The organism is Shewanella hafniensis, assembly GCF_019655335.1.
GTDB lineage: Bacteria > Pseudomonadota > Gammaproteobacteria > Enterobacterales > Shewanellaceae > Shewanella > Shewanella hafniensis.
On record NZ_BPFD01000041.1, the window covers coordinates 1 to 42855 of the forward strand.

The following is a 42855-nucleotide window of genomic DNA, read 5'->3' on the forward strand; positions in this document are numbered from 1 at the left end:
GTTGGGGCATTATTCGTTTACCCTTACTGAACAAGTACTAAATGGGCAACTGAGGCCGCTGAAACAACCACCGGAGCTGGACAAATGGCCTTAGCGTACGTTTTCGTACCATTGGGCTTCACACCCCTATTTAGGCTGATAAAAAGCACGGATATCCTTCACTAACTGAGTTAATGATTCGGGCTCAACGTACATCATGTGTCCCGCTTTATAGTAATGCATACTCACACGACTATTATCTATGCCGTTATCGGCAAAGGTATTTTCGGTGGCAAAAAATGGCGTCGCAAAGTCAAAGTAACCGTTGCCGACAAAAATCCGCAGATCTTTATTCTCACGCTGCGCTTGACCAAGATAAGGCGCCACGTTGACATAGTGCATCTGCTTACCGCTAATATTCCAGTTCCAGCCTCGGTTCACATCAACAGAGAGTACATTGAAAGGACGGGATAAGGTCACGCCCAAATCGTCATACAGATATTGATGCATGGCGGCTGTATAAGCGCCATCAATCCCATAACCTGATGGATCATCGTCGGTTGAATCGCCGCCACTATCATAGTCTTTACCTGTGTAGCGGCTGTCTAACCGCCCTATTGTCAAATCTTGATCTCTGAGCAGCTCCTTAGTGTATCGACTGGCGCTCACGCGCAAATTAACACGATCTAAATAGTGCTCACTTAACCCCGTAAAGCGCGCCAAGCTTTGACGTACCGCTTGATATGCCTCGGGTGTTAAGCGGCTGCCTTGCAACAACGCAAGGGCATAATCTTTAATGGCAAACTGGCGCGCTTCCTCAATAAAAGCCTCTAGCCCTAAAGCTTTATCCGCAGCGCTGACTTTATTATGGTAAAAAGCCGTCGCCGCCATCGTCGGTAAAAAACCAATATACGGCTGATTATTACCTGGCTGGTAACGGGCATGACTAAAATCGAGAATAGATGAAATCAGCATAATCCCATTGACCGAAATGTCGGTCCAACCGCCCTGCAATTCATTAACAAGTGCTGCCGCGCGGGTAGTACCATAACTTTCACCCGCCAAATATTTAGGGGAATTCCAACGTTTATGCTCAATCAACCAGCGGCGAATAAACTCGGCAATTGACTGGGCATCTTCTTTCACGCCCCAAAAGTCTGCACCTTTTTTATCACCTAAAGCGCGACTAAAGCCAGTGCCTACGGGATCGATAAACACGAGATCGGACTCATCGAGCACAGAGTAATCATTTGATTCAATAAGATAAGGTGCTGCGCCATCGTCCTTTGCATCCGGCACCACCACACGTTTAGGACCGAATAAGCCCATGTGCAACCAAAGTGAGGCCGAACCCGGACCGCCGTTAAAGATAAAAGTGACTGGGCGTGTACTGCTATCTTTAATATCGTTACGTAAATAGCTAATAGAGAATATACTCGCCAGCGGCTCGTCTTTATCATCCTTTAAAATAGTCTCGCCACTTATCGCTTGGTAACTGACTTTTTGCCCTTGAATCGTCATCTTATGCTCAGTTTTGACGACTTCAGGGGCAAGCTTGTCGGCTTTATCCTCGGCCTTTTTGGCGGGTTCGGCATAGCTCAGGCTCGAGCAGAATACGAACAACGGCAACAGTAATAATGACCAAAGCGGCCTAGCCGACGCGCGTCGACACGATAATAAAGGTGTCATCTTATTTCCTTCTATTTTTGTTATAGCGGTAACTATCATCCTGCCCAGCTTACAAAGACTCAACAGCAGGCGCAAAACACAATTGCAACTGAATGCGTCAAAGGACTGCTTAAATGAAATCCCATAAATTCACGCTGATTTAAGCCGTTAACCGCTAAGATAGGCACGAATCTAAGTCTGTATTCCTTAGTTTCTATGGTTAATAAAGGCACGCCATTCTCCAGCAGGAAGTTTTATGAGCACTATTACTCTGATCAGTATTGTCATTCTTTGTCTATTAATCGGCGCTATCTTGCTGCTGCTTTGGCAAAGACAAAAAGGAAAAACCATACCGCTGGCGGTGATATTTGTACTGGGATTTTTCGCCTCAGGACTCGGTGCGATTATTGGATTTGTACATAAAGGCGAGGATTATCAAGCCTATCAAAAACTGCAATGGCACACCTTAGCACCCGAGCAAATTGCACCTCTGGTTGCCCAAGGCTATACAGTGTTTGTCGATATCACTTCAGATTGGTGCACCATCTGCCAAACCAATAAAGCCGAAGTCACCCACAGGGAACAAATTGTGAATGCCTTAATGGCAGACAACATTATCCTGATGCAAGGCAACTGGAGTGAGGCCAACAAAACGATTGAAAGCTATATGCGCCATGAAGGTGTACCAGGTACGCCCTATAATAAAATCTACGGTCCAAGCGCACCCAATGGCATTCTCTTGCCGTCAAAACTCAGTATGAGTGATGTACTGAATGGCCTTGCTGCCGCACAAACGAATCGCAGCTAACGGAAAAATAACCAATAAAAAAGGCTGCACTGCAGCCTTTTTGCTCACTTCAAATCTATAAAAGCCAAATTTCTTGAAAGGTGGGTTAGAAATCGCTTCTATAAATTGGCTTACTCATTAAAAACGGTAATTTACACGGCCATAGTAGAAGCCACCGTTGTAATCGAACGGCCCACTTTCATAGTAAACGCCACCAAGTTCGCCTAAGGTTCCGTCTTTCAGCTTTTGCGCTTTTTGGTCGAATAGGTTATTTGCCCCTACCGCCAGCGTTAAGCCATCAAATAACTCATAGCTCACTTCCAAATCTATGGTGACAGCAGCATCGGCCATTTCAGAACCCCAATCAGAGGTATCATCAGCATGAGTCGCATAGTACTCACCGAAGTAGTTACCACGCAGTGACATGCTTAATTGATCCCATGACTGCGCCCAGGTCAAGGTTGCACGGTGTGCAGGAATACCATCTTCTAAACGGCGAACCTTGCCTTCATCAGTGGTTTCGGGATCGAATTTATCAACACTGGTATCGGTCCAACCATAGGCAAGACTGAATTTAGCATTACCCGACAGGATTTCCGCATCATAGGAGGCGACGATGTCGATACCTTGAGTGGTAGTATCAAAGTCGTTAGTGTAATAACTCACGCCTTGGATCAACTCTGGGAACTCAACGCCCGCTGCACGCAGTGCATCATAGTCTTTAGCTTCAACATCAATCTTACTCGACTGCGCAATACGACCCTCTACGCCAATGTTGTAATAATCGACCGTTAAGAAAAAGCTTTCGTACTCATAGACAGCACCTAATGCATAGCTTATTGACTCTTCAGGCTTTAACACTTCCCCGCCATAAAATGCCGCAAGCGGATCGGTAGGTGGTGCAATAAAGGTCTGGATCAGTTCACCTTCGATAATCGATGTCTGTGTGTTGACGACGTTTTCTTGACCCACGGTTGGCGCACGGAAACCTGTGCTGTGTGACGCGCGGAACGACAACTCATCCGTTGCGGAATACTGCAATGTCAGTTTGTAATTTAACGTATCGCCAAAGGTCGAAAAGTCTTCGTAACGCAGTGCTAAACCGAGTAACCAGTCATCACTTAAGTAAGCTTCTAAATCCGTATAAATACCGATATTGTGGCGAGAGTTTTTACCCGCAGATTCTGGGCCAAAGCCTTTAAATCCGTGCGCACCAATGTTGAAACCTTGGCTAGCATAAGGGCCGGCAATCCAAGAGGCTTCATCACCTTGAGATATCTCAAAAGACTCATTACGCCATTCAAAACCAGAAGCAAAGCTAACGTCTTCGATGCCACCTATAGTAATGAAACGCGAGAAATCTAAGTTAACAGTGGTTTCAACTTGCTCATAGGCACCGGTATCGAAATCAGTCGGTGTGTCTAATCCCAATGATGGATTTAAAGAATTTTTAAGGCCAAAGCTAGCTTTGTTACTACCCGTACCGGCACTGAAATCATAATTCCACTCGCCGATATCGCCCTTTACACCGGCGAAGAAAGACATGTCTTCAATGGTACCAGTGAACTGCGGCGTATAACCCCCTGGGAATATCTGGTTCATGGCAAAGCAATTGGGATCGGCGACCATCGCCTTGTAAGCATCCGTATCGAGTACGTTGCCGTCACTGCCATCAGCATTTTTAGGAATAGGTACGAGTCCACATGTTGATGGATCACCATTTACCGCGCCTACGAGTAAGTTCTGACCACCATCATTGGAATACACGTTGCTCCGATTTTGCGGGTAACGATAATAAAATCCCCCCACAGCATCGCGGGAAGACAGGTTACCAAAGGCATAGGCATGCATATTGGCATTAATGTCTAAGCCTGAGTTGATGAACACTGAGTAGTCATCATTGATTTCAGGATTACCCCATACTTGAGCGGGGTCATTAATCGCAATATTGCCCTGCACAGCTAAGTTAGCCGCATCGGGACGCTGCACACTACGACTGGTTGCATCGGCATTTTTATACTGGAAGCTTAAGTTAACAAAGCCATTATCCGTCAACGGTAAACCAACATCACCTTCGACTGTGGTCGTGGCACCGTCACCCTCGTAATATTCACCTTGGGTCACTGTGATGGAGCCACCATCAGAATTATCTTTTAAGACAAAGTTCATGACGCCTGCTATCGCATCAGAGCCATATTGCGCCGCAGCGCCGTCGCGCAGCACTTCGACTTGCTTCAATGCAGAACCAGGAATAACCGAAATATCAGGACCTTGAGCACCATCGTTAATGCCGCCGCCTTGGAATGCAATCACAGCTGCGCGGTGACGACGCTTACCATTGACTAACACTAAGGTACTGTCGGAAGGCAAACCACGTAAGTTAACGGGACGTACTAAGGTTGCCGCATCACTGATGGGTTGAGCGCGCGAGTTAAACGAAGGTACTGAGGTCACCAACATATCAATCATGTCAGTCGAACCATTCTTTTTTAAGTCGTCACTACTAATAATATCAATTGGAACGGGGGAATCACCGATTGAGCGTGGTGCCGCACGTGAACCAACAACTGCAATCTTTTCCACGCCTTCATTTTTAACAGCAGCGTCTTCTTCCTCAGCCATGGCTTGCGGGCTAGTGAAGCTACCAGACAAAGCTAATGTAATCGCCAAACTGACTGCACTTAATCCAAACTTCTGCTTCTTTGAGGTCATCATATTCATCCCAACTGCTTATTATTTTTAGAATACCTGACCTGCTTTATGTGATTATCGTCCCTAAAACCTTGCTACCACGGTCAATACAAAGTTATTTTTACATAACAAGAACATTTTTATAACACAAATAAGACAATATCCAATATTAAATCAGACTTTTGAATGAATATTAGTCATTTCTCTTTTAGATCAGTTTGTTATAAGTGAATATTTTTTAGGGTGTGTCGTTAGGTAAAATGCACTTTAGGGCGCCAAAATGTAAAATCATAAGTCACCATAAAGTGGGAAATACTCACTAACTCAATCAAAGACACGATATATCGCGACATGCAACTTAAGGTATACTCGGGCAATACCAGCCAAGCTTGAGTACCGCAGATGACAAATAAGATTTCAGTCAATAATCAAAAATCAGTCGATAAGCATTTCTTGCCTGAAAATCAGTTACTGCTTAACGCTGTCGGTGAAGGGATTTATGGATTTGATTTAAGCGGGAATGCGGTGTTCATCAATCCCGCAGCTGAACGCATGACAGGTTGGAAAAATGAAGAGTTATTGGGCAAAAATATCCATAACTGTCATCATCACAGCCATGCCGATGGTAGCCATTATCCCCAAGAAGATTGCCCAATTTACAACACATTAAAGGATGGCATTACCCGCGAAATCACCCACGATGTGTTCTGGCGTAAAGATGGGAGTAGCTTTCCCGTGCATTACAGTTCTACGCCCGTTTACCGTGATAATGAACTCATTGGCGTAGTCGCGATATTTCGTGACATTAGTATCCAAAAGCAAACGGAGCAGTCATTACGCCAAGCGTTGGCTCAAGTGCAAGCGCTCTCGGAGCGACTTGCCTCCGAGAATCATTACCTACAGGCAGAGCTAGCTGACAAAACGGGTGATGTGGATATTTCGGGTGGCAGTAGCGTGATCCGCCACATGATCCAGCAATTGCATATGGTAGCCAATACCGACAGTACTGTGCTCATTTGTGGTGAAAATGGCACAGGCAAAGAACTTGTAGCCCGTAACTTACACCAACTCAGTCGCCGCAAAGATAAACCTATGATCAGTGTCAACTGCGCCGCGTTTTCGGCATCCTTGTTAGAAAGTGAACTCTTTGGTCACGAGAAAGGCGCATTTACCGGTGCCACCAGCCGCCGTAAAGGTCGCTTCGAACTTGCACACCAAGGCACACTGTTCCTCGACGAAGTGGCAGAACTCAGTTTAGAAGCCCAATCAAAACTACTGCGGGTCATCCAAGAGCAATCCTTCGAACGCCTCGGAGGCAGCGAAACCATTCAAGTAGATATTCGCTTGGTCGCCGCCAGTCACCACGACTTACTCAAGCGAGTCGAGCAAGGATTATTTCGGATGGATCTCTATTACCGCTTGAATGTATTCCCAATTCAAGTACCGCCACTGCGTGCGAGGATTGAAGATATCCCCGAACTCGTCAGCCATATACTGCATAATTTGAATCGTAAGTTAGGTAAAAAAATCCGCGGCGTGAGCCAAAAAGGACTGCAAAAGCTGATGGCTTACACATGGCCGGGCAATGTGCGCGAGTTGCAAAATATTCTCGAACGCGAAGCCATTCTATCCCAAGGCGATATTTTGCAGATCCATGCGATGCCGAGCCATAACCCCTTAGCTCAGGCCCAAGGACAAACCTTAGCAGAAGCGGAAGCCTTGCATATAGAACAAACCCTTAAGCGTTTAAACTGGCGAATATCCGGCCCACTCGGCGCGGCAAATGTTCTAGGCGTTCCCGCAAGTACATTGAGATCGCGGATGAAAAAACTGGGGATCCAACGTCAATCGAGTGAAATATAACTCAAACCACACAAGCTAAAAACGCGATATATCGCCAATACGTTATATATCGTGACTACCAATTAGCTCACATTGCAAAATAACCATATATATCATATAGTTGAATCAGTTAAAACTTGGCCTAGCGCTTGCTATAGGGAGGCGAATCTTATTTAAGCCGTTAGGACCCTTTTATGCCCAAGAGCGAAGTTACCCCCAATTCTCCAAGTGTGAATAAGAGTGTGAGCGCGAAACCTTCCTCAGTCGAGCTGCACATTCCGATTAAAATCCTCTCCAACGAAACTGCAACAGGGAGCAATACGCCCTCAGGCAACATCCATTTTCGTGAGCAGAAAGGTGATTTTCAGCGCCTGCGAACCATGATGAATAGCCTGCTGATCGTGCTATTTTTCGCCCTACCGTTTATCTCCATCGATGGCCGCCAAGCGATATTGTTAGATATCAGCCAGCAACAGTTTTTCTTCTTTGGCATCACGCTCTGGCCACAGGACTTTACCCTACTTGCATGGATTTTTATCGCCGCGGCCTTTAGTCTGTTTTTTATTACCGTATTCTGGGGCCGCGTTTGGTGCGGTTATCTTTGCCCACAAACGGCGTGGACCTTTATCTATGTGTGGATAGAAACGCGCATCGAAGGCAGCAGCAATAAACGCAAACAACTCGACAAAGCGCCCTGGTCTAGCAGTAAATTAGGTAAAAGAAGCACCAAGCACTTACTTTGGGGTCTTGCCGCCCTGCTCACTGGCTGTGGTTTTATCAGCTATTTCATACCTGCCCGCGAACTCTATATCGACATTTTTACGGGCAACGCCAGCTTTTGGGTGACTAGCTGGGTCTGGTTTTTCGCCATTTGTACTTATCTGAATGCGGGCTGGATGCGTGAGCAAATGTGTTTACATTGCTGCCCCTATTCACGTTTCCAAGCGGTAATGTTCGATGCCAACACTAAAACCGTGACCTATGATGCCAAGCGCGGTGAATCCCGCGGCCCACGTAAACGTAAGCAAGAAACCAATCTCAGAGAGAGTAATCTTGGTGATTGTGTTGACTGTAATTTATGTGTCGAAGTGTGCCCAACAGGGATAGATATTCGTAACGGCTTGCAATATGAGTGCATCAACTGCGGTGCCTGTGTCGATGCCTGTAATGAGACTATGTTGAAGTTCGATTACAAGCAGAATCTTATCGGCTATATGAGCGAAAATGATCTTAAGGGAGTGAATTACTCCTATTGGCGCTCGCCGCGATTCTTAGGCTACGGCGCAGCGGTCGTGATCATGCTGGTAGTGATAGGTTTAGATTTAAATAGCCGCAGCGAGATCCAGCTTAACGTGATCCGAGACCGTCAGAGCCTGTACCGCGAAACGACTGACAATAAGATTGAAAATACCTATCAGTTGAAGATCCGCAACAAAACGCAGGACACTAAGCAGTATCAACTCGCCGTCGACAGTGAAATGCCCTTTAGTCTAATTGCCGATCCTATTATTACCTTGGCCGCGGGTGAACAGGTGGACTATCCCGTCACTGTATTAGCCGATAAGGATGCCATCCAGTCGGGGCGCAAAATGATCCAATTCTCGGTGACGGATGTGAAACAGCCAAGCCAGCAAGTGAGTCAAGAAACTGGATTCTTCAGTCCCTAGGCTTTTAGCGGTTAATATCGGTAACCGTCTACATTAACCGCTAAATCGGCGCTTGGGGAGTCAACCCAAGCGCCGTTCTAAATCAACACTCATCCCCAAAAGACAGATCTCGAATGCGCTCCACTCACGCACTATTAGGCTTTATCGATGACACGATAATTACGCTATCGTTAATGCCTGAGCTTTAGAGTAAAAATACTATTTGTTACATAAAGATACCGATATTGGCGGAGTAATGTTTTTCGCGATAAGCATTGACCTCTAGTGCTAACACCCTCTAATCTAAACACCTGTTTAACTCCAGAATAATAACAACTAATAAACATCATCTTTGAGGTAGTTCAGCATGGCATACGATCAAGACTCTCAACTCAAACTAGACTACTCATCACTGGTCGATCTGATCGAGAAAACCAGCCTGCGTTATGGCGATAAACCCGCCTATGCCTGCCTTGGTAAAACCAGCAGTTTTAATGAGATAGAACGTGATTCTCGTTACTTTGCCGCCTATTTACAAAATAAGACCACACTCAAACCTGGCGATCGCATCGCCATTCAATTGCCCAATATCACCCAATTTGTCATCGCAGCCTACGGCGCAATCAGGGCAGGGCTTATCCTTGTTAACACGAATCCCTTATATACCGAGCGCGAGCTTATTCATCAATTCAATGATTCTGGTGCTAAAGCGCTCGTGGTGTTATCCGACCTATTGCCAACCTTGGCTAAAGTCATCGACAGCACTCAAATAGAACTTGTCATCTCCACCCATCCTTTAGATTTGATCGATCCACACGTACAGCCAAAAACAGGGCTTAAGAATGTCGAGTTTTGTCAGATTTTAAAACAAGGGGCTGACCTTCCTTTTAGCCGATTTATCTCAAACCTCGACGATCTCTCGGCGTTGCAATATACGGGCGGTACCACAGGATTATCCAAAGGTGCCATGTTGACCCATGGCAATATGCTCGCCAATGCGGCGCAGGTAAAATCCCGTATCGCCAGCGTGATCACCGAAGGGGAAGATATCTTTGTTGCGCCGCTGCCGATTTACCACATTTATGCGTTTATGGTGAACTTAGTGCTGTATTTTGAGTGCGGCGGTTGCTCGGTTTTAATTCCAAATCCGAGGGATATTAGTGGCTTAATTAAGACACTCGCCAAATATCCCTTCACGGGATTTGCAGGACTCAATACCCTGTTTGTCGCCCTATGCCATCAACCCGAGTTTAAGGCGCTGGACTTTAGCCACTTAAAAATCACTATCTCTGGCGGCACTGCACTCACGGCCGCAGCGGCGAATATTTGGCAACAGACGACAGGTAATATGATCAGCGAAGGTTATGGATTATCTGAAACCTCACCGGTGATTTCACTCAATGCGCCCGGTTATCAAAAACTTGGCACTATTGGTAAACCTGTGATTGGCACTGAAGTGAAACTCTTAGATGAAAACAACCTTGAAGTGCCCTTAGGTACAGCGGGAGAATTAGCCGCGCGTGGCCCACAAGTGATGCGAGGTTATTGGAATAATCCTCAGGAAACCGCCAACGTTATGACTCCAGAGGGTTTCTTTAAAACCGGTGATATTGCCATAGCAACAGCGGAAGGTTTCCATCAAATTGTGGATCGCAAAAAGGATATGATCATAGTCTCAGGCTTTAACGTTTATCCCAACGAAGTGGAAAACGTGCTGGCGAGCCATCCAAGTGTGATCGAATGCGCCGTGGTGGGAGTAAAAGACGATCACTCGGGCGAAGCGGTTAAAGCCTTCATTGTGCTCAAGGATGATAGCCAAGATCATCAACAGGCTAAAGAGGCCATTCTAACCTTTTGCCGCGAGCAATTAACCGCCTATAAATTGCCAAGAGTCATTGAGTTTATGACACAATTACCTAAAAGTACCGTTGGCAAAATTCTGCGCCGCGAGCTAAAAGAGAAGGCTTGAAGACCGCACTTAAAGTGCAGTAATTAAAGCGCCGTACTTAAAGACAAACTGATCAACAAAGCTTAGCAACAAAAGCACAATAAAAGACCCAGTGAGCTAGCTTGAGCGTTTCAGCTAGTAACTGGGTTTTATTTTACCTAAATGGTCTCATTCAAGACGCTGGCATTGGCCTCTTCGGTTAACAATTGCAGACTGGCAAATTCACGATATAAGGCATTGGATTGCATCAACTCTTGGTGACGCCCGTAGGCAACAATCTCGCCCTTATCGAACACAAAAATCCTATCGGCATTGATTACCGTCGATAAGCGATGGGCAATAATCAAGGTAGTTTTACCCGCCATCAATACGTCCAGCGCTTGCTTCACTTTCTGCTCACTCACCGCATCTAAAGCGCTGGTCGCCTCATCGAGTAACAATATCGGTCTGTCGGCTAAAATCGCCCGCGCAATGGCGATCCGCTGTTTTTGCCCACCAGAAAGTCGCACGCCACGCTCGCCTAAATAGGTTTGATAACCGTCAGTAAACTCGCTAATAAACTCGTGGGCTCGGGCTGCAATACAGGCATCAATCACTTCTTGCTCGGTCGCATCGACTCGGCCATAACGCACATTTTCAAGTACGCTGGTCGCAAAAATCACTGAGTCTTGTGGCACCAGAGCAAACTGCGCCCTTAGGTCTTGCGGAAGAAGCTCTGCAATATCAATTCCTTCCAGTCGAATACTGCCAGCGCTAGGCACATAAAAGCGCTGCAATAACTGGAACAAGGTACTCTTACCCGCACCACTTGGGCCGACTAAGGCAACCCGCTCACCCGCCGCAATAGCCATATTGAGCTGTTTTAGCACTAAGGCATCATGCTCTGGATAGGCAAAGTTGAGTCCTTCTATGACTAACTCGCCACTGACTTTAACAGGTAAAGCAATAGGATGAACAACAACGGGAATATCCACTGGCGTTTCAGCCAGTTCAATTAAACGCTCGGCGGCGCCAGAAGCCCGCTGAATTTCACCTATCACTTCGCTAATCGTCGCCACTGCGCCTGCTACCATCACAGCGTAAAACATAAAGGCGGATAGCTCGCCGCCCGTCATCTTACCCGCCATCACATCGTGGGCACCGACCCAAGTCACCATAGTAATTGCCGCGATACTTAAAAACATCACGGTTGAGATCAGCAAGGCACGGTAACGAATGCGACCGCTTGCCGCAGACATCACATCTTCAACGCGGGTGTTGAATAAGCTACGGTCTTTATCTTCATGGCCATAGGCTTGTACCGTATGGATTTCATGAAGTGTTTCATCCACATAAGCACCGAGATCGGCAACCCTGTCTTGGCTTTCTCGCGCAAGCGTACGCACTTTACGGCCGAAAAAGATCACCGGCCCTAGCACTAAAGGCACAGCGAGTAACACTAATAAGGTCATCTTAACGCTGGTGATGCCCATCATGACTAAACCACCAAGTACCGTCACGCTAGAGCGCAGCGCCATGGACAGACTCGAACCCACCACAGTTTGCAACAAGGTAGAGTCGGCGGTAAAACGGGAGATCACTTCACCGGTGCGCACCTTAGCGTAAAAGGCGGGAGAGAGTTTGAGCAGTTGATTGTAAACCGTTAGACGAATATCGGCGCTGACCCGCTCGCCAAGCCAAGTCATCAAATAGAAGCGGCAAAACACCGCTGTGCCACTGACGGCGGTAATTCCGAGCACTAACAGTATGATTTCATTTAGCCGCTGCGCATTGTCACGCACAAAACCTTCATCAACCATTAAGCGCACACCTTGGCCCAATGATAGCCAAGCGAGTGACCCTATCATCAAGCAAATAATCGCCGCGACGACTTTCAGTTTGTAGGGTTTAAGAAAGCCCATAATCCAAGGCAATACCGGTCTTTGCTGCGCCGAGGTCAGTTTTGCCTTCGATGCATCAGCGCTTGTTGTGGGCGCGACTGGAATTAACTTTTCGGGCAAGGGTTCTGCGCCCGCTTTAATGGGTTCGGAAGATGTAGCGAGTTCGGCTGTCGGCTCTGTCACGGGTGATATCCTTCGATAGGGAAAGGCAATTCAAGCATAACACTGGCCTGAACTCACCTGAACTGGGTATATGCAAGCCGTTAACCGCGCAGCTTTGCTAAAAGCATATTAATGAGATGCTACCTGTTGTGGGGAAATTCAAGGGCTGAGCGTGGTTTTGCTCAAAAGAAAAGCATAAAACTAACCCGCAGCGAATGCGGGTTAGTTTGATTGCCATCGTTTAGCGCGACTTAAGCGACTTGCTGGTTTTCCGGCATTTTTGGCGTGCCATGGTGGCCATCGCGCTTCCAATCTACATCTAACAATTCTGCGCCGCTCAGGCTAAATGCTTGGCCAAAACCTTTCACATAAAGACCTTGATGGGGCGCGAGCTTGTATAAGTTAAAATCGGTTAACGCCGCAAGGTTATCGGACATTTCGCCAAAACGGGCCGATAACACACCAACGCCCTTAATAAAGGCGGGCGTATCGCGGGGCACTGCCTCGGCAATCGCATCGAAGGTCAAACGCTTGCGGGCAAAAACCGATTTGGCTGCCGTTTCATCCTCAACTAGCATCACAGAGACCTTAGATGAGTGCTTTAAGTTATGACCATGACGGGCTAAGTCACTCACCAAAATATAAAAACCATCATCAGCCAGAGCGAAGGGCGCATAGCTCGCATTCGGCTGGCCATCTGTACCAATGGTGGCCAGTTGCAAGGTCTCGCGCTGCTGTTTAAAGGCTTCAATTTCGGGTAAGAGTTTGTCTCTTAAACGTTGTTCTTGTTCGGTAATTTCAGGCTTCATTTACTGTTTTCCTTAATACTTTTGTTAATGCTGCAATTCAGAGGTGTGATTGCACCGAGGCAAAGGCAGTCGCGAGCGCTTTAAATTGGCGAACTTGCTCAGGAAACAGTGCTCTTTGTTTATCACGGCCTAAATACACTTTGAACACCACCTCACCTTCACTGCCGAAAAAGTTAATCGAATGACTCTCGCTGCCTCTAAAAGGTCTGCTGATCAAGGCAATACCGCGCATGGCATCCAATTTGAGATGGCCATGCAAACCGTCGCCCTTGCTGTAGAGGTTGTAATAACCGTGGGCGTATTTTCCCTCGGGAAAATTCCCTTTAAATTCAAATACACTGCCCGATAACATCACAATAGTGGTTAACTTTCCCCATTGGGGTAAGGCTTGTAGTAAGGCATCGAGCTGAGTTAACGGTACAAACACCACTTGTTCGGGCGGCAATGCAGCAACCACATCCAACTCGGCAATACCTAATTCACTGGCAAGCTGAGCTGGCATTACATCAGCTTGTTGCTCAAACCGTTGTCGCAGTTGCGCCTGCTGCTCACTTAGCTGACGTTGCTCAGAGCCTAAATCTGCCGCAACATCGAGCTCAGTATCGAGTGTCATCTTCATTTTACTGTCTCCAGCCGGTAGCTATAGAGTGACTTAGAACATATATCGCGCCGATAACTTCATATTACGGCCCGGTTGATACAAGGTTTGCCACGCTTGTAGGTATTTCTCGTCGCCGATGTTTTCGATGGCGAAATCCACTCTCACACCCGCCATGGCGCCCATAGTCGGCTCCCATGCAACATACACATCCCATAGGGTGTAATCGTCGTATTTCGCCACTCTATAACCGTCAGGTATATTCGACTGCGTCGCTACATAGGTAACGCGAGTGCCGAGTTTCATGTCGCCTTCCATAATGCCTTGGGATAAATCGACGTTGAATTTATTGGCGGGTATACCTTCAATATCGCCGCCCGTTTGACGATCTTCACCATGGGTTTGGCCGTAATTCATCGCTAAACGAGTTTGGCCAATACGATAACGACCGCTTATTTCAAAACCTGTTAAACGTGCATCTTCAACGTTATTCCATGAGGTCGTTTGCTCAAATCCAGGAATGCCATGCCAAGGATTAGACACTTGCTGCACGATAAAATCGTCCACATCGTTACGGAAAACGTTAAACGTTAGCGCCAGTTCATCATCACCCGCTAACTCACTGAAACGTAAGTCCGCTTTGATTTCTTTGTTACGGGCTTTTTCAGACTTGAGATCCGGATTGGTCGCAAAGGTGTTGCATAGACCTTGGGGCAAGAATCCCGGTATAGGTGGAATGCAGTAATGGGTGCCGCTAGAATACATTTCCTCTACCGAAGGTGCGCGGAAGGCTTGATCGTAACGTGCGCTTAAGGTCAACCAAGATTGAGTCTGCCAAACTAGCCCTAGCGATGGCGATAACTCATTGTCATCTGAAGATAAATTGAGGTTGTTACTGTCATTTTTAAAGCTGTCATAACGCAGACCTGCATCCAGATTTAACGTCTTAGTCAGCTCAATATCCGCCCGCGTAAAAGCCCCCCATACTGTGGTTTCACCATCAATATTTCCCGGACGCTGGCCCACTTGACCCGAATCATCACGGGTTGTTTCTATGGTATCGCGAAAACCATCAACGCCGTAGGTCAATAAAGTATTGCCCAAGCGCGAACTGTTATTGAGATTAATCCCCACAGTGCGGTACTCAGTGCTGTCTAGCTGGCCCTTAGTGATGCGGTCTTCATCGTAGTCGGTACTGTTCCAATACACTTGCATCTTAGTATCCAGATACGGGTTATTGGCAGGATTAAAACTGTAATCTAAGGTGATATTTTGGTCGTCTGTCTTGCGACGCACCAAAGGCACTGAATTACTGGCTGCCGCAGAAGGATTACTTGGCACTAATTCATTGATCTTATTAACTCTAGCAGATAACTCTAAGCGTGATGCTTCATCAGCTTGCCAACCAAATTTAGCTAAACCACTGCTGCCATGAGATGCACTGTTGCTGAGGGTTTCGTCATTACCGGTTTTGATATTGTTAGAGTCGGTGTAAGAGCCGTTCAATAACCAATCGATACTGTCTTGTTGACCATAAATCGCGCCACTGGTTTTAGTGCGCGAGCCATTGGTTTCATAACCTTGTTTGAAATAGCCACCAAAGGTCTCATCTGGTGCTAAAAAGTCTTGTGCCGACTTAGTATTTTGCGCGATGACACCACCCAGTGCGCCACTGCCCCACAAACTACTGGCTGGACCGCGCAGCACTTCAATGGATTTCAGTAACTCAGGGTCCATAAAGAAAGTTGCTCTGTGGCCAGAGTCGGTATTTTGTCTTGCTCCGTCAATAGTTTGCAGTACTCGACTGCCACTTAAACCACGGATTTCAACCCCCTGAGATGAAGCTCTTGGGCCATTCGTCAGCGTAATATTGGCCTCGTTTTTAAGGGCATTAGCCACGGATGATGCTTGAGCAACCGCAAGTTGCTCTTCACCCACCACGGCTACGCTGCGGCTGGTTTCGGAGGATTTCTCGCTGATGCGGGTTGCGCTTACTAGCACTTCATCAAACTCAGTTGTAACGAGTTTTTTATCCGCATCGCCTTGAACAACTGGCTTCACATTTTCTTCTGCCGCTAACGTAAAACTTAGGGCCGTACTGCTCAGTGCTATCGCCATTGCGATCACTAACGGCTTTTTCTTCATCTCTTCATCCTCAAGTGATAATCAGCTATATCCGTGCAATTCAATACTGACCCCAGACTCTCTTTCCAGACGCCAATCCTTTTAAGATTTAGTCTGTTATAGATGTTCCATTCCAAATTTGGCTCTTGCAAACTTGAGCCCCTTCCTAATCGAGTCCAAGGTAATCAGTCCCCATAAAGTAGGATGAATTACCGGTTTAGCTGTTTTTTTAAGCGCTCATTCGAGCTATTGCAGGCACTCTACCTGAGATAATAAAATAGATCAAATGCAAATCATTATCATTTGCGATCTTGTTTATATTGAGATATCTTAATTAGCGAAGATAAATGAGCAGAAGTGCTTTATTGGGGAAAAGAGGTTGCTGTGACACCAAAACGATATCTTGCCTTTGGCGCGTTAACTGTTGCCATACAAACGGGGGTTATCGCCTCGCAACCCGCTATCACTATGCAGCAAAGCGCCCAAGCATCGAGTGTAAATCAAGTGGCGAACGCTCCGAGCGCAAATCGTGTCACCCTTAAATTGACTGCTGCAACAAGCTCTGCAAGCAGCAACGTCAGTATTGAGCCCACTCAAACAGACGCCAAAATAGCCACTGTAAACAGCACAGTGCGAAAAGTATCATCAGCAGAATCTGTCGATAAGACAGTTATCGAGGCCGTTGAAAAACCCAAAGCTGAACAAAGAATTGACAGCCTGTTAGCTAAGAAACCTTCAATCGAAAAAACCACAACTCAAAGTCATCCAGATACAACGCCATCAGGGACGAACGCTTTAGCACATAAGCGGCCCGAACATGTTGAGCAAGAATTAGAACTAAAAACAGAGCCTAAAACAGCACAAGAACTAACGGATTTAATTGCTAACACTGCCGAACTAGATGCAAAAGCGCCCCAAAATGTAGCCAGTGCAGCATCTGACAATGCCCCAGTTAACGACAGCCTCCAAACCAACATAGTGGAATTAGCCAAACCGCTGTTTGCTACAGCGCCACCACAACCGACTTATCCGCGAATAGCGCGTAAGAAAGGACTCGAAGGCACTGCAACCATAGAAGTGATGTTTAACGAACTTGGCGAGCAACTGGCGCTGACGTTAGTAAAAAGCTCAGGATTTAGCCTGCTTGATCAGGCAGCAATTGCTGCAGTTGAGAACTGGCAATTTGCGGCGCCGACGCCAAGGCTAGCGAGTCATTACAAGGTCAGAGTGCCGATTCGTTTCGCGCTTAACTAGCGAGCCTTAATCTTATTGCTGAAAAGCTAGCCATAGTAAAGCTCACTTTTTGATTCACTCAATGACGTATAAAACTGATTTTTCAATCGATTGGAGAGGCTTAATGCCCGTAACTGATTTCTCAACCCTACAGACACAACTTGGCGTGCTGACTTGGCCCTTGTTGTTATGTGCTTTTTTAGCTTTGATGATCTGCCTTGAACGTAGCGCCTTGTTTTTGCATCAAACTCTGCTGTCAATCTGGCCCAAAAAACAGGCTTGGATAAAGGCATTGCGTCAATCAAGCTCGGCGGCGACCACTGAAAACGTCAGCGTGCTGCTCGCACAAACCAGCGCACAACAAGATTTACTCGCCCGTGGCGCTACTTTGTTACTCAAACAAGTCCACCAGCCCAAAGTGCTAAGGGAAGAATTGCTCAGTCTGTGGCTCAACAAACAGCAACGCGACTTGCAAGCCGGGCTTAAGGTTCTGCAAGTGATTGGCATTATCAGCCCATTACTCGGCCTACTTGGCACAGTATTAGGACTCATCGACATGTTTGCTCAGCTTGGGCAATCACAAGGCCCAGTTACCCCAGCGCAACTCAGCGCTGGACTCGGCCTTGCGATGAACACCACAGCAGCCGGGCTTATTATCGCCGTGCCCGCCATTACCGCCGCCCATCTATTTGGCATTTGGGCTCAAGGACAATGTCTGCGCGCAGGGCACGTGCTCAATCAACTCAATCTCTGGTTAGCGGGTATCGAAGATATTTCAATCGATAGCAATCAATACCAAGCATTCAGCAAAGTCAGCAGCAACAGTCGCTCTAGCAGCACTGAGCAAAAGTCGGCATTCAACGCCCATACTCAGATTGAGTCACAGACATGATAAGTGCAGATGCATCACAGCGTTCGCAGACTGGCATTGCTTCGCCTGAGCAACTTCCAAGCCTAGATTTAACCGCGTTAATCGACATTATTTTTATCGTGTTGGTATTTCTACTGCTGACGGCAAATAGCCAATTATTGAGTTTGCCGGTAGATGTGCCACAAAGCCCAAGTTCGGCCATCACGGCAGTCGACAACAGGCCAACGATTGCCATCAATATCATGGCGACAGCGCCTTATTGGGCAATAGATAGTGAGACATTTGATGATTTAGCGACTTTTACCGCCGCGTTTACCGCACATTTTAACACTATGCCAGAGGCGACCGTTGTTATTGCCGCCGATAAGGCCGCGCCAGTGGAGCCCTTGATGCAACTGCTCGCGCTGCTGCAGACGCTGTCCATCAGCCAGACCCAAATTTTAATGGAGCATTAGCGCCTTGCCTAACTCGCTATCTGCACCCAAAGCCAAATAGGCAAGCTAAATAATGAATCAGAGACACAACTAATGTTGCCTTTCTGGCGAAAACCTTAACCAAAACAAAAGATGTCGGCAGTAAAGCATTGCTTTACTTTTCTGGATTTAATGTACTGATTTTTAAAGCCAAAACTTTGAAAGCCAGAGACTAAAAACAGTATCTAAGCCTGTGGCGAACCAATTTTTATTAGGAGTTTAACCATGTTGTTTCAAGCAACTAAAATATCATTAAGCAAAGTGGTAGTTATCGTCTCTGCATTGTCGGCTTTGCTATCGCCCAGCGCCTTTAGTGCTGAGCCCGATGTGGAAAGTACTGAAAGTGAGATAAGACTCGTGAGTGCGGGCACGGGCGTCACTGAGCTAGTGCTCGCCCTCGATGCGGGCAATGAGTTGGTCGCTATCGACTCCACCAGCTATGTACCTGAAGGTTTAGCCCATGTGGCTAAGCTTGGCTATCACAGAATGCTCTCCGCCGAAGGCATTATCGCCCTCTCGCCAACACTGGTTGTCGGCTCGGATGTTATGGGGCCTGAGACCACGCTCAATGTATTGAAACAAGCCAATATCCAAGTTGTGCAGTTACCCGCAACGAACGATGAGCCGCAGCTAATGAGCAATGTGGATACCTTAGGTCAATTACTCAACCGTCCAGATAATGCCATTAAGTTAAAGCAGGACTTACATCAACAACTGCAAAGCTTAGCGGATAAAAAACAGCAAATAAGCGATGCTGGCGCGCAGCCAAAAATCCTCTTTATGCTATTACAAGAAGGCCGTGGCGCACGGGTCGGCGGTAAAGGCACTGCCGCAGATACCATTATCGCGCTGTCGGGCGCACACAATATTGCCGAGTTTGATGGCTACAAAAGTATGTCTCAGGAAGGGATTTTATCCTTGCAGCCCGACATTATTTTACTGTCAAAGCGCAGCGATAACCCCACAGAGCAAACCAACGCGCACATTGCCCAAGAACTGATGAAAGAGATGCCGCTACTCGCCCATACTCCTGCGGGTAAAAATGGCCATATACAAACACTCGCGCCGCAAGCCCTTCTCGGCGGCTTAGGCATCAGTGCCATTAGCGCCGCCGATATGCTTGCTAGCACGTTGCTCAAGCAAAATCAGTAACCTGCATAGTAACGAATACCGTCACTACTCAGGGGGCTCATGTTGATTATATGAGTCACTTATTTGAATGGCTTGTATGAGCCACTCATCGGACTCACTGATTTGCACCACTGACTCACACAACTTATGAGTCACCTGATAAAAATAGAAAGGATAGTTGAGATGTTCCTCAATCGCTGGCTCTGGCCCGGTTTAGTCACACTGTTAGCCCTAAGCTGCTTACTCTCGGTCAGCACAGGCCCTGTCAGTATCAGCCTAGTGGATGCCCTAAGCGCAGTGCTTAATTGGGCGACTCAGCAAAACATCGGCAATATTGCGCCCCACGAGCAACTGGTGGTCAACACTGTGCGCCTGCCACGGACATTATTGGCACTGGCGGTAGGCGCTACGCTCGCCCAGTGCGGCGCTGTAATGCAGGGTCTGTTTCGTAATCCCTTGGCCGATCCCGGTATTATCGGGGTGTCATCTGGCGCAGCTCTTGGCGCGGCCATCTGTATCGTGCTGTTACCCAATGTAAATCCATTCATGATCCCCATCAGTGCCTTTGTATCGGGTTTAATCACCACCCTTGTTGTCTATCGCCTCGCCAGTAGCTCAACCGGAACATCGGTCGTGTTGTTACTGCTATCAGGGGTTGCTATTGCGGCACTGGCAGGCGCAGGAATTGGCATGCTCACGTACCTTGCCAACGATATGGCGCTACGTGATTTAACCTTGTGGCAAATGGGCTCGATAGCAGGAGCGCAGTGGATGTATGTCAGCCTGTGCCTCGTGACGTTAGCATTACTAAGCTGGCGATTTCGCCAAGATGCGGCGGCGCTCAATGCCTTGCTACTTGGTGAATCCGAAGCGCGTCACTTAGGGATAGATGTCGATAAGCTTAAGCTTAGACTGATTTTACTTTGCGCTTTAGGCGTTGGCGTAAGTGTCGCGGCGACAGGCATTATTGGCTTCATCGGCCTAGTGGTGCCGCATTTAGTGCGGATGATGTTAGGGCCAGATCATCGCCAACTGCTGCCCATCAGTGCACTTTTAGGTGCAGCCCTATTAGCCTTGGCCGATATCGGCGCCCGCGCCTTCTTACCACCAGCAGAGTTACCCGTTGGATTAGTAACCGCCATCATAGGTGCGCCATTCTTCATCTTCTTACTACTGCAACAACGCAGTAAGCTCATCTAAGCGAGGCGTTATGACTGCCACTTCCTATGCAAAATCAGAATCAAGATCAGATTCAATATTAGCCCCAAGAGCGCATCTAACTCATTCAACCCATGCGCAGTTTGAACGCACCAAGCTCAGCATTAGCAAGCTCGATGTCAGCATTGGGCAGAAAATGGTGCTCAGCGATATAAATGTGCAATTTAAACCCGGTGCAGTAACCGCCCTACTCGGCCCCAATGGCGCGGGTAAATCGACGCTACTCAAAGCCCTTTGCCAAGAAATCAGCACACCAAGGCAAAGTATCCGTCTAGGCCATAGCCAACTGGCGGATTGGCCTAGGGGCGAGCTGGCAAAATCCTTAGCCGTGCTGCCACAACACGCCAGTCTGACGTTCCCGTTTACTGTGTCCGAAGTGGTGGCTATGGGTTTATATCCCTTAACCATCAGTAACAAAGAGGGTGAAGCGTTAGTTGCCGAGCAGCTAGCGCTAGTGGGCTTATCTCATCTGGCTAAGCGCAGTTATCCAACCCTCTCTGGCGGCGAAAAACAACGAGTCCAGCTCGCCCGCGTTTTGACTCAGCTCAGTCAATCGCCGTTCCCACCCATACTATTATTGGATGAACCCACATCGGCATTAGATCTCGCCCAGCAACACAGAGTGCTTGAGTTAGCCCAACACTTAGCTCATCAGCAGGCGTACACTGTGATAGTGGTATTGCATGATCTCAATCAAGCCGCTCGCTATAGCGATCAATTAATCGTATTAAAACAAGGGCGAATCGTAAGCGAAGGCGCGCCAGCTGAGGCCTTGTCGGTCAATACCATTCGGGAAGTATGGGACTATGAACCTGTGTACCTTGCTGCTCCACAGGGCGGGCATCCGCTGATTTTTTAATGAAATGAAGATATTGGCTGTAAGTTTTAATGTCTAATGTGGGTATAATCTGGCAATAACACTTTAGGCTCGCTTTTGACTAACGAATGAGCGAGCAGCTTCGCGGGCATATTGGCTTTTATATTCACGAGCCTATTTTAGCCGCAAGTGCGTTAACTCAAGCCGCATTAACTCAAACGGCAACAATTTAGGCAACTTCCAGATGAAACCCACTATCTCGACAGAAACTCAGCAAGAAGCACTGGCCGCAGCCAAAGCCACTCAAAAGCCAGGACAAACTAAAGAGCAAACTAAGCTCATTGCCCAAGGGATTGAAAAAGGCATCGCCGAGTATAAAAAACTGCTTAAAGCTAAAGCCCGTGAGCGGGATAAAGCCCGTAAACAACAGTTGAAAGCAAAAGCTCGCACAGTGAACGACATAGATAATCTAGACGATGCTGACGAGATCATCGACTCCCAGAGTCAGTTCACCCGAGCCACTTGGGTTGCTATCGCTCTACTCGTGCTAAGTTGGGCAGGATTTGCCGCCTATTATGTTATGACGTGATTGCCGAACTCAGAACTTACCGCTTCATGCTGCCGTTTCGTCACTCTCAACAACACCAATCAGATCGGCGATTTCAGTGAGATGAGTATCAACCCATGCACTACTGATTGGGCCCCATGTCACTATGCGGTAATAACCTGCATTGTTACGACTGCCTTCCTGGACAAACTCGACTCGAATACCTATATCCTCAAATGCGGCGATGGCATCCTGTAAGGTACGGCGCGGCATTCCAGTTAACTTATTGAGTGATAATAGATTATGGCGGTCATCATCCATCAAATGCGCTAAATAAAGCTTACGCAAAAACGCCTTATGCTGCTTCGTAACTTGTTGCGATACCGGCATTGAAGATGACATAGAAAGACCTGCCTAGAGACTGAAGTAATTATCATCAAAACTACTTTATATTCAGGCAATAAGGCAATAGCCAGCACTAAATACTTACGAAAGATGATCAGTTTTTCTGCTAACCTATCTCTCCTAAATCAAGCAAAACAACTTGTCATTATCCCCCAACAACTGTTATTTCTAACAGCACTCATCACCTATGAAGGGACGCTAAAATGAGCCAGACAATCACAGCCGAACAAGTACTGACATTTTGGTTTGAAGAAATTGAGCCAAAGCTTTGGTGGATTAAAGATGTTGAATTTGATGCACAAATCAAACAACGTTTCGGGGATGTATTAGTCCAAGCTAAGCGTGGAGAGCTTTCCCATTGGCGAGTCACGCCCCAAGGCCGATTAGCGGAGATCATAGTGCTCGACCAATTCTCCCGTAATATTTACCGAGATACACCTGCCGCTTTCGAAGCCGATGCCATCGCTTTAGTGCTCGCTCAAGAAGCTGTTGCCCAACAGGTTGATTTAGCACTCAAACCTAAACAAGTCCCCTTTCTCTTTATGCCCTATATGCACAGCGAGTCGGCAATGATCCATCAAGTTGCAGTTAAACTGTTTAATCGTGAAGCGGCGGTAGCCAACTTAACATTTGAACTGCAACATAAGGCAATTATCGACAGATTTGGCCGCTATCCACATAGGAACGCCATCTTAGGCAGAGAATCGACAGCAGAGGAAATCGCCTTTCTGCGCGAACCTGGCTCATCTTTTTAATTCGCCCATTGTTTAGCGTATTTGAATAAATAAAACCGTGCTGAGTTCACAGACACACTACACTTACTCAATCGAGTCATGGAAAGACTGGCGAGTAACAAACACAGCTGTAAGTGTGTACCGCGGAGGTATTGGTAACTTATGACGCAAAATCTAAATAAGCCAAATAGCTCAGTGGCTCGTTGTAACCGCTTTAAATTGATGGGGTTTCTCACCTTATGCGGCGCTCAGCTTTGCCAAGCAGCAGAAATTAAGATAGGTGTCAGCCTGTCTATTCCACCTTATATTATCCAAGAAACCAATAGCGGAATCGAACTCGAATTACTAAACCAAGCCCTCGCTGTTAAAGGCCATACCGCTTCTATCCAATACTTACCACTGGCGCGTACATTCCATGAACTCAGGGAAGGTAAACTCGATGGTATCATCAACATTAAAGATGGCATGCTCGACAACGTCTTTTACTCCAATGTTGCGATAACCTACCAAAACTGCGCTATTAGCCTAGAAGATAATAATTTTACTATCAACAACATAGACGACTTAAATAACAAGCAAGTCGTTTCCTTTCAGCGTGCATCATCGTTATTGGGGGAAGAATTTGCCAAAATGGCTAAGGCTAATAGCGGCTACCAAGAACAAGCAAAGCAAGTGCAGCAGGTTTATATGCTGATGAAGCACAGGGCCGATGTCGTAGTGATGGATAAAAACATCTTCAAATATTACTTAAAGCAGGCTTACCTTGAGGGAAAACTCACTGAGAAAGATTTAAAACAACAGGCCATTTGCCACAAAATATTTCCACCAACAGAATACAAGTTTGCCTTTCTCAGTGAACAAATTCGGGATGATTTTAATGTGGGACTCAAACAAATTACCCAAGATGGTAGCTTAGTGGCCTTGCAGGAAAAGTATCGACGCCTGATGTCCTTCGAGAGTGAAGCTGAGGCGTCGACCAAATTAACAGAACCTAAAATCATTAAAAACGATTCTTACTAGGTCTTATCTAAGCGCTTTATTTCACCACCAGCACAGGGCACTTAGCATACTTAACAATATCTTGTGTGACATGTGGCTTTAAAAAATCCGCTAAACCGCTGCTACCATGACTAGCAATCACCACCATACCCACATCGACGGCTTCCGCTAAAATCTCATCGATAGCATCACCATGGCGCACCACTAGCTTAATATTGAGCCCCTCGGTGAGGCCTTGTTGCATTTCCTGCTGTATGCTTTGCATTTTTGCATCGACAAAAGCTTGCAGCTCATTTTCCAATGTGGGGGGAATATCAACCGCAATACCGTAGCAATGGGCGCCACGGGCAGGGCTTGTCACATGCAATAATCGAATATCGACATGATAAAGATTAGCCATTTCAACCGCATATTTGAGCGCATGGGCTGCGGTGGATGAAAAATCCGTAGGGCATAACACTTCTTGAGTACGCATAAGCTTATCCATCATTTGAGTTTTAATCAGGCTATTTATTAAAGTCAAAATACCACTAATTTATAGTAGTTAGCTATGCTTCTTGCGTACCCATTTCAATTAAATATTCTTTATCAATCAAAAAGAAAGGACGCAATAAGCGTCCTTCAGGTTTATTGAGTCAAGCCACTACTCACTTACTTCACCACCAGCACAGGACAAGCCGCACCGTTAGCTACCGCTTCTGCAACATTGGTGTGTAAAAAATGCGAAATCCCAGTTCGGCCATGGCTCGCTATCACAACCATGCCAATATCTTTACTGTTAGCCTCTTCTAAAATTTGATACACAGGATCGCCGCGGCGGATTAAGGTCGTGACAGGAAGCTCAGTGTTTAACCCGGCTAACAGCGCCTGCATTTTAATTGCGGCCGCGTCCTCCATGCTCTTAGCCAGCTCTTCAGGAGTGATCGATAGAATCATAAAGTTTTCATCACCGATCGGCTGTTCAACTACATGTAAAATTTTGAGTCCTACATGGTATAGATTAGCCATTTCAATGGCATAACTCAGTGCATGGGCCGCAGTTTCCGAAAAATCTGTGGGCCAGAGTATTTGACCGGAACGCATAATTTGTACTCCTTCTATGGCGCGAATGGATTGCTGGGTGAATCTTTACTGTGCTGCTATAACGCCCGATTTAGCGCATTGGCAGACCACAAACTTCATCTCACAACCTTAGTCTCTCAGCCAAGCAACAGCATCGCCATTATCAACAAAAAATCTGACCTCAGCAGGCGTAAACCAGTTTGCCAATTTAGCCAACACTTCCTGCAGAGTCGTCTTGCCGACTATGGCTATTTTCTCGAAATGACGAATATGCTTCACCCCAAGTTTCAGATCATCCCAAGCAGCCTGTAGTTCCAAGCCATCTAACTCGGTCACATCCACTAAGGCGAAGATATCAGGATCTTTTACGCCCGCCAGTGCCGACTCCAACACTGGCACCATCATTTCGTAGTCTTGATGAGTTAAAGTACCGATGGCCTTAAAGGCAACAAAAAAATCATCATCACCATAGCGTTCAATACCAATCGTAATTCCGTGCTTTAACAATGCCATACATTCTCCTTATGTAACAACCCTTGAATTAGTGTAAAAGCTAACGCCAGAATAAGCCGTGATCTTGCTCAAAAATACATCAGATAACTTGCACCATCTCACTAAGCAAGCTAGGATAAACCGACTAATCAGTCGGTACTGATTTAATAAAAGACTCAATCGAGACGATTAGTTAAATAAAGTACCGAATAAGACTCAGCCTACCATTTCCCTTGGAGCGACCACTATGAATATGGCCACCGAACACCTTAATGCCTCGCCACTGACTCAGTTGCTCCAACGCCAACGCAGCAGTTATTTAGCGGCGCCGAATCCGAATTACGCTACGCGAGTAGAGCAATTAACTCGACTTAAAGCAGCCATACTGCAATTTAAAACGCCTTTAGTCGAAGCCTTAAGCCAAGACTATGGCCATAGATCGATTGATGACAGCCTGATATCAGACATTATGCCAGTCATCAACAACATCAATTACAGTTTGAAAAATCTAAAAAAATGGCTCAAACCCAGCGCTCGCCATGCGGGGTTGTTGCTCGCACCCGCCAAAGTCACTGTGCATTATCAGCCTGTAGGGGTTATCGGCATCATAGTGCCGTGGAACTTCCCCGTCATGCTATCAATTGGCCCGCTAGTGACCGCCATCGCGGCGGGTAATCACGCCATGCTAAAAATGTCCGAATTCACCCCTGCGACTAACCAAGTGATCAAACAACTACTGGCACACGTCTTCGATGAGTCCCACGTGGCAGTTGTAGAAGGTGAAGCCGATGTCGCCGCAGCGTTTTCAGCCCTACCCTTTGATCATTTACTCTTTACCGGCTCGACCACAGTTGGCCGTCATGTGATGCGTGCCGCAGCCAATAATCTCACCCCAGTGACACTCGAATTGGGCGGTAAATCGCCAGTCATTATCGCCCCCGATATGCCGCTTGAGATAGCAGTAGAACGAATGATTTATGGTAAGTGTTTGAATGCCGGACAAATCTGCGTCGCACCGGATTATGTTCTATGTCCAAAATCAAAAGTGGATGAATTTATTGCCGCCTACCGAACTAAATTTAATGCCATGTACGGCGCGATAAACCACAACAAAGACTACGGCAGCATCATTAATACCCGTCAGTTTGACCGCTTGATGACAGTGCTCGACGACGCGAAAGCTAAGGGTGCCCATGTTATTTCGGCGACAGACGAAGCTATCGATAGTCAACATCGTAAACTCGCCACTCAGCTAATCACTCACACCAGTGAAGATATGCTATTGATGCAAGAGGAAATTTTTGGCCCATTGTTACCGATTATTAGCTACGACACCTTAGATGAAGCGATTCAGTACATCAACCACAGAGCAAGACCGCTAGCGCTGTATGTGATGAGTTTCGATGAGCCAACTCAGCAAAAAATCCTCCAGCAGACCCATTCTGGCGGTGTGTGCATTAACGAAACCGTGTTTCATGTCGCCGCCGACGATGCGCCCTTTGGCGGAATCGGCCCGTCGGGAATGGGGCATTACCATGGCAAGGAAGGATTTTTAACCTTCAGCCATGCTAAAACGGTACTCAGCCGAGGCCGATTCAACACAGGCAAATTTGTGCACCCGCCCTACGGCACTGTTATCCAGCGCATCTTAATGAAGCTATTTTTGCGCTAGTCATTGGGGGATAAATCTTGAATCAGCCATCAACAACACAAGCCATTAAAACCATGACAGATAAACGCCAAGCCATTCTCGACACTGCCTTAGCGCTCTTTGTCAGCCAAGGATTTCATGGCACGTCCACCGCCTCGATAGCTAAGCAAGCAGGTGTAGCAACGGGCACCTTGTTCCATCATTTCTCTTCCAAGGAAGCCTTGATGGAATCTTTATTTCTAACAATAAAACAAGAGTTTGCCGATGCCTTGCTGCTAAACACTCATAATGGCAGCGATCTTAAACTCAATGCCCTACAGCTATGGCAAAGTGCAATTGATTGGTCGCTGGACAACCCTGTCAAACAGCTGTTTTTTCAGCAATATTCCATGTCGCCCATGATTGCCGCTAAGGTGCGCGATCAGGCGATGAACAGCATCTTAGGCTTTATTAGCGAGCTGATTAAGCAAGGGCAAATAGAGGGATTAATCGCCCACTATCCGCTGGAGCTGATGCTAGAAAACTGCCATGGCCAATATCTAGCGGCAACCCGATTTTTTATTGATAACCCGCACTTAGGCGTGAATAAAACGTACCGCGATGCCAGTTTTGAACTGTTTTGGAAGGCCATGCAAGCGGACTAACATCACATGACCCACAACAAAGCCAACGCCCACCCACTGCAGAAATTAATCCAATAAAAAACCGAGTCAGTTTAACTGGCTCGGTTTTCTTTTACGTCTTCACACAGATAGTGACTAAGAGATAAAGCAGAGGCTGCTTTCTGCGATATCTAACTCCAACGTCTAGCGTCTAGCGTCTAGCGTCTAACTTTGACTCAATTCCTGCGCTTTCTCTACTGGCTGGGTGACTTGAGTTGGACTCCAGTAGCCTTGCTTAATGCCCTTATCAATCAGCTCAGCGACCGCTAATTCAATGGCTTGCAACACGCAAAACTGTACTGGCTCGTTAGTGGTAAAACCGATTTCGGCCTCAGCGAGGCGATTTAAACTGGTGTAACGGAACAAGCCAGCGCGCATTTCTTGGGATAAAACACGTTTGCTGGTCGAAACCGACATCATCACTTTACCTGTGTGCACATCGACGGCGCGCAAATAAATGGTCACCTGATCTTCACGATACATTTCCGAAGCGCCAATGCCGTAGTATTCGACACCGCTACCGCCTGTGCTGGTGTTAGTCTCATAGCTAATAACGCCACCTTCGAGTAACAATCTGGCGGTGGATAATACGGGCACTTCATCGCCCTTAGTACCGCTCTGTTTATTACTAATTTTGCGCTCGGTCAGCAGGTTTTGTAGCCCTTCACGTTCCACTGGGGTAAACCATTTAGAATCGAGCAAGGTCTGCATCAACATAGAGGTTGCGCCCTGAGTCACGGCGGTAGAAAACGAACTCACGTTCGCCTGTGGTTTATATTGGCCAGTTTGATCGCGAAAGGAATACACAGCTACTGGGATGGGAAACTTAGGGCCAGGTTGAGTTTGCAGCCCACGCATCACTTCACTCAAGGGGTTAACCTCGGCAGGCGTGATATTCAAATCGGGTTTGGGGATCAAGCTACAGGCCGACATGCTTAACAGTAATAAACTCACTAACACTAGACGGGCCATTAGTTGACTCCTCCGAATGTTGGCATTTCAATCACAGTGACTTCACCGGTTTCAGTATTAGTAATAGTTAGCATCACGCCATTTCCCGTAGAAGCCACTTCAATCCGAAAATCACCGGTATCGTAAACACCGTCGGTAATTTCACCATCGGCGACGCCACGGGTGATCGAGTTAATGATATTACGCTCTAGGGATTCTTTAAAACGGGTGACAAAGTCCTTCTCGGTCGAGGTAGATTTATTGTCATTCTGGGCCTGGGCTTTATTTAATAAGAAAGCCCCATTTTGTGGATTGCCGCCAAAGCTGGGGTTCACTGGCGTATAGATCAATTCAGTGGCTTGGCCACTGCTTGCCACACATAGCGTGACAAGGGCAAGTAACGTCCTGTATGTCATTATTATTATCCTAAAAATCGTCCGATGTTACTGAAAAATCACCTGTTATTGCATTGGCTCTGACTTGCGCTAAATAATCAATCGTGATCAAAATCGCCTGCTCTGCACTCTCTTTAACCGGATTTGCACGACGACCAAAATGGGTGGTGTAAATCCGTGTCCCGTTTACTTCTAAGGTTAAAACGGTTCCAGCCTGCGGAAACACAGTCTCGTACAGCGTCACGTTAAAGCCTTGGGTAAAGGGCAGCTCGCGCCAATAGCTTGAGTAGTAGAAGCCAAAATCCTTACCAAACCGAGTCAAGGTTCTATCTATCACTAAACCACTAATTTCAATGTCGTTGTCGGCAAGAGTGATAGGGGAAGCCAGCAGCAGGAATGGACATAAAACGTAAGTAAGCAGACGCTGTTTTAACTGTTTCACTTATCCCTCCTTAACCTTTTAATCGAACCTTAAAAACCGCGCCAACCTCTGTTTTAACAACGGGAGTTTTAGCGTCAATTTTCGATAAAGCAGGTTAACAGGGTTAAAGATCTCCCGTCATTACGCTGAGGGGCAAATTAGCCCGAAGAGCTAAGGTAAAAAGGCAAAAATAGCCCATTTGGCTAATACGCTAAGAGGCGGTTAAGGCAAGAGTCACAGGGTAAACGAACGGAGCAAGAGGCAATAAAAATGCGACCCTAAGGTCGCATTGCGGTATTGATACAAGGCATGGGGATTATTGTGGCAACCACAGCCGAACCAACAGGCCACCGTCACTGCGATTGTGCATACTAATACTGCCATCGTGGGCTTCAATAATTTCACGGCACAGAGGTAAACCAAGCCCTGTACCCGATTGTTTAGTCGAGTAAAACGGCAACAACGCTTGCTCTAAAACTTCGCCTGACATGCCAGTACCGCGATCCTCGATAACAATACTAAAACCCACACCATCCACTAAGGTTTGTTGCCGAATCGACAGGGTGACATCCTCAGGGTTTGAACCCGATTCATGGGCATTTTTTAGCAAGTTGAGAAGCACTTGCTCCATCTGTCCTTGATCGAAAAAACCATCAACCTCAGGTAACTCATGAATGAGTTTAAAGGGATAATGCTGGGTTAACTGAGTCGTAAATTGTGTCCAATTGACCTGACGTCGCTGCGGGAGCGGCAACTTAGCAAAGCGGGCATAGTTGAAGATAAACTGACTCAGATGGCCAGTGCGATTCTCTATGGTATCGAAAATCAGCTTAAGTTTTGGATTATCCAGATCTTTAGTCAGTAAACGCCCCGAGTTCACCATAGAGGCGATGGGCGCAACTGAGTTATTGAGTTCATGGCTAATAATACGGATGACTTTTTTCCATACTGCCACCTCTTGACGATTAAGCTCACGGGTCATCTGCTTGAGCAATATCAAGTTATGTTGTTGGTTATTCAATAAAAATTGGCCACGACTAAGATACCAAGTTTCCACATCATCTTCGCCCATGGCGAAGAGTCCGTTCTTTTCATGTTTAAGCGCCAAGGCCAATACCTCGGGCAAGTCCAGCAGCAATTCATCTAGGCTCAAGCCTTCCATTTTGCCCTTTTTATGGAATAGGTGACGCGCCGCATCGTTGGCGTAAATGAGTCGCTGATGGTCGTCGAGCAATAGCATCACGTTGGGAGAGCTTTGGATCACCTTATCCAGCAACAACTCTCGCTGGTAAATGTATTGCCTTTCTTGGCGTAATTTTGCCGCAGAATAATTAAATAACTGGGCCAAGGTTTGTAGCTGACCTTCACCATGTTCTGGAATACTCACACTAAAATCATTATCGCTAAAGTTCAGCAGACCTATTTCGAGGGAATCCAAGCTACGACCCAGATACCGTGTTAACCAAGCGACACTTAGGCCACACGCGCCACAAGCGAGCAATAACACCAGTAAAGCTTCACCTAAGGTTAAACTCGAGACTCCTTCGTTCTCTGCTATTTCAGTGGGTGCCACAGGGGATGCTGGGGCTTTGGGCGGTAAAATCGAGAGCGGTTCTACTCGTAAAGGCTCTGCAATATGGGCGCTGAAATTAAACTGCCCTTCTTTAAGTTGTTCTAACTTGAAGAGTTTTATTTGTAACTGTTCTTGCTTAAGTTGTTCAAGTTTTTGCAGTTCAGCCTTAATCTGCTCGGTCCTCTGGCGCGCTTGCATTGCTGCCGCTAGCTGCAATTGTTCAGTATTTTTAAGGGCAAACTCAATGGCAGCAGTGGTTTTTTCCAGATCAGCAAAGTCGAGTTGTACATTCACATTAGGGATTTCGATTGCCTTAGATGTGGCGACAGCCGAAGTTTCAGGTGAGATATATTTCACCAAGGCAAAACTAAGCAAGACGCCAAACGCGCAGCAAACCATTGAATAAATGATAATTTTAGTTCGGATTAACACTGACATTCCTTAATCAATAGCCTTTCTCTCGCCTAGAAGCTGAAGCTTAGAATCTGTGACCTAGTATCTGAGACTTAGTATCTGTTGCCTAAAAGCTGTTGCCTAGAACCTAAAAACTAGCATCTGCACTTGGCCTATGACTTATCTAAACCAAACTTATCCATGCGCCGATACAGCGCCTGACGACTGAGCCCAAGCGCTTTGGCGACCCGGGCAATCACGCCATGGTGCTGTTTTAGCGCCGCTTCAATATCTTCGCGGCTCACCTCTATCGCCTCATTAGCCGACTGTGTTTGGTCGCGGGCAGAGCTATCAGAAAAAGTGGCATTAGTGGGAATAGAACTTGGCACATAAACGGGCTGAGGATCAGATTGTCTCTGTTCAAAGCTGCGCGGATCGGACTGTCGCTGATCTAAGCGTCGCGGCGCAGAAGCTGCAGAAATATGGGAAGTCGCAGATCTTGCAGCACTCACGACAGGTGCCAAGCCAAAGTCAGCCTCAGTCAATACATGGCTTTTTGCCAACAATACCGCTCGCTTACAGGCGTTTTCCAGCTCACGCACATTACCCGGCCAGCGATAGTGCAACAACGCCTGCAATGCGGGCTTACTCAAGCTAAAATCGCTACCGATAAAATGCTGCACTAAAGGCAAAATATCATCGGTGCGTTGATTCAGCGGCGATAGCGCCAGTTCAATCACATTTAAGCGGTAAAACAAATCCTCACGAAAACGCCCTTCGGCAATATCTTGGGCTAGATCCGCATTGGTCGCACTGATCACCCGCACTTTCACTTTTTGGGTTTTATGGCTACCTAAGCGTTCAAATTCACCGGTTTGCAGCACGCGCAGCAGTTTTACTTGGCCAGATAAGGGCAAGTTACCGATTTCATCTAAAAACAGTGTGCCGCCGTCGGCCGCTTCAAAGCGGCCAATGCGCGCTTTAGTTGCGCCCGTAAAAGCCCCCGCCTCGGCACCAAACAACTCTGCCTCTAATAAATCCATCGGCAAGGCGCCGACATTGACCTTGATAAAAGGCTTGTTTTTTAAGGGAGAATTAGCATGGAGAATATCAGCAAGCTTGTCTTTACCCGCACCATTAGGGCCAGTGATGAGGACCGACACATCTGAGCGTGCCAGTTGCAAGGCTAAATCAATGCAACGCTGCATCGCGCCGCTACCAAAAACAATCCCACAGAGGTCCGCATCGGCGATCGCCACTTGGCGTTGATGATTCACCCGCTCGAGACGATGGTTAGCACGGGAGAGTTTATAAAGCGCGATCAAATTGGTAATGCTATTGAGCACCTTAGCGTCATCCCAAGGTTTGCCCATGTAATCGGCCGCGCCCGCTTTGACTAATTCAACGGCGGTTTCGAGCTGAGTCCACGCCGTCATCAAAATGATCGGTAGATCGCCTTGGCGTTCGCGCAGGGCGTAAAACAGTTGCTTGCCTTCCTCGCCCGAGGTGGTATCTCGGGTAAAGTTCATATCTTGGATCACTAAATCCACATCTTGCGTCGCCAATAATCCAAGGGCGTCCTCCGGACTATGGCAAATCAGCACCCGATAATCATTAAGCTCTAGCATCAAACCTAGGGCTTGGCAGATGGCGTGATTGTCGTCGACGATGAGGATAGTATCCATAAGTATGAGTGTTGTCCTATATAAAACTATTAACCGTAAAGTAACAAAAAGTGCAATAACATCCTATTGTTATCGCACTTTTATCGGGCTTTTATCGTACCTTGAGTGACATCAAATATTTCGCTATACGCTGCGGGTTGCCGTTGCTGGCGAAATATTTGCCGCCTTACGCGCTGGTAGGTAAACCGCTAGCGTGGTGACAATAAACAAGCCTGCCACTGTAAATAATGGATAACTTAAATCCAACATAGGCAAGCTATAGATTTTCATTAACTGCTGGCCTAACTGTATCGCTAACAAGCCGCCCAACACGCCTCCCGCTAAGCAAATCAAATAATTTTCTACGAGGAAGTAACTGACAATGTCGCGTTTTTTCGCACCCAGTGCACGGCGGGTACCTATCTGCTTAGTGCGGCGCTGGATATTAAACATCACCATACCGGTTAAACCGAGCGAGGTGATCAGCAGCAGCAACACTACCATCATGATCAACACGGTAATCATCAATTTATGATCGCGGTATGAGCTATCTTTTAACGCCTCGATTGACTTAAAGCCATCGAGAACTCGGTTAGGATTCTCGGCCAGCAACGCTTTTTTTATCGCATCTTTAAGCTCGGCGTGAAACTCAGGTTTGGCCCGAACCATGTAAGAACTGCTGCCATAATCCACATTTTGAATCACACTGTTTTCAAGGCTAGAACTGTCAATCCACGCGCCTTGCAGTTTTTCGACAACCCCTATCACAGTGATCTGTGCATCTTTACCCTCGTACAACACTTTGCCAAGTGGTGATTCATCAGGCCAAATCGCTTTCGCTAACGCGCTGGAGATGATCGCTAATCGGCTCGGGCTATCGAGATTGTCCTTAAGTTCATGGGGGTAAAAGTTACGCCCTTCAATCAGCTTAAGGCCTAAGGTCTCAAGGGTGTGATCTGTCCCTAAGTACATAGCAAATTGCGGTGTCGATTTAGCGCTATCCGGATCGGGCCCCAAATTGAAGGTGCTCGACCAGCCACCACCGCTTAATGGCAACATATTGGTTGAGGTCGCATCAATCACATTGGGTAGCCCACGTAAAATTTGCTGATCAATTTTGTTTTGCGCGGTTTTATCTATCAATGGATCGAAGTTGAACAAGCTAAAGGTCAAGACTTCAGACTCTTCGACTCCCGAAACGCGCTGCATCAGGGCTAAACGCTCCTGAATAATAAAGCTCGCGTTCGCCACAATTGCCACAGACAAAATAATCTGAATAAGCAGTAATACAGGACCGCTTTTACTGCGCAACAAACTGCTGAGAATAGGTTTAATATGTAACATAATAAGTCCCTTACTGGCTTTTCAGATAAACGCTAGGTTTAGTCCGGCACACAACCCACGCGGGATACAAGCCAGCCAACAAGGCTGTGCCTACCGCAATACTAGGAGTGATAATCCACATACTCGCCGATAAATGGGTTAACCCCTTCGAGACCTCAAACTGTGCCGATAAGCCGTAAAGTGACGCGTAGGCCCAAGCGAGTCCCAGTAAGCCGCCTAATAAACCTATCATGCCTACTTCCACCATATATTGAGCGAAGATTTGGGCACGGCTAGCACCGATTGCGCGGCGTACCCCAACTTCAGGCGCTCGCTTGAGGAACTTAGTGAGTATTAAACCTAATATATTGACTAAACAAACACTTAAAAATAGTGCGCTCAAACCAACCAAGATTTTATTATCTTCAGGAACGACATGATTGTATTCAAGCCAAGTCGCGACATCGGAGACCTTGACTGAGTCTGCGGCAGATTTTTTATCGGTAAAGCGACCCAATGCTTTTTGCTCTGCGACATAATTACTGAGCCAAGAACGGTAACTGGTTACGGCATCTTTATTGGGTAACTCAACCCAATACAGCAGCCACACTTTTTCAGAGTTAAGGCGATCGCTGTAACTATTCATCGTCTCAAACTTCCAACCCGAAGTATTACCCCATACATCAAACTCTTCGATAGGTGTCAGCGAAAATGGCACAAAAATTTGTTCAGTATCATTAAAGGCACCGTTAGTGGGATCATAATATTTAGGCTTAGGGTCCCAGGCTTTAATCACCCCAACCACTTGATAAGGTTTACGATTAAGATAGATAACCTTGCCGACACTGTTTTGGCCCGCAAACAGCTTTTGATTGAGTTTATCGTTAATCACCACTTGATAAGCAGGTTCAGTGTCAACGGATTTATCCCACACATTGCCGTACAAAAATGGCACGTCAAACAGCTTAAAAAAGTCGCTATCAGTCACCCGAATACTTTCTAAAATAGGCGCGAAATTGACATCCTCAGTTTGCAGCGCCATCCCAGTGCGAAACATCGCCGCTTGGCGTTTAGGTAAGGTATTGTTGCGCAAATTCATCGCATCTTGATAAGTCACTAACGAGTTAAGCTCATCCCAAGAATCGGGACCTTGGCTCCAAAGCTGTACCGCATTTAACTCATCTGAGCGTTCACCCGCAGGATTAAACGACATCATCTTGTAGACGTTTAACGTGGTGATTGTGATGCCAATACCTATCGAAATCGCCAACACCATCAACAGCGACAGCACTGGGGTTTTCTTAATGCTGCGCCAGGCTAAATCAACATAATAAAAAAACATAATGCGTATCCTTAGTCAGCGTTGGCGACAAGTTTATCTAATGGGTGCGAAGCTGCAGTTTGCACACTGCCATGGGGCTGATACATAGTAAAATCACACACTTGACCATCGACGATTTGAATATTGCGCTGGGCACGGCGAGCGAGTTCAGGGTCGTGGGTCACCATGATAATAGTCGTGCCCGCTTGATTGATATTTTCAAGTAATTCCATCACTTGGCGCGCCATTAGGCTGTCGAGGTTACCCGTTGGTTCATCGGCGAGCAGAAAACGCGGTTCACCGGCTAATGCGCGGGCAATCGCCACCCTTTGTTGCTGTCCGCCCGAAAGCTGAGTGGGAAAATGCTTGAGTCGTGAGGCTAAACCCACTTGTTCTAATGCTTGTTGTACGCGGCGTTGGCGTTCCTTGGCATTAAAACCACGGTAGCGCAGCGGCACTTCAATATTCTCAGCCAAGTTAAGGTCGGGAATTAAGTTAAAACCTTGGAAGATAAAGCCGATTTTCTCGTTACGAATGGCGGCGCTCTTGTTATCGCTCAGGTTAGACACGTTGATACCATCGAGAAAATAGTCACCGTGGGTAAAACCTTCAAGCAAACCCGCGATATTTAAAAACGTGGTTTTACCTGAGCCAGAAGGACCCGTGACCGCAACAAACTCGCCTTCATTTACTTCGAGGTTAAAATCGCGCAGGGCGTGGGTTTCCACTAAATCCGTTTTAAAAACCTTGCTCACACTCTTCATTGATAACATGTTAATTTCCTTAAAATAATCAAATCAATTTTACGCCCTGACGCTGCATCTAAACGACGTGATGCATGGCAGCGTCATCAGCCGAATAATGGCTCAACGACAGATTCTACAAGCCACACAAAAACGCCCAATATAAGGTCGGCACTTTCGAGTGAAACCTCACCCACTTGGCGAACCTCCTCCAATGGATTGGTCCATTCCAAGATATTCAGTCCAAGGAAAAACCAGCTATTGGCTTCACCGATACTCAACTCCACCGCGACCACCAGTAGCAGTAAGGCCAACACGCCAAACATTTTTGATGACATCAACACACTGAAATCAAATTGTTTATCACGCATATTCGGCTCCTATTCTTGTCCATGTCGCAGCAGGTTTCGTCATTCACCTTGATCGCTGCGCCGTTATATTCATCAGATTGGTTATTTAGTAATTTACGAATATCGGTCATCAATGAATCCTGACCTGTTCTGCTTGATTAAAAGGTTCGACGCTGGATATCACCCACTCATCCCCGGCTTTACCGCCTTCGAGCACTTCGACTTGGCTCATACTGGTACTGCCGAGTTTGATCTCGCGGCGGCTGGCTAAATCGCCTTCAATTTGGTAAGCCTCATTGCCACCACCGCTAGTCATAAAGGCGCCACGTTTTACCATTAGTACATCGGGTCTGTGCTCCAGTAAAACTCGGGCAGAGATACGTTGGTTCTGACGCAGTTTCAAGCTGTTATCTTGAACGAACTGCACCCTTGCGGTCACTTCACGGTTACGCACTTCGGGGGAGATGGACGATAACTTGCCCATTAACTTCACGCTGCCGAAACTCAGCTCAACTTCCATGCCCAAACCTAAATCGTCGGCGTAGGACTCTGGCACCGCAAGTTCGGCCTCATAAGCACTTAAGTCCACAACGGTTAGAATCGGTTGATTGGCACTAAGGCGGGTTTTCTGCTCTGTGATCCAGTTGCCGATAATGCCGCCCACGGGCGCTCTAATATTCAAGGCTTCAACTTGGCGTTCGAGTTCATGCACGGCAAGGGTTTGGCGCTCGACCTCTAAGGCTTTATTTTTAATTTCGAAGGTGAGCGTGTCTTTTGTTAGCGCCACTTCCTGCTCGGCATGGGCAAATTTAAGCTTAGCCTTGTGTAAATCGTCCTTACCTTTCTCGTAATCGATTTCACTGATCAGCTTATTTGTAATTAATAACTCACCCCGGCGGCGCTCCCTGTCTGCGGCTTCTAAATCCACCGCGGCCATGTCTAAGGTTTGATTTACTTGCAGTTGATCGCGTCTCGCATCCAACTTGGCACGCTCTAAAGCACTCTGCATTCCTGCCAAAATCGATTTAGCCTGCTCTAGCTGATTGGTTAATCTTGGGCTATCAAGCTTGGCAACCACATCGCCTTTATTAACGCTATCGCCAGGATTACTCAGCAGAGTGACTGTGCCTTCCTCAGTGCTATACAAAATAGGCGCATTCGCCGCCACGATTTTACCTGTGGTCGCTACATCGCGGGTTAAGGTTCCAACAAAGAGTGTTGCCGTGGTGATGTCGCTGCGGCTTAAGGATTTACTCACGTTATCTGCGCCCAAGCTCGCCCACACTAAGGCGCTGACCAATAAGGCGCAACCGCCGATCAACAGAGGTAACTTAAGACGTTTAGTGGTCGATGGCACAAGTACAGTATCTTGGCCGCTAGTATCTTTAATCATGGCTTTACTCGCTTCCCTGTCGGAATCATCAGTGCCGAAGCGCAATCAACGGACACTATTGGAAATCTATACCACAGAGAAAGCAAAGCCTATGCCAAACCAGTAAAAACATTATCATTCAAAATGTTAACTTGAGATCACTGATAAAAGTGTCCGCGGACACTGGAAGTTAAATCGAAAAGTGTCCGCAGCAGATTAAGCAAAAGTGTCCGATGTTAAAAACGATGACCTAGTGCGAGCCATGCAGCTAAGCGCTTCAATTACATGTCTTAACAGATTTATTGGCCGAAACTACCGAGTTTCCCTTTACAGTAAAATCCTTGCCACATAAGATCCTGCCACCCTCGCAGCAAAAACGATCAAAAGACCAAACCCTATGACCACAATAACAATCACTCGCCCAGACGACTGGCATATTCACTTAAGAGACGGCGCCCAGCTTAAAGATACAGTGCGCGACATCAGCCGCTATATGGGCCGCGCCATCGTGATGCCAAACTTAGTGCCCCCCGCTATCGATACCGAAACCGCACTGACTTATTACGACCGTATTAAAGCGCAGGTGCCAGCGGGCTCACAGTTCGAACCTTTGATGGTGTTGTATTTAACCGACAAAACTAGCCCAGATGAAATCCGTAAAGCCAAAGCTTCAGGTAAAATTGTCGCCGCTAAGCTCTACCCTGCGGGCGCGACGACCAACTCGGATTCCGGCGTAACCGATTTGAAGAACATCTACCCCGCCCTCGAAGCCATGCAAGAAGTCGGCATGCTGTTTTTAGTGCACGGTGAAGTCACGGATTCATCGATTGATATTTTCGACCGCGAGCGCGTTTTTATCGAAAATATCCTCAGCAAAATCGTCGCCGATTTCCCAGAACTTAAAATCGTGCTTGAACATATCACCACTAAAGATGCGGTCGATTTTGTCACTCAAGCGTCTGATAATGTGGCTGCGACCATCACAGCGCATCACTTACTGTATAACCGCAACCATATGCTGGCGGGCGGTATTCGCCCACATTTTTACTGCCTACCGATTTTAAAACGCAATACCCACCAGCAAGCGTTATTAGCGGCTGCGGCAAGCGGCAGCAAGAAGTTCTTCCTCGGCACAGATTCGGCGCCCCACGCTAAGGATAAAAAAGAAGCCGCCTGTGGCTGCGCGGGTTCGTACACAGCCCACGCCGCGATTGAGCTGTATGCCGAAGCCTTCGAATCGGTGAATGCGCTGGATAAACTCGAAGCATTTGCCAGCTTCAATGGCCCAGATTTTTACAATCTGCCACGTAACGCCGACACGATAACGCTAGTGAAAACCCCATGGGATGTCCCTGCAACTTACCCGCTGGGCGACACTAACGTAGTGCCGATTCGTGCAGGCGAAGCCATTGATTGGCAAGTTGAGTAAGCCTTAAGTCTTTAACATCAGGTCGCCTACGGGCGACCTTTTTTACACCCTAGGTTCATTTTGATTTTCAATCCAACTTATTACTTTTAAGAGAAAATATGTATGCAAACAAGGATGTTATTCTCGGTTTTATCCTCAAGCCTGTTGCTTGCTTCTATGCTCCCATTACATTCCTTTGCGGCCAATGAACTGACGGGGATCTGGCAGGGACAATTAGGCAAAAGCAAGGTCAGAGTCTGCTTTAATCAATATGGAACAGGTAGTTATTACTATCAACGCTACTTAACGCCGATAAGGCTCGAGCAGCAAGATGAACTGTGGAAAGAAGAAGGCAACACGGGAAACTGGCAGTTTGATACTGTCACGCCACAAAAACTGAGCGGCCATTGGTTTAAAGATAGCGCGAGTAAATCGTTCCCCGTACAACTTGAGCGAGCAATCAGCCCAGATGATGTAGAAGATTGCGGCGCCGATGCGTATAACCTGCCACTAGAAACAAGGCCAAAACTCAGCCGAGGGAAATGGCAAACCTATGAAAATATTGAGTATCGCCCGCTGACGTTCGGTACAGAAGTAGGGATCGAATTTAAAGGCCCACAAACGGGGATTTTGGCAATTAATCAATGGCTTGAACATAAGCTCACCGATGAAGCCCAACTAGCACAAACCTTTGACACTCGCCGCAGAATGCTGGCACAAATGGGCAGTTTTGTGACTGACGAAACCTTTGCCGAGCCGATTTTTATTAATCAGCATTGGCTCAGTGTGCGCCTATATCGCTGGGCCGCAGGCTATGGCGCTAATGGCATTAATCAAAAGTTTGTCAGTTTCACCCTTGCGGATGGTAAACCTTTCCACCCGTGGCAATGGTTTCTCGCCGATACCAAACCGCAAAGCATGCTCGATGGTATGAGCCATCCTTTACCTCAAGCATTAAGGGAAAAGTTTTTTGCAGGTAAAGAGTTAGATCCAGAATGCCCCTCATCAGATGGCTCGGGATATTATCAGCTCACCCTTGAGGCAAAGACCATCAAATTCTGGGAAATGCCCCGCGGCGATGGCTGTGAACAAGAGTTTATCCTGAGTCCGCAGGAAGCAATGCCTTATGCCACCCAATGGGGACAGACACAGCTTAAGTTGTTGTAATAAAAACATTAGGATAGTGAATATGACGGAAACCACAGGCATCGGTGCAAATGCCAGAACTAAAGCCAAAGCAGTAGAAAGCACACCCGAAGCGCTGGTTCAAGCTCAGCTTGAAGCTTACAACCAGCGCGATCTCGCTACTTTTGTCGCCCAGTTCAGTGACGATGTATGCATCTATCGCCCACCCGCAACAGCGCCCGTCATCCAAGGTAAAGCCGCTTTTAGTGACTTCTATCAGAATGAACGCTTTAACCTGCCCAACTTACATGCCGAAATCATCAACCGTATGGTGGTGGGCAATAAAGTCGTCGATCACGAACGCATCAGCGGGATTAGGGATGAACCCTTTGAGGTGATGGTGGTGTTTGAAGTTAATGATGGGTTGATTCAAACCATGTGGAGTTTTGCAACCAACTGATTGGTTGGTTAATAATCAAGCTCCGCTTGACCAACGTCGTGGGGCTTCACCCCACACCCGACCAAGGAGGACTGCTCGTCCTATCCTCCTTGGATGCTCCAAGACGTCCCTAGCGAAGTTACATGCATTGATTACCGGTCTCATACTCCAATAAAAATCGCCTAACGGCTCAGATGGCACATCCATGTGCCCCCGAGCCTGCGCCATCATCCATGATGTCGCCACGGCATTTTTATCTGCGTATTTCGACAACTTCGCAGGGAGTAGGTATATCACCTTAGCTTTAGTATTTTCTGCTCATCTGAAAAGAGTTTTACCTGCCCCGTCTTTCTCTCTATATTTTCATGCTGCCTTTTATCTTGACATTTAAATAATAACACCCAAGATAGGATATAAATATACGTATTTACTTAAAAGGTAATACTAAATGCCTAAAGTTAAAAATCTAAAGAATATACTTCCATTAATTGTACTATTAGTAACTATATTATCTATCACTGCAATACTGCTCTTGTTTTTCAATAACTTCCCAAACAGATCTTATCATATTGAGGACTGGGACAAAACTGCAAGCATATTAAATGGTTTAATTTCACCAATACTATTACTATGTAGCGTTATATTAATATGGATGACTTGGCAGACAAACAACACAGTCATTAATCTTCAAGAGTTACAGTTAATGGATACTCGACTTGAATCTAAACTTGTCAGATTTGGAAGAAGGACTAAGCAACTTCAAAAACAAATTGAAGATATGGATTTATTACCTGAAAAATCTAAAGTGCTGAGTTTAACAATCGTTCACATTAGCGACGATCTATTATTCAATAAATTTTCAATTAAAAAAAACGAACTTCATAGACATTTGCAAGATATTAAAATACCTATTTTAAAATGCATAGAAGTTTATAATAGACTTTATAC

Annotated in this window: 39 protein-coding genes; 19 read left to right on the forward strand and 20 right to left on the reverse strand. The window is 46.7% G+C overall.

Features of this window, described 5'->3' with window-relative positions; all coding sequences use genetic code 11:
* Nucleotides 1-126: 126 nt before the first annotated feature.
* Nucleotides 127-1668, reverse strand: a complete 1542-nt coding sequence (locus K5Q99_RS12705; protein ID WP_220777069.1) for a S10 family peptidase — start codon at nucleotides 1666-1668, stop codon at nucleotides 127-129.
* A gap of 235 nt (nucleotides 1669-1903) precedes the next feature.
* On the opposite strand from K5Q99_RS12705, the gene K5Q99_RS12710 reads away from it, so the two are divergent.
* Nucleotides 1904-2455 carry a thioredoxin family protein gene (locus tag K5Q99_RS12710; RefSeq protein ID WP_220777070.1) on the forward strand — a complete coding sequence of 184 codons (552 nt, stop codon included), beginning with the start codon at nucleotides 1904-1906 and terminating at the stop codon, nucleotides 2453-2455.
* 117 nt (nucleotides 2456-2572) lie between these two features.
* Here K5Q99_RS12710 and K5Q99_RS12715 read toward each other — a convergent pair whose 3' ends face one another.
* A complete protein-coding gene (locus tag K5Q99_RS12715; protein WP_220777095.1) occupies nucleotides 2573-5149 on the reverse strand; it encodes a TonB-dependent receptor plug domain-containing protein in 2577 nt (858 codons plus the stop codon).
* Between the two features lie 378 nt (nucleotides 5150-5527).
* Here K5Q99_RS12715 and K5Q99_RS12720 point away from each other — a divergent pair, with 378 nt between their 5' ends.
* From K5Q99_RS12720 to K5Q99_RS12730, 3 genes are all read left to right on the forward strand, one after another.
* Complete coding sequence (locus K5Q99_RS12720; protein ID WP_220592192.1) at nucleotides 5528-6988, forward strand: sigma-54 interaction domain-containing protein; 1461 nt, start codon at nucleotides 5528-5530, stop codon at nucleotides 6986-6988.
* A 173-nt stretch (nucleotides 6989-7161) separates the two neighbouring features.
* Nucleotides 7162-8634 (forward strand): cytochrome c oxidase accessory protein CcoG, encoded by a 1473-nt coding sequence (ccoG, locus tag K5Q99_RS12725; RefSeq protein ID WP_220777071.1) that lies wholly within the window; start codon nucleotides 7162-7164, stop codon nucleotides 8632-8634.
* Nucleotides 8635-8980: 346 nt separating this feature from the next.
* Nucleotides 8981-10582 carry an AMP-binding protein gene (locus K5Q99_RS12730; protein WP_220777072.1) on the forward strand — a complete coding sequence of 534 codons (1602 nt, stop codon included), beginning with the start codon at nucleotides 8981-8983 and terminating at the stop codon, nucleotides 10580-10582.
* A gap of 137 nt (nucleotides 10583-10719) precedes the next feature.
* Here K5Q99_RS12730 and K5Q99_RS12735 read toward each other — a convergent pair whose 3' ends face one another.
* The 4 genes from K5Q99_RS12735 to K5Q99_RS12750 all read right to left on the reverse strand — a co-directional run bounded on the left by K5Q99_RS12735 (nucleotide 10720) and on the right by K5Q99_RS12750 (nucleotide 16155).
* Complete coding sequence (locus K5Q99_RS12735; RefSeq protein WP_220777073.1) at nucleotides 10720-12624, reverse strand: ABC transporter transmembrane domain-containing protein; 1905 nt, start codon at nucleotides 12622-12624, stop codon at nucleotides 10720-10722.
* A gap of 230 nt (nucleotides 12625-12854) precedes the next feature.
* Nucleotides 12855-13412, reverse strand: a complete 558-nt coding sequence (gene hutZ / locus K5Q99_RS12740) for a heme utilization protein HutZ (RefSeq protein ID WP_220777074.1) — start codon at nucleotides 13410-13412, stop codon at nucleotides 12855-12857.
* 37 nt (nucleotides 13413-13449) lie between these two features.
* Nucleotides 13450-14031 carry a heme utilization cystosolic carrier protein HutX gene (gene hutX, locus K5Q99_RS12745; RefSeq protein ID WP_220777075.1) on the reverse strand — a complete coding sequence of 194 codons (582 nt, stop codon included), beginning with the start codon at nucleotides 14029-14031 and terminating at the stop codon, nucleotides 13450-13452.
* A gap of 33 nt (nucleotides 14032-14064) precedes the next feature.
* Nucleotides 14065-16155 (reverse strand): TonB-dependent hemoglobin/transferrin/lactoferrin family receptor, encoded by a 2091-nt coding sequence (locus tag K5Q99_RS12750; protein ID WP_220777076.1) that lies wholly within the window; start codon nucleotides 16153-16155, stop codon nucleotides 14065-14067.
* A 363-nt stretch (nucleotides 16156-16518) separates the two neighbouring features.
* On the opposite strand from K5Q99_RS12750, the gene K5Q99_RS12755 reads away from it, so the two are divergent.
* From K5Q99_RS12755 to K5Q99_RS12785, 7 genes are all read left to right on the forward strand, one after another.
* On the forward strand, nucleotides 16519-17388 hold the full coding sequence (locus tag K5Q99_RS12755; RefSeq protein ID WP_220777077.1) for an energy transducer TonB: 870 nt from the start codon (nucleotides 16519-16521) through the stop codon (nucleotides 17386-17388).
* Between the two features lie 103 nt (nucleotides 17389-17491).
* Nucleotides 17492-18259, forward strand: a complete 768-nt coding sequence (locus K5Q99_RS12760; RefSeq protein WP_220777078.1) for a MotA/TolQ/ExbB proton channel family protein — start codon at nucleotides 17492-17494, stop codon at nucleotides 18257-18259.
* Complete coding sequence (locus K5Q99_RS12765; protein ID WP_220777079.1) at nucleotides 18256-18693, forward strand: ExbD/TolR family protein; 438 nt, start codon at nucleotides 18256-18258, stop codon at nucleotides 18691-18693. The genes K5Q99_RS12760 and K5Q99_RS12765 overlap by 4 nt, the downstream gene beginning before the upstream one ends.
* 243 nt (nucleotides 18694-18936) lie before the next feature.
* Nucleotides 18937-19863, forward strand: coding sequence for a hemin ABC transporter substrate-binding protein (locus K5Q99_RS12770; protein ID WP_220777080.1), 927 nt, complete (start codon nucleotides 18937-18939; stop codon nucleotides 19861-19863).
* A 162-nt stretch (nucleotides 19864-20025) separates the two neighbouring features.
* Nucleotides 20026-21042 carry a FecCD family ABC transporter permease gene (locus K5Q99_RS12775; RefSeq protein ID WP_220777081.1) on the forward strand — a complete coding sequence of 339 codons (1017 nt, stop codon included), beginning with the start codon at nucleotides 20026-20028 and terminating at the stop codon, nucleotides 21040-21042.
* 10 nt (nucleotides 21043-21052) lie between these two features.
* Nucleotides 21053-21919, forward strand: coding sequence for a heme ABC transporter ATP-binding protein (locus tag K5Q99_RS12780; protein WP_220777082.1), 867 nt, complete (start codon nucleotides 21053-21055; stop codon nucleotides 21917-21919).
* A gap of 202 nt (nucleotides 21920-22121) precedes the next feature.
* Nucleotides 22122-22466: a DUF2956 domain-containing protein gene (locus K5Q99_RS12785; RefSeq protein ID WP_106649661.1), complete on the forward strand. Its 345-nt coding sequence runs from the start codon at nucleotides 22122-22124 to the stop codon at nucleotides 22464-22466.
* 24 nt (nucleotides 22467-22490) lie between these two features.
* Here the strand turns inward: K5Q99_RS12785 and K5Q99_RS12790 are convergent, their stop codons facing one another.
* Nucleotides 22491-22826, reverse strand: coding sequence for a winged helix-turn-helix domain-containing protein (locus K5Q99_RS12790; protein WP_220592179.1), 336 nt, complete (start codon nucleotides 22824-22826; stop codon nucleotides 22491-22493).
* 206 nt (nucleotides 22827-23032) lie between these two features.
* Here K5Q99_RS12790 and K5Q99_RS12795 point away from each other — a divergent pair, with 206 nt between their 5' ends.
* The gene (locus tag K5Q99_RS12795) at nucleotides 23033-23584 is read left to right on the forward strand and encodes a DUF924 family protein (RefSeq protein WP_106649659.1); all 552 of its coding nucleotides are present in this window, start codon (nucleotides 23033-23035) and stop codon (nucleotides 23582-23584) included.
* 141 nt (nucleotides 23585-23725) lie between these two features.
* Nucleotides 23726-24583, forward strand: coding sequence for a substrate-binding periplasmic protein (locus K5Q99_RS12800; RefSeq protein WP_106649658.1), 858 nt, complete (start codon nucleotides 23726-23728; stop codon nucleotides 24581-24583).
* 16 nt (nucleotides 24584-24599) lie between these two features.
* Here K5Q99_RS12800 and K5Q99_RS12805 read toward each other — a convergent pair whose 3' ends face one another.
* From K5Q99_RS12805 to K5Q99_RS12815, 3 genes are all read right to left on the reverse strand, one after another.
* Complete coding sequence (locus K5Q99_RS12805) at nucleotides 24600-25037, reverse strand: universal stress protein (protein WP_063883742.1); 438 nt, start codon at nucleotides 25035-25037, stop codon at nucleotides 24600-24602.
* Nucleotides 25038-25213: 176 nt separating this feature from the next.
* Nucleotides 25214-25645: a universal stress protein gene (locus tag K5Q99_RS12810; protein ID WP_063883743.1), complete on the reverse strand. Its 432-nt coding sequence runs from the start codon at nucleotides 25643-25645 to the stop codon at nucleotides 25214-25216.
* A 108-nt stretch (nucleotides 25646-25753) separates the two neighbouring features.
* A complete protein-coding gene (locus K5Q99_RS12815; RefSeq protein WP_220777083.1) occupies nucleotides 25754-26137 on the reverse strand; it encodes a SpoIIAA family protein in 384 nt (127 codons plus the stop codon).
* 226 nt (nucleotides 26138-26363) lie between these two features.
* Here K5Q99_RS12815 and K5Q99_RS12820 point away from each other — a divergent pair, with 226 nt between their 5' ends.
* Nucleotides 26364-27788 carry a coniferyl aldehyde dehydrogenase gene (locus tag K5Q99_RS12820; protein ID WP_063883745.1) on the forward strand — a complete coding sequence of 475 codons (1425 nt, stop codon included), beginning with the start codon at nucleotides 26364-26366 and terminating at the stop codon, nucleotides 27786-27788.
* A 17-nt stretch (nucleotides 27789-27805) separates the two neighbouring features.
* Nucleotides 27806-28411 carry a TetR/AcrR family transcriptional regulator gene (locus tag K5Q99_RS12825; protein WP_220777084.1) on the forward strand — a complete coding sequence of 202 codons (606 nt, stop codon included), beginning with the start codon at nucleotides 27806-27808 and terminating at the stop codon, nucleotides 28409-28411.
* Nucleotides 28412-28594: 183 nt separating this feature from the next.
* Here K5Q99_RS12825 and K5Q99_RS12830 read toward each other — a convergent pair whose 3' ends face one another.
* From K5Q99_RS12830 to K5Q99_RS12875, 10 genes are all read right to left on the reverse strand, one after another.
* Nucleotides 28595-29401 (reverse strand): CsgG/HfaB family protein, encoded by an 807-nt coding sequence (locus tag K5Q99_RS12830; RefSeq protein WP_106649656.1) that lies wholly within the window; start codon nucleotides 29399-29401, stop codon nucleotides 28595-28597.
* Nucleotides 29401-29796, reverse strand: coding sequence for a curli assembly protein CsgF (locus tag K5Q99_RS12835; RefSeq protein WP_106649655.1), 396 nt, complete (start codon nucleotides 29794-29796; stop codon nucleotides 29401-29403). Before K5Q99_RS12835 ends, K5Q99_RS12830 begins: the two co-directional genes overlap by 1 nt.
* A 10-nt stretch (nucleotides 29797-29806) precedes the next feature.
* Nucleotides 29807-30217: a curli production assembly/transport protein CsgE gene (locus tag K5Q99_RS12840; protein WP_220777085.1), complete on the reverse strand. Its 411-nt coding sequence runs from the start codon at nucleotides 30215-30217 to the stop codon at nucleotides 29807-29809.
* Nucleotides 30218-30512: 295 nt separating this feature from the next.
* Entirely contained in the window at nucleotides 30513-32201 is a 1689-nt protein-coding gene (locus K5Q99_RS12845) for a sensor histidine kinase (protein ID WP_220777086.1), read from the reverse strand.
* Between the two features lie 134 nt (nucleotides 32202-32335).
* A complete protein-coding gene (locus K5Q99_RS12850; protein WP_220777087.1) occupies nucleotides 32336-33847 on the reverse strand; it encodes a sigma-54-dependent transcriptional regulator in 1512 nt (503 codons plus the stop codon).
* Nucleotides 33848-33970: 123 nt separating this feature from the next.
* Nucleotides 33971-35170 (reverse strand): FtsX-like permease family protein, encoded by a 1200-nt coding sequence (locus K5Q99_RS12855; RefSeq protein WP_220777088.1) that lies wholly within the window; start codon nucleotides 35168-35170, stop codon nucleotides 33971-33973.
* A gap of 10 nt (nucleotides 35171-35180) precedes the next feature.
* On the reverse strand, nucleotides 35181-36491 hold the full coding sequence (locus tag K5Q99_RS12860; protein ID WP_220777089.1) for an ABC transporter permease: 1311 nt from the start codon (nucleotides 36489-36491) through the stop codon (nucleotides 35181-35183).
* An 11-nt stretch (nucleotides 36492-36502) separates the two neighbouring features.
* Nucleotides 36503-37243: an ABC transporter ATP-binding protein gene (locus tag K5Q99_RS12865; RefSeq protein WP_006085861.1), complete on the reverse strand. Its 741-nt coding sequence runs from the start codon at nucleotides 37241-37243 to the stop codon at nucleotides 36503-36505.
* Between the two features lie 77 nt (nucleotides 37244-37320).
* Nucleotides 37321-37584, reverse strand: coding sequence for a hypothetical protein (locus tag K5Q99_RS12870; protein WP_220777090.1), 264 nt, complete (start codon nucleotides 37582-37584; stop codon nucleotides 37321-37323).
* 109 nt (nucleotides 37585-37693) lie between these two features.
* Entirely contained in the window at nucleotides 37694-38956 is a 1263-nt protein-coding gene (locus K5Q99_RS12875) for an efflux RND transporter periplasmic adaptor subunit (protein WP_220592169.1), read from the reverse strand.
* A gap of 376 nt (nucleotides 38957-39332) precedes the next feature.
* Between K5Q99_RS12875 and pyrC the strand changes: the two genes are divergently transcribed.
* From pyrC to K5Q99_RS12895, 4 genes are all read left to right on the forward strand, one after another.
* Entirely contained in the window at nucleotides 39333-40364 is a 1032-nt protein-coding gene (gene pyrC, locus K5Q99_RS12880) for a dihydroorotase (protein ID WP_220777091.1), read from the forward strand.
* A 102-nt stretch (nucleotides 40365-40466) separates the two neighbouring features.
* Entirely contained in the window at nucleotides 40467-41510 is a 1044-nt protein-coding gene (locus tag K5Q99_RS12885) for a hypothetical protein (RefSeq protein ID WP_220777092.1), read from the forward strand.
* Nucleotides 41511-41532: 22 nt separating this feature from the next.
* Nucleotides 41533-41928, forward strand: a complete 396-nt coding sequence (locus K5Q99_RS12890; RefSeq protein WP_220777093.1) for a nuclear transport factor 2 family protein — start codon at nucleotides 41533-41535, stop codon at nucleotides 41926-41928.
* 427 nt (nucleotides 41929-42355) lie between these two features.
* Nucleotides 42356-42855, forward strand: a 500-nt coding sequence (locus K5Q99_RS12895; RefSeq protein WP_220777094.1) for a hypothetical protein, incomplete at its 3' end; no start/stop codon positions are given.

What these genes read in the sequence shown, in the direction of transcription:
- K5Q99_RS12705 (WP_220777069.1), bottom strand. Translation starts at nt 1,668, where the DNA reads ATGACACCTTTATTATCGTGTCGACGCGCGTCGGCTAGGCCGCTTTGG.
- K5Q99_RS12710 (WP_220777070.1), top strand. Translation starts at nt 1,904, where the DNA reads ATGAGCACTATTACTCTGATCAGTATTGTCATTCTTTGTCTATTAATC.
- K5Q99_RS12715 (WP_220777095.1), bottom strand. Translation starts at nt 5,149, where the DNA reads ATGATGACCTCAAAGAAGCAGAAGTTTGGATTAAGTGCAGTCAGTTTG.
- K5Q99_RS12720 (WP_220592192.1), top strand. Translation starts at nt 5,528, where the DNA reads ATGACAAATAAGATTTCAGTCAATAATCAAAAATCAGTCGATAAGCAT.
- ccoG (WP_220777071.1), top strand. Translation starts at nt 7,162, where the DNA reads ATGCCCAAGAGCGAAGTTACCCCCAATTCTCCAAGTGTGAATAAGAGT.
- K5Q99_RS12730 (WP_220777072.1), top strand. Translation starts at nt 8,981, where the DNA reads ATGGCATACGATCAAGACTCTCAACTCAAACTAGACTACTCATCACTG.
- hutZ (WP_220777074.1), bottom strand. Translation starts at nt 13,412, where the DNA reads ATGAAGCCTGAAATTACCGAACAAGAACAACGTTTAAGAGACAAACTC.
- hutX (WP_220777075.1), bottom strand. Translation starts at nt 14,031, where the DNA reads ATGAAGATGACACTCGATACTGAGCTCGATGTTGCGGCAGATTTAGGC.
- K5Q99_RS12750 (WP_220777076.1), bottom strand. Translation starts at nt 16,155, where the DNA reads ATGAAGAAAAAGCCGTTAGTGATCGCAATGGCGATAGCACTGAGCAGT.
- K5Q99_RS12760 (WP_220777078.1), top strand. Translation starts at nt 17,492, where the DNA reads ATGCCCGTAACTGATTTCTCAACCCTACAGACACAACTTGGCGTGCTG.
- K5Q99_RS12765 (WP_220777079.1), top strand. Translation starts at nt 18,256, where the DNA reads ATGATAAGTGCAGATGCATCACAGCGTTCGCAGACTGGCATTGCTTCG.
- K5Q99_RS12770 (WP_220777080.1), top strand. Translation starts at nt 18,937, where the DNA reads ATGTTGTTTCAAGCAACTAAAATATCATTAAGCAAAGTGGTAGTTATC.
- K5Q99_RS12775 (WP_220777081.1), top strand. Translation starts at nt 20,026, where the DNA reads ATGTTCCTCAATCGCTGGCTCTGGCCCGGTTTAGTCACACTGTTAGCC.
- K5Q99_RS12780 (WP_220777082.1), top strand. Translation starts at nt 21,053, where the DNA reads ATGACTGCCACTTCCTATGCAAAATCAGAATCAAGATCAGATTCAATA.
- K5Q99_RS12785 (WP_106649661.1), top strand. Translation starts at nt 22,122, where the DNA reads ATGAAACCCACTATCTCGACAGAAACTCAGCAAGAAGCACTGGCCGCA.
- K5Q99_RS12790 (WP_220592179.1), bottom strand. Translation starts at nt 22,826, where the DNA reads ATGTCATCTTCAATGCCGGTATCGCAACAAGTTACGAAGCAGCATAAG.
- K5Q99_RS12795 (WP_106649659.1), top strand. Translation starts at nt 23,033, where the DNA reads ATGAGCCAGACAATCACAGCCGAACAAGTACTGACATTTTGGTTTGAA.
- K5Q99_RS12800 (WP_106649658.1), top strand. Translation starts at nt 23,726, where the DNA reads ATGACGCAAAATCTAAATAAGCCAAATAGCTCAGTGGCTCGTTGTAAC.
- K5Q99_RS12805 (WP_063883742.1), bottom strand. Translation starts at nt 25,037, where the DNA reads ATGCGTACTCAAGAAGTGTTATGCCCTACGGATTTTTCATCCACCGCA.
- K5Q99_RS12810 (WP_063883743.1), bottom strand. Translation starts at nt 25,645, where the DNA reads ATGCGTTCCGGTCAAATACTCTGGCCCACAGATTTTTCGGAAACTGCG.
- K5Q99_RS12815 (WP_220777083.1), bottom strand. Translation starts at nt 26,137, where the DNA reads ATGGCATTGTTAAAGCACGGAATTACGATTGGTATTGAACGCTATGGT.
- K5Q99_RS12820 (WP_063883745.1), top strand. Translation starts at nt 26,364, where the DNA reads ATGAATATGGCCACCGAACACCTTAATGCCTCGCCACTGACTCAGTTG.
- K5Q99_RS12830 (WP_106649656.1), bottom strand. Translation starts at nt 29,401, where the DNA reads ATGGCCCGTCTAGTGTTAGTGAGTTTATTACTGTTAAGCATGTCGGCC.
- K5Q99_RS12835 (WP_106649655.1), bottom strand. Translation starts at nt 29,796, where the DNA reads ATGACATACAGGACGTTACTTGCCCTTGTCACGCTATGTGTGGCAAGC.
- K5Q99_RS12850 (WP_220777087.1), bottom strand. Translation starts at nt 33,847, where the DNA reads ATGGATACTATCCTCATCGTCGACGACAATCACGCCATCTGCCAAGCC.
- K5Q99_RS12855 (WP_220777088.1), bottom strand. Translation starts at nt 35,170, where the DNA reads ATGTTACATATTAAACCTATTCTCAGCAGTTTGTTGCGCAGTAAAAGC.
- K5Q99_RS12860 (WP_220777089.1), bottom strand. Translation starts at nt 36,491, where the DNA reads ATGTTTTTTTATTATGTTGATTTAGCCTGGCGCAGCATTAAGAAAACC.
- K5Q99_RS12865 (WP_006085861.1), bottom strand. Translation starts at nt 37,243, where the DNA reads ATGTTATCAATGAAGAGTGTGAGCAAGGTTTTTAAAACGGATTTAGTG.
- K5Q99_RS12870 (WP_220777090.1), bottom strand. Translation starts at nt 37,584, where the DNA reads ATGCGTGATAAACAATTTGATTTCAGTGTGTTGATGTCATCAAAAATG.
- K5Q99_RS12875 (WP_220592169.1), bottom strand. Translation starts at nt 38,956, where the DNA reads ATGATTAAAGATACTAGCGGCCAAGATACTGTACTTGTGCCATCGACC.
- pyrC (WP_220777091.1), top strand. Translation starts at nt 39,333, where the DNA reads ATGACCACAATAACAATCACTCGCCCAGACGACTGGCATATTCACTTA.
- K5Q99_RS12885 (WP_220777092.1), top strand. Translation starts at nt 40,467, where the DNA reads ATGCAAACAAGGATGTTATTCTCGGTTTTATCCTCAAGCCTGTTGCTT.
- K5Q99_RS12890 (WP_220777093.1), top strand. Translation starts at nt 41,533, where the DNA reads ATGACGGAAACCACAGGCATCGGTGCAAATGCCAGAACTAAAGCCAAA.